Raw genomic sequence first — 57,671 nt, forward strand, 5'->3', positions numbered from 1 at the left:
ATTCGACACACCGGGCTCATCCCCGCTCGCGCGGGGAGCACTCACTGCGCCACTGCTGTACACTACGCATCCAGGGCTCATCCCCGCTCGCGCGGGGAGCACGGTAAACGTGCGGCACCAGTGTCGCGCCGCCGTGGCTCATCCCCGCTCGCGCGGGGAGCACACATGCATCCCAGCGAACACATCGGCGGACGGCGGCTCATCCCCGCTCGCGCGGGGAGCACTCGAAATTGTCCGCCGCGAGACCCTGGATTACGGGCTCATCCCCGCTCGCGCGGGGAGCACCCTACCCATACAACCAAACACGGGTACCGGCCGGGCTCATCCCCGCTCGCGCGGGGAGCACGGGCTCCGTGCCGCTTAATGCCTAGGATGAGAAGGCTCATCCCCGCTCGCGCGGGGAGCACGTCGCCACGTCCGAACGGGGCATCATCGTAAACGGCTCATCCCCGCTCGCGCGGGGAGCACGGTACCGGCCGTTAGAATCGACGCTAGGCGGTTGGCTCATCCCCGCTCGCGCGGGGAGCACATAAGTTCCGAAAGTCGGAACGCTTCCGAGTCGGGCTCATCCCCGCTCGCGCGGGGAGCACACTTCGTGTCCTTGGACGATCACTACCCAGTCCACCATTTTGCATTAATCACCACTGTAGATGATACTTCTTCGATCCCAGCGACTTCATCCACTGCAGCAGCTCATCGGGCAAATCAACTTCCGAATCTGCGTCGCTTTGAAGCTTTACTCCAGCCTGGTTTCAACTTGCCACCAGTTCGACTTGCTGATGCCGGGCGCTTCATCAGCGTCACGCCGTCGAAATCCACTGGTTCCCACTGATGATCATGCGCTTCGAAGGTGTAGCCCTGTTCGTTGTTCGTCTGGTACACCAGCAGTGCCCTTCCCGAGCCGGCAAGTTCTTGGACCCTGGCCCACAAGCGCTCCCGTACCCGCCTGCTCAGCTTCCCTACGAACACTCCCGCCGAAATCTCGAGCATCCACTGGGTCAGATGCCCGCGCAAGCCTGCGGGGCATGCGGTCAACACGATCACCGTCATCAGAACGGCACCTCCGATTCTCCGGGTCTCTGTCCGTCGGGACCAGTGGTCTCGCCATAGTTCCTTCCCCCAGGTACCGATTCGCCCATTTCATCCCAGAGCGTTACTTCAGCAGCCTGCATCCAATAGTCCTCTTGGGCGTCCGCCGTTTCCGGAACAGGTTCTTCGGAACCGAGCAGGCCGCGGATGTCCCGCACACATCTGGCAAGGATCTTTCCGGAACGCATCGCGTCTCGGACCGCATGTCGGATCGCTGAGGAGACGTCATTCGGCCTGTCAGCCACCACGTTGAAGGCCACCGGGATGGTGATCTCGGCCTTGTACAGGTCCGCGATGTCATATACGAATGCGCGGGAATGACCCGAGTGGATGAATCCTAGCGCAGGCGACGCACCCAGCGCTACTGTTACCGCGTGTACCATGCCATACAGGCATGAATGGGCCACGGACAGCGCCTTGTTGATCGGATCACCTGCATCGAAGTTCTCCGGGTCGAATTTCCGCGAGCCCCACGTGACGCCAGTCCGCTCCGAGTGGTCCTTGTAGCAACGGTGGACCCGGGCTCCCTCGCGCCCGCGCAGTTGCTGCATAGTCAGTGTGAAGACGTCGTCGTCTTCTGGGAACCGCATGGCGTACATCCGCCTGGCCACGCCGAGACGCAGCGAACGGTTGCTGACAAGCTTCGCCTGCGACTCGATGAGCCCGGTGGTCTCGGCGAGTGGACGGCCATGCGCGTAATAGCGTACGCCGAACTCCCCAACCCAGATCACCGTCGCGCCGTTTTCGGCCAGCAGGACCATGGCCTGGTGCGTCACCCGCGTCCCCGGGCCAAGCATGAGCACACCAAGGCCGGCTGCGGGCACATGGACGACTCCCGCGGCGTCGGTGATGGTCACGGCATTCGCGTCCCGTCCCAGCGTGCTTCGCTCCGTGTACAGGAACGACAACCGGTCCTCGACTCGAACCAGGTCCGGAAGCTCGGGTGGGGGGACACCGGGAAGAGCGGTCATGACATGCTCCCTGCCACCGGGGCCAGGGTGAGCATCCCGCAGCCGTATGCTTTGGCTTTGCCGATACCAGTTACCAGGGTGCGGCGCATGGTGTCGGGGTCCTCGATCTGCAGCACGCCCTCGAAGGTCGCGACTCTGAGGTCCACCGGCGGGCCGCCGTCCTTGCTGAATCTCAGCCAGGACCGGTCTCGGACTTCGACGTTCAGATCCCCATCGTGTTTATCTGCGATGGAGAACCCTCGCGCCGAGCAGCGGTCGAGCAGCCATTGCAATTGCTGTGCGACGGTGACATGCGCCAGCCGCTGCCCTTGCTTGCCCGGCCGCAAGTGGACATGATGGACGGGGTTGGCAGTCAACCGGAAGGCCCACTGCTGCCCCGCCCCCAGCGTCTCGAGCAGCTTGTCGTACGGGCGGGTGTCCCAACCCTCGGCGAAGCCTCGCACCGGCCAGCCGGCCTGCTCAACCAGGTGTGTCAGGTCCGGCTCCTCTGGACTGGCGATGTATAGGAGCGCGCTGTGCCGAGAATCTCGATCGAGTCGCCAAAGTATCCGCGCTTCGTCGGTGGCCAGCCGCTCGGGTTCTGGGAACCCGTGCAAGACAGCTGCATGCAACTTCTGCGGCGAGGCCATGACGCGCCGGGCGCCCATGCGGGCGGTATTGAATCGGAAGCGGGTCAGATACATGTCAGCCCCCGAAAAAGGCGAACGGGTCGTGGCTTGCCTGGCGTGCGTCCGGGTTGTCGATGGTGACGGATTCACGGACCACCTGCCGCCACGAGTACTTGCGGTGGCGAGGGTCGAAGCTGACCGGCTGATCCCTAACCGACTCACCGCCCTCATCCGGGCGCGCATCGCGGACGACCTGGAGCGTTACTATGGTGTGCTGCCGTCTGCGATGGTGCTCTGAGGCTTCCCACCGGTGGTTTGTCAACACGGTCTCCAGTAGCCTCTCATCCGTGCCGGCGAGCACCGGTTTGCCTGGCGGGCAGGATCGCCGGCCGAGATACGGCAGGAAATACGGGCGTCGAAGGGCCTCTACTAGGCTATCGATAAGGGTCTGGTCGCCTTCAACTGCGGCGAGGAATACCGCGTCGGTGAGATAGAAGCGGTCGGCGAGTGCCGCATCGGCCTTCGGATCGTCGAGCGGTCGCGAGGTCTGATAGTCGCGCAGCACGGTCCCAGGTTGGTCCACTCTGACGCCGAAGCGCACCCCGAGCAGCTCGGTGATCGGCTCAGTGCGACGCATGCCCTTTGCCGCGGCTAGCATGCCCAGCACCCCGCTCTTGGACGGCGCGTAGTCGGTGAGGCGGCGGCCAAAGCGGCTGGAGGTCCCCCACGATTGCATCGGCCCGGCCAGTCGCATCAACAGAGTCTTCCTGAGCATCAGGACTCACCGATCCGCTCGGTGACGAGTTCGGCCGCGCCGTCGAGCAGCCCTGTGATCGTGGTTTCTTCGCCGGCCTCGGCCAAGGATTTCGTGCGGGAGCCCACACACAGGGCCCAGGCTCTCACTGGGACCTGCTCATAGGTGTCAGCAATGTCTTCCAGTTGCTTGGCGAGGAGTTCACACGCGGCTTCGACGCGACCCTCGTGCTGCCTGATCGGTTGCTCGTAGGCACCGACGAGGTTGATCGCCTGGGTGTCGCGGACGGTTACCAGGACCGCCTCGGGGAGGGTGCGGTTGGCGAAGGTGTTCATCTTGCCGCTGGGCATGCTCGTGATGAAGCTCTGCAGGAACGCACGGGTCGCCCGGACTGTCGCCTCGTCGTCCCCGAGATTCTCACAGAGCCGGTCGACATCAACAGTGGCGTAGCGGTAGAGCGTCGCGGAGTTGAATTCGACGGTCCCGATCATCCCGGCACCGGTCTCATCTTGCTCTTCCTTCTCGTCGTCGACGGCGGTGAAGTAGTCGAACTCGGTCTCCACCGGATGGACGCTGATTGCGTGGGCCACTTGGCAGGCGGCGTCGACGTTGAGCGCGGCGTCATCGGCGATCATGCGTCCGAAGAGGGCCACGTCAATCGAGTTATGATCTTGAAGGATTCTCTTCAGCGCCTTCTTGTCGGGCTTCTCTCCCGAACGGGCCGTCGCGACAATGGCCCCGGCAAGGTTCTCGATCTGGTTGGTGCTGAGGAAGACCAGATATCCGGGCTCCTCGATCTCGTTGTCCTTCTTCTGGACTTTGACCTTGATGCCACCTTCGCTGAAGGCCTTGACTGTCAAGTCCCGTGCCTGCTCCTCGAGTTCCGGCGCGAGCGCCGTAACCCGGTTCGCTACAAGTCTGACGATCTGCTTCGTTCGCCACCCCAGGTCGGCACCGTCTAGGGTCTCGCGGAAGTCGAGCCGGACGGCGCGCTTCCAGGACTGGCTGGAGACTCGCGCACGGCGCGCCCCTCCGTAGACTGCGGTCTTCGGCGAGCCGGTGTCGTCCCGGTTGAGATTGGCCGGCGGAACGGTCTGCAGAGCATGGATATCGATAATGGTGCGGGACATGGCTACTCCTTCTTCTCGATGCCATCGTTGTGATTTGGTCTCCGTTGCGGTCTGGCGCGCAGGTACTCACGACCCCAGAGCGATCGAACGCGCTCAGCGCCGGTCAGTCCGGCCACGGGGTCAGGGCCGCGCTGGAACATGCGTAGGTCGTCAACGAACAATCCATAGTCGAACCCGATGTCCGCATCCCGGAGTCGAACAATCAAGCCCCTCGCATGGTGGCTGAGTTCGCCGTAAGTCGCGGCGGTGCCGAGCGCAGTGAAGCGCTCGTAAACGGTCTCCTCATTCACAGCACCGGCCGCGAGACGCTGTATGGCCGCGGCAAGACTCGTTCCGTTCACGTGCATGCCATGCTCATGGCGCGACTGCTGATGGAGAGACCACAACGTGACCGCGGTGTGGAGCGCCCGTTCAGCATCGCTCGGCCCTTCGGAAGGCAGGTGCTCGAGGTCCAACAGTGCGTCAGGGAGCCAGCAGGCCTCGGGGACACTGGCGGCTCCGGGCTCCTCCTTGATCGCCTGCCGCAGCTGAGCGAGGGAGCTGACAGCATTGGGACGGCCGTTGAGGAACTGCCGCTGCAACTCGGCGATGACTTTGGCCGCATGCTCCCCCAAGGGCTTTCGACGCCGTCGGTAGCGGGATTCGCGGGTTGCCGGTCGGGGATTGTCGTCGGTGTCCATCAGTCGGTCCCCTTTGCTTCAGTCCGTTCTGGGAATGCGAGCGGCAGCGCCGCCCGGATACTGCGGCGGAAGGCGATCTCAGCGGCTGCGCTGTTGCGGCGAAAGTCGCCTTCTTTGCGTCCCTTCCAAGCCGCCGTGCCGCTGGAGGCCGCCAGCCGGGCGGCGAGGTCGAGCACGGTCGTGCCGACTGTCTGCTGCCACGAGGCCCGCTCACGGTCGGTGTCAATATCGACGCTCAAGCGCGCGAGCCACTGGCGGTATTCGGTGTCGAGCGTGGCATAGGCGGCCTCGGCAGCAGTTTGTCCAACTCCGGCGACGTTGTCCCGGTCGCCGGCCGCCCGGGCCAGATCACGGGCAAGAGCGGCGAGAGCACTCACCGCCTTCTCAGCGTCAGCGGCGGCTGCGGTGACCGCGGTGGCAAGTTCGGGATGCTCGGTGTCAAAGACCGCAGCGGCGAGGCTGAGGCTGTCGTCGACCAGGTCGTTGATGACCGCTTCTTGCGTGCCATATGCGATTCCCGTGATGTGGTACTTGATCCGACGGTCTCGGGCGAGGGCCCCGCTGTTCTGGGTGCGGGCTACCCAAAGCAGCGCTAGGGGCGGGAGGGCATCGTCGCTCGCCGTGGGGCGTCCAGTGGTAGCTGGAAGTGCGGCTGCGAGCCCCCTCCAGATGTTCCTGCTCGGATTGTGCTGTCGGGGCAGGTACACCGCACGCCCCATCTTCAGTTGCCGTTCCTGGTTCTTACTGCGGCGCCATGCCGCCATCGGTTCGGTCTTGAACTGGTCACGCAGCTCGAGCTTGTCGCCTTGGCAGATGATCGCACCGGTGACGCCGCTCTCATCGAAGACCAGGTTGAGCCGGCGTGACTGCCACGTGTACAAGTCGAGCAGGCCTAGCGGGGTCCCTTCCGAGTCCCGCTCTTCCGGTGCTGGTCCGTGCGACCCTCGCTCCCAGACCGGTACGTCGCCCGGATCGATCTCGGCCCCGTGCTCATCGAGGAACTCGTCCGGAATCAGGTTCAGCAGCAGCGTCTCAGTGAGGTTGTCACCCTCGGGATAGATCGCCCCGACCCGTCCGAGTGAGCCCGGGCCTATTGGAAAGGACTTGCCGCCTTTCATCCTCGGGTCGCCTACTGCAGCGCCTTTGATACCGGAGAGGTCGAACGCCTGGCAGTGGACAATCCAGCGGGCGGCCTCAGCGAAATCGATCCGTTCGAGCCCGTCGGCGGCCCGCATCGCGTATTTCGGTCTCCCGGTGGGAATGTCGGCGATGAATGCAGACAAACTGGCCTCTTCCTTCTTGGTCTGAAGGTCGGCGACCTGATAGAACGGCGTCTGTAGGTGCAGCAGGTCGAAACGATCACGGTAACGATTCAAGTAGTGCGTAACGTCATCGACAGGGAACCTGCCTGCCCGCCACATTGCCCCCCACTCCTCGGTGCTCTCTGGTCCTTTGATGGAGCTGTGCAGAATGGCCAGCGCCAGCCGGAGAATCGGAAGCGCCTGGGTCGGGATGTCGCCGAGCAGACGCGTGTAGTCGCTTGAGTTCGCAAATAGCCCGGTGAGGGAGAGCGATTCGACAGTGCCGTCGTGTCGCTGGGCGAGCAGCCAGGGCTCGTCGATGAGGTTGAAACTGAGGTTCACAGTGTCCACACCTGCAATCCTTCGTCTTTGTCGTAGTCGAGGTGGCGCCCGGCGATTTCGGTACCTTGCTCGAGGTCGATGTCCAAGACCAGCTGCCCTTCCAGATATCGGGAGACCTGCCAAGATTCGATCCAGTCGTGGCGCTGTTCGAGTTCGTCGATCACGGCCTGTCCGGAAAGCTCGATCGGCAAGTTCAAGGTGGTACCGGCAACGGTTCTGGCCAAGTCTTCTTCCGGGCATGTCGTGGTCGGCAGTTCGATACCTCCGTGGCGTTTCAGCCATGGGAGGGTGGTGTAGCGGTTTCCATCGCGAGCGATGAGGAGTACTTCGATCGAGTCGGCCTGGAGGTCTCGGACCATCGCTCGTCCCTCGCGGCACTCTTCGTCGTCGAGGTGGCTTCCGGCGTAGAGCCATCCGAGGATGGCCTTGCCCGGCTGCTGCGGGGATTGGAGCCGGAAGTCCTTCGCTCGGCGACGCTTGTCGGCTTGCATCTTCAGGTCCTCGGCCTGCGCAGCAGCGATTGATTCGTGCCACTGGTCCGGTCCCAGCGGTATATCGCTGTAGGCGGCCTGGACGAGCGGAGCGATCTGGGCCGGGAGTTCGAGCTTGGCTCCATCTTGGAAATACGGGAACAGCGCCGCAGCCGATCGCAACAGAGACCATCGTCCGTATACCCAAATCGATCCGTACACCGGTTCGGGTGGGACGCTTGTCCAGTCGGCTCCGGTCAGATAGCAGCGGGCGGGCCTGACCCGCTCGGGGCGATGGTGGCGGTGGAGACGCCCTATTCGCTGAAGCACCAGGTCGACGGGGGCTAGATCGGTGACGAGGACGTCGAAGTCGATGTCCAGACTCTGCTCTGCGACCTGGCTCGCCACAACGATGTGTCGGCTGGGCCGGTCGCCTCCTCCGGACGGGCCGAACAGGACTCGGAGGAGCTCGTCCTTGTCAGCGCGGTCCGGGGCGGCAAACCGTGAGTGGGCGACCGTGACGGGGATGCCGGCGAGTTCCTTGCGCAGATAGCCGGAAGTGTTCTGAACGCGGCGGACAGTGTTTCGGATGATCAGGGCGCAGCCGCCGTCGGCCAGTTCATCGTGCAGGACGGCGGCCAAGATGGCCGGATCGTCTTCAAGGGTGCGTACCTCGACGCTGGTCGAGCGCCCCGAGGGCTCGGTGACCGCAACCATGGCAGGTCCGTCGGATCCGCCGGTGATTACGGCCGGATATCCGATATCTCCCGACAGATGCGCAATGAGCTCCCCTGTGGAATCCTGCGTCCGGCCTCGACGACGGCTTTGCGCAGGCTGCGGGCCCCTCCTGCCTCGTTCATACGCCGCCATGAGGTCACGGCGGCGACCGGCTGGGAGCGTCGCAGAGAGGATGATGACGGGAACACCATAGGCGGCGAGCCATTCCAGGGCCATATCCAGGTACACGCCCATGTAAACGTCGTAGGCATGTGCCTCGTCTACGATGACGACTTTGCCCGCCAATCCGAGGTGGCGCAGAGCAAGATGCTTGGCCTTGAGCGCGCCAAACAGCAACTGATCGATGGTGCCGACCGCAAAGCTGTTGAACATGGCTTTCTTGCGCCCGGCCATCCACCAGTGGGCAATCAAGACAGCAGGTCTCTCGTCCTTGCGCTCATCCTGGGCGATCGCGGCCGGTGCTCCACGGTAGAAGAGCTTGGTGTACGCAGTGTTGAAGAACGCCTTGGAGTGAGCGAGAGAGACACTGTGGGCGCCACGCCGCCGCTGCCGGTCCGGAAGCCTCCGGGCCCATTCGAGAACTCGAGCGAACATGGCGTCAGAGGTCGCCTGGGTTGGCAGGGCGATATAGCAGCCACCGGCACCGCTTCGGGCGGCGAGTGTCTCTGCGGCCAGGAGAGCGGCCTCGGTCTTTCCTTCACCCATCGGGGCTTCGATGATCATGAGCCCAGGGGCCGGCATGTCGGCCGCGGCGGCAAGAGCCTCTCGCTGGACAGGTCGAAGACGGCAGCTCTCGGGCAGTCCGAACCGGGAGGTGAGCACGAACTCGGATGGCTCGGGGCCAACGGCATTCCAAGGAGCAGTCAGATCAAGCTCGGCGAGAGCGTCGTGGATGCGGCGCGAGTCATAGGCGGTGTCCTCACGGTACGGAAAGAGCGCAGGATTGCTGGCGATCCAGTCGGCCATGATCACCAAGCCCGTGAGGAGTACTTGCACCGGCTGTGAGAGCCTGGCGTGGTCCCACGCCGAAAGCCGGTGGGCAGCGCCGGTGGACTCGGCGACCCAGTCGAGCAGTTCGTACTGAGTCTGCCGCCAGAGCGCTCCGTCGCCGGGCGACCAGCCGAGCAGCGAAGGGCGGTCGAGGGCCTGTTTGTACTGCAAGTCGTCGGGCGGGAGCCCGTGGTGGCCACCGACCACTACGCTGAACTGCTGGGTGCGATTGACCTGCCAGCGATATCGTTCGAATATCCACTCGTCGAGGATGATCATGCCCGCCGTTGCGTGAGGGGCCAGTCTGCGATCTGCCGCGACCTGCGGGCGGGCGATGAGCCCTTCGTATTCCATGACGGTGAACAGGTCGCGGACCTGAACGGCAAAGGCGGGGCTTACCTTACCGATGTCATGTACGCCGGCAAGCCAGGCGCACAAGGTCAGAGCATCAGCTCGGCCACCAGGAAGTGCGGCCGCGATCAGGTCACGAGTAGACGCGGGCAGGAAGTGTTCGTACAGGTGACGCGAAACGGCAGCCGAGTCGGACAGGTGCCGGTGCAGCGGCATCCAACTGCCATCGTCGTCGAAGGAGGACTTCCCCCAACACCGCCTCGCGGCTGAGGAGAGCCCACCAGCATCCCATTCGGCCATCCCACCACTCCCAAAACGGGTGAGCAGATCGCATCAACCGAGCCCACCTCGTAAATCCAGGAAATCACAGAGAGTGATCACGGGTTCCGTGTTGACGCAAACGCGCGCAGGATAAAACAATCCCCTAATCTCAGCGCGGCCATGCAAGTCGCCGAACGAGCCGGTCACGGCGTCGCAGCCTTGCTACGGATCTACGCGTAGTGCCAGGCAGGACAGGGCGAAGCAGCACGTTCGCGGTTCGAAGCTATGTTGAAAGACGCCAATATAGGATATTTAGCTAACTAAAGGATGTCATAGGTGATAACTGTGCCTTTCAGCCTTAGAGCATTATCCGCACTATACGGAATTTTCTGCTACAGAATCCGCCAGAGGCGGACGCAGGCCGGCTACTTCGCGGCGCGGTTCATTCGCAAGCACGCACGCCGGCGGCGGCTTCTACGATCAGCGAGGTCAGCGACGCCGTGGCCACCGAGCTCGAAGAATCACGCGATCGTCCGCTTGGGAATCTGATCACCTTGGCCCACAAACTATCTGACGCGCCCAGTCCAGGACCGCTCGAAACGGTCGGTCAACGGCCGGCCAGGCCGATGTTGAGGCTGGAGACGAGCTTCATGTAGTCGCCGAACGCCAGCTCGACCTCGCCGAGCTCCAGGCTGTAGCGGGCGACGCCGTACTCGTGCCGCCGGTCGGCGGCGGGCCGGGCGAGGACGCTTTCGAGACGCCCGGCGTCCCTCTCGGTCCACCGCGCGCCGATCTCGGCGTAGAGCTTCGGGACCTCGCTGTGCGGGTCCGAGTTGAGGCGGTGGTACGGCACGTCGACGATCGCGTCGGCCGGGAGCGAGATGCGCGACTGCCTGCCGCGATCGACCGACTCGACCAGCAGCTCCAACGCGAGCTCGCCGATGGCATGCAGGTCGGGGCGCCGCTGGTACATGGACCAGGCAGTCTCCATGAGACTGCACAGCGACCCGATCGCCGTGGTCGGATCGCGGTGCGTCCAGACGAAGGTCGCGTCGGGAAAGACCTTCCGGATGACGTCGAGGTCCGCCAAGTGCGCCGGATACTTGAGGATCCACCGCTTCGGCTCGCGCCCGTGCTGGAGCACCTGGAGGGCCTGCTTCAGGTACTCGTAGTCGGGCGTTGTGTCGCGTTCGGCGATCCAGGCGCGGTACTCGGGCATCGGCGCTCGGAGGATCAGGGGGAAGGTCCCGTGCGGCAAGAGGAACATGGACTCTTCGGGCTTGTCCGGGCGGATGGGGTGGATGACCTCCCACGACGGCGCGAGCCTCGTGGCCGTCTTGGTCAGCTTCCCGAGGGCTTTGATGCGTTTCTGGAGCACCACGGGATCGGTTTCGAGGTCGGTGTGCAGCATCTCGAACATCCTCGGGCCGCGGTGGCCGTCCGAGGCTGCGAGGATCTTGTGGGCCAGCGTGGTCGCGGTCCGCGGCAGGCCGACGACGAAGATCGGCGCCTCGATCTTCTCCTCGGCGATCTCCGGGTTCGCTGCGATCAGGTGCTGGATCCGCAGGTAGTTCTCCAACCGCTGCTTAGCGTCGGTGAGTCCCGACTGCCAGCCCAGCGGCGTCAGGTCCGGCTCGTCGGCGAGGCATTTGAGCAGGAATCCCTGCTCCGCGATGAAGGTCTCCGCGCCGTCGATGGGGATGTCCGAGGACTTGGCGATCTTCCAGACCTCCTCGTCCCAGGTCGCTTCCGGTCGCCTCCTTCCTCTCGTGGTGGGGGCGAGCAGGATGTTCAGGGCCTTGGCGGCGGTGCTGGTCCGAGGCATCGGGGGTGCAGTTCCTCTCACTCTGCGATGCCCAAAGGGGAGGGGCGTCGCGAACCTGTCCGACCAGCCTACATCGCTCCCTTCACACTGTGACCGTCTCGCAACGGTAGTGCCGCCCTCTCAGTCCTCCTTGACGAGTCGGATCGCGGCGCTGGCGTAATCGTCCGGTGCCAGTCGCAGGTGAAGTCCGTGAGCGGCGAGAACAGCTCCATGGTGGACCCGGTCGGTGCCCGCCTCGCGGTAGCGCGCGGCCGGATCGAGCCCGTGGAGCCGCAGCGGCGGATCGTCGTGACCGAAGCTCCTCCCCCGCCGCCAGGCCAGGACCGCGACCTCGTCGCCGAGCCGGAACTGCGCGCCCCTGACCTCGCCGGCCCGCAGCGTGGTGCGGCGGCCATGCTGGACGGTGGGCCGAACCTCCTTGTAGGCCGCCACCAGCTCGGCGCCGCGCTCAAGCTCCGATTCGCTCCACGCCTCCAGGTCGCCGCCCACTGCGAGGACCCCGGCCATCGCCACGTGGAAGCGGAAGTCCAGCGGGACCTCCCTGCGGGTGAACGGGTTCGGCGAGTCGGTCACCCACGTCCCCATCACACGCGCCGGGTAGACCTGCGCGAAGCCCTCCTGGATGTCGATCCGGTCGACCGCGTCGGTGTTGTCGGAGGTCCACACCTGGTCGGTGCGGCCGAGGATCCCGAAGTCGACCCGGCCACCGCCCGATGCGCACGACTCGATGCGCACGTGCGGGTGCTTCTCGCGGATCGCGTCGATGACGCGGTAGAGGTTCCGTGTGTGCCCCTCCCACAGGTCGTCGGGGTGTTCGGCGCCGGGCCAGCCGGCCTCGGTGAACGACCGGTTCATGTCCCACTTGACGAAGTCGATCTCGTTCTCGGTCAGGAGCCGGTCGAGCCGATCCTCCATCCAGGCTCGGACGTCGGTGCGCGCGATGTTGAGGACCAGCTGGTTCCGCATCTCGGTCCGACGCCGGTGGGGCTGGTGGTACACCCAGTCGGGATGCGCCCGGTACAGGTCCGAGTCCGGGTTGACCATCTCGGGCTCGACCCAGATCCCGAAGCGCATCCCCAGCCCGTGGACGTGTTCGATGAGCGGGCCGAGTCCCTTGGGGAACCGGTCGGGGTTCGGCGTCCAGTCCCCCAGCCCGGCCCCGTCGTGGGTGCGCGCGCCGAACCAGCCGTCGTCCATCACGAACAGCTCGCAGCCCATCGCCGCGGCCTTGTCTGCCAGCGCGGCCTGGCGGTCGGCGTCGATGTCGAACTCGGTGGCCTCCCAGGAGTTGTAGAGGACCGGTCGCAGTTCCTCGGGGTGTGGGAGGACGTGGGCGAGCGCGTACTGGTGCCAGGCGTCGGCCGAGGCGGCGAAGCCGCCTTCGGTGTACACGCCGGAGCTGAGCGGGCTCTGCCAGGACTCGCCGGGTCCGACGGTGATCGCTACCGGGTCGTGTCCGGCGCCGGCGGAGACGGCGACGCGGTCGGCGACGGTGCGTTCGACGCCGATGCGCCACGTGCCGCTCCAGGCGAGGGTGGTCGACCATACGGGTCCTGTGTGTTCGGTGGCGGTGCCGTCGTCGAGGGCGAGCCACGGGTTGGCCTGGTGGCTGGTGAGTCCGCGCCGCGATCCGAAATGGGTCTCGCCGTATGCGAGTTCGTTGCGGGTCAGTTGGGTCTCGGCGCCCCATTCGCCGTGGAGGCGGCTGAGGCGGTAGCCCTCGAGTCGCGGGAGGACCCAGGTGGCGGAGTCGGCGCGGACGAGTTCGACCGGTTCGGTCTTGCGGTTGCGGACCGACAGGCGCCGTTCGATGACGTCGGTGTCGGGGCGGGTGGTGTATTCGACCGCGATGTCGAGGCGGTAGTGGGGGTCTTCGAATTGCAGGCGCAGGCGTCGTTCCTCGGTCTCAGCGTGGGTGAAGCGCAGTTCGAGGTCTCTGGTGCCGTCGGCGAAGCGGACTTGGAGGCCGTTCTGGCCCCAGCGCAGGGCCGAGCCGGGGCTCAGGTCGAGTCTGGCGTCGAGTCCGTCGGTGGCGGGCCGGGGTGCCGGAGCGGGGAGGTCGAGGAGGGAGGCCGCCTGCTCGGTCGTGAGTGCTGGGCCCCAGTGGAGCCCGTGGAGGCGGTCCTCGTCGTCCAGGGCCACGACGTAGCTGGTGTTCGGGGTGTCGACGGTCCAGATCCGGGGTTCGCGCTTGGGCATTCATGCGCCTTTCGAGGTTCGCGGGTCGGGTGGGCCTGAGGTCTCCCTGACGATGAGTTCGGGTGCTCTCCAGGCGGGTCTGGGCCGGTTGCCGCGGCGTTCGAGGCGGCGGCGCAGTAGCTCGAAGGCGCCGCGCCCGACTCCGCGGAAGTCGAGGTCGACGGTGGTGAGCGCGGGCGTGAGGTAGGCGGCGAACGGGCGGTCGTCGAAGCCGATGATGCTCAGGTCGCCGGGGATTGCCCGTCCGGCCAGGTGGGCGGCGCGCAGGGCGCCGAAGGCGAGGTCGTCGTTGCCGCAGAGGATCGCGGTGACGGCCGGGTCGTCGAGGAGTTCGCGGGCGGCCTCGTAGGCCGAGCCGATGCCCCAGCCGCATTCGACGGGGGCGGGGATCTCGCGTCCGGCTTCGGCCAGCGCGTCGGACCAGCCGAGTCTGCGTCCGGCTTTGGACGGTATGGCGAGGTGGTGGACGGTCTTGTGGCCGAGGTCGAGCAGGTGGCGGGTGGCGCGGGCGGCGGCGCCGCGGTCGTCGAGCGTGATCCGCCAGTCCTTGTCGTCGGGTTCTTCGCTGAGGTGCTCGCCGCCGGTGGCGACTATGGCGTTCGGCTGCGCCTGGCGGAGGGCGCGCATGGCGCGGCCGGTGGTGTCGTCGTGGGCGATGACGATGGCGGGTGACCCGGCGTGCGGGAGTCTGGCCATGACGTCGGCGTCCGAGTAGGGCTCGTCGGGGTCGAGGACGGATATCGAGACGGAGTACCCGGCGGCGCGGGCGGCCTCTTCGATGCCGCCGAGGGTTTCGGCGGAGCCGTAGAGGGTGGTGTCGGTGGTGAGGACGGTGACCGACTGCACGGTGCCGCCGGCGAGTTCGCGAGCCAGCCGGTTGGGCCGGTAGTCGAGCGCGGTGACGGCGGCGAGCACCTTGGTCCGTGTGGCGTCCGCGACCAGCGGCGAGTGGTTGATCACCCGCGACACGGTCTGGTGGGACACTCCGGCCAGCTTGGCCACGTCCATGAGGCTCGCGGCCTTGCGGGTTTCGGTGCGCATGTCAGTCGGTCACCTTCCTGGGTCCTTTCGTTATCCGGCGTTGGCGGTCTCGGCGACCGTGGTCGCCGCTTCCTGGGCGTCCCTGCTGCCCAGCCAGACCTCGTTGAATTCCTCCATGGCGATCTGGGCGTAGACGGAGTCGTTGAGCGAGAGCGGGTAGCCGATGTTCGGTCCTTCGGCCGCGGTCTGGAAGCCCGAGACGTCGACGCCTTCGCCGGCCCAGTAGTCGGTGAAGCCCTGGTTCAGCGAGGAGACGCCCGGCCAGACCGAGCCTAGGTCGGTGGCAATGCGCTGCGCCTCTTCGGATCCGAGGAATTCGACAAGTTCCCAGGCCTCGTCGGGGTGTTCGGTGCCGGCGTAGATGGCGTGGGAGAGCCCGTTGATGACGGTGCCGTCCCCGGCGGGGCCCGCGGGCAGCGGTCCTACGGCGAGGTTGCCTTCGTCGAGGCCGTCGCGGTAGGCGCTGAGGGTCCAGGAGCCGTCGGTGGCGGTGGCGGACTGGCCGGCGGACACGAATTCGTAGGTGAGTCCGCCGTTGGGCTGGTTGGAGGAGGTGGCCGGGACGGCGACCTGCCAGCGGTTGTAGAGGTCGGCGGTGAACTGGATCGCTTCGACGCATTCGGGCGTGTCGAGGGTGTACTCCTCGAACGGTCCGGGCTGGAGTTCGCAGCCGTTCTGGACTCCGTAGTTCCACCAGTCGGTCTGGCCGGTGGAGGAGGACATGGCGACGCCGTACTGCTCGACGTTGTCGGGGTCGAACTCGGGTGAGAGGGCGTTGTCGCCGTCGGCGTCGATGGTGAGGCGCTGGAGGAATTCGACGTAGCTGCCGCCGTCGTCGGGGTTCCATTCCAGGTCTTCGATCTCGGCGGGGTCGATGCCGGCGGCTTCGAGCGCGTCGATGCGGTAGACGAGGGCGATGGAGTCCCAGTCCTTCGGGAGACCGTACTGCTCGCCGTCGTAGGCCCATGAGTCGTAGAGGGCGGCGGGGTAGGCGGAGGTGTCGAGGCCGGCCTGGTCGATCTGCTCGGTGATGGGCAGCAGCACGTCCTGGTCGGCGAAGGTCGGGAATTTGGAGACGTGGTTCCAGAACACGTCGGGTGCGCTCTGGGCGGCGAGCTGGGTGTCCAGGGCCGTCCAGTAGTCGTCCCAAGGGTTTTGTTCGAGTTCGACGGTGATGTCGGGGTGGTCTTCGTTGAAGGCGTCGATCATCGCCTCGACGGCGGGGCGCTGGTTGTCGTCCCAGAAGGCGTATCGCAGCGTGACGTTGCCGTCATCGCCTCCGCCGCAGGCGGCGAGGCCTGCCGGGGCGGCGACGGCCAGTGCGGCGGCTGCCGCCATTCGCGTCTTCCTCATCCTTCTTGCCTTTCGTGAGAGGTCGCATCGGTGTCGGAGTGGTTACTTCATGCCGCTCAGGGCGATCGAGCGGACGATATGGCGCTGGAAGAGCAGGAACACGGTGATGAGCGGCAGCAGCGCCATGGTGGAGGCCGCGAGGATCAGGTGGTATTCCTGGTTGAACTGGGACTGCATCTGCGCGATGCCGCGGGTGATGACTCTGGTGGACTCGGAGTGGGTGATGATCAGCGGCCACAGCAGGTTGTTCCAGGTGTTGACGAAGCTGATGATGGCGAGGGTCCCGAGGATGGGTTTGGACATCGGGATCATGACGCGCCACAGGATGGTGAAGGTCCCGGCGCCGTCGATGCGGGCGGCCTGCTCGATGGACTCGGGGATGGTCTTGAAGTACTGGCGCACGAGGAACACGCCGTAGGGCATGAGGAAGCCGAACACGAACGGCAGGATGAGCCCGACGTGGGTGTCGACGAGGCCGAGTTCGCGGACGATGATGAACGTGGGCACCAGGGTCACGATCTGGGGCACCATCATGGTGGCGATGTAGGCCCAGAACAGGACGTCGCGTCCGGGGAAGTGCAGGCGCGCGAAGGCGTATGCGGCGAGGGTGGAGAACACCAGTTGCCCGGCGGTGACGGCCACGGCCACGATGAGCGAGTTGACGACGAACGTGGAGAAGTCGTAGCGGCTCCACACTTCGGTGAAGTTCGACAGGATCGGGTTGGCCGGCAGCGCCCACGGCTCGGAGGAGAGGATGTCCTGTTTCGACTTGAAGGCGGCGTTGACCGTCATCAGGTAGGGGCCCAGTGAGATGAGCGCTCCGGCGAGGAGCACGAGGTAGAGGAGGATCTTCTTGACCACGGTGGCTCCTAGCTGAAGTCGTAGACGGTGCGCTTGCGGAAGAACAGGACTTGGAGCAGCGTGATCGCCGCGATGATGCCGAACAGGATCACGGCGAGCATCGAGGCGTAGCCGGCGCTGCGCTGGGTGAACGACTCCAGGTAGATCTGGTAGTTGAGGGTGGATGTGGCTCCGGCAGGTCCGCCGCCGGTCATGACGTGGATGGTGTCGAAGACCTGGAAGGAGCCGATGACGCTGGTGATGAGCACGAACAGCATCGCCGGGCGCAGCAGCGGCATGGTGATCTTGAAGAACTGGTAGGTCTTCGAGGCGCCGTCGACGTTCGCGGCCTCGTAGAGCTGCGTCGGGATGGCTTGGAGGCCGGCGAGGAAGAACAGCATGGTGTAGCCGGTGTACTGCCAGACGTTGACCGAGGCGATGACGGGCATGGCCCAGGATGAGTCGGTGAGCCAGGCCGCGCCGTCGACGCCGAACAGGCCGAGGAATTTGTTCAGGCCGCCGAAGGTGGGGTCGAACACCCACCGCCAGATGACGCCGAGGGCGACCGGCATGGCCATCCACGGCAGAACGTAGATCACTCGGAATGCGTTGCGGGCCTTGATTTTCGCGTTCATCGCCAGCGCCAGGAGCAGTGCCAGCACGGTCTGGGCGGGGATGTTGAGCAGCACGTAGTAGAAGGTGTTGCCGATCGACTGGATCGCCCGGTCGTCCCCGGCGAGGTCGCGGTAGTTCGCAAGGCCCACGAACTCGGGGTCGGACAGGAAGTTCCAGTCGTAGAAGCTGAGGGCGACGACCACGATGATCGGCGCTATGAGGAAGACCGTGAAGCCGATGATGCTCGGCGCGAGCATCGCGTAGGCCTCGGCGGCCGAGCGCAGGTGTCTGCGGTGGAGCGACTTGCGTCGCCCGGGATTGCTGTTAGCGTTCACAGGAGGCGTGGGCGAAGTTGCTTCTCGAAGAGTCTCCATAGCGTCCAAGCTGGTCTTGAAGGGGAGTCAAACGATGTTCGTCGATGTTAGGGTTCACAGTTTCTGTGGTCAAGATCTCTGCGTAACAATTCGACAACAGCGTTGGCATCGCACCTTGCAGGCTCCGGCCATTGAGGAACGACGAGTCGGCCCGAAGGCGCCTCGGCCCGCGTGCCCATGCAGCCGATGAAGTCCGCGCGGCCGCATGACGAGGGAGCGGCCCGGAACGCCGAGGCGTTCCGGGCCGCTCCACCCCCGTTCAGCCGGCGGGCACGAGGCAACTCAGCGGCGGGTCGATGAGGGAGCAGATCGACTGCCGGACCACCGGATCGTAGTCCGCGGCGACGCCTCCAGCTGCGATGACACCGGTGTAGGCGTCGACCCCGTCGGTAGGCCGGCGGACCAGGTCCGGATCGTTCACCGCGTCCACCGTGTAGAGACCGAAGCGGGGCGTGTAGCTCCCCCACTCGTAGTTGTCGGTGATGCTCCAGTAGCTGTAGCCGATGACGTCCATGCCGTCCTGCCTCGCCCGCTGGATCCAGTAGACGTGGTCTTCGAGGTGCTCCGCCCGAGTCAGGCCGTCCTCGCGCGGGGCTCCGTCGGCGGTCGGCACGCCGTTCTCGACAATGTAGAGCGGTTTGTCTGGGAACTTGTCGTGGTAGTACCGCAGCGTGTAGTAGATCCCGTCGGGCTGGGCGGCGACCTCGCCTCCGGTGAGGGCCCGCGCCGCGGTCAGGTTGTCGAGGCTGAGGCCGAAGTAGTAGTCGATGCCGACGAAGTCGAGCTTGCCGGCGATCTTGTCGAGGAAGACCGCGTCGAACAGCCACGGGGTCAACGGAATGAATGCCAGGTTGCTGGTGACCGGGGCGCCCGGGTCGAGTTCGCGGACGAGGTCGTAGGCGTTGCCGTGCGCCCGCGCGAGCCTGTCGAACAGCCAGGGAGCGTCGAGCCAGGTGGCGGCACCGTTGTCGATCTCGTGGAAGACGTACAGGGTCGGTTCGTTGAACGTCACCCACTTGACGCCGAGCCCTGCGTAGCGGCCGGTTATCAGCTCGGCGTAGGCGGTGAAGTCCGCGATGGTCTCCTCGTTCCTCCAGCCGTCCTGGTCGGCGACCCAGCCGGGGTGGACCCAGTGGTTGAGGGTGATCATCGGGGTCATGCCCGCGTCGAGAATGTGGGCGACGACGTCGTCGTAGTAGGCCAGCTCGGCCTGGTCCCATTCGCCCGGCGCCGGTTCGACGCGCGCCCATTCGATGCCGAAGCGGTAGACCTCGACGCCCATGTCGGCGGCGAGTCCGATGTCCTCGGCGTACCGATGACGGAAGTCGACGGCGTTCAGGTACGGCTCCTTGGTCTCGGAGTACCGCAGCCAGTTGCTGTCGGGGGCGTCGCCTTCAGACTGGAATCCCGAAGAGGAGACGCCCCATAGGAAGTCGTCGGGAAGCGGCCCGACGGTCTCGGAGGCGGAGGCCGGTGCGGCGACGATGAGCATCGAGGCGACCAGGACGAGGCAGGTGGAGAGTCCGCTGAGTGCGCGCATGGGGAATTGCTCCTTACTCCCGGTATCGTCCATATTCATGGTATTCGATGGAGCTGCCTCGCGACACCGCCGAGGCCAGGTTTTCTCACAGCAAGGCAGCGGCCGGACCCCGTCCAACCGTGTCCGGCCGCTTGCGACGTGAGGGAATGCCCGCCCAGCCGCCCCGCTGCTGCTGGACATCCGGGCCGAGGCCGCGGCCCTCGAAACCGGCTCGACTCATGCAGACTCGACGTACCAGACCCGGATACAGGGGTCACGAAGTTCACTCGGCACGGAGGTAGACAAAGTGAAGCGCATCGGCATCATCGGGGCAGGCGAGATCGGTCGGGCCATCGTAGTGGGACTTTGCGACGGGGACGAGTCACCGTCGGTGTTCCTCTCTCCTCGTGGAGCCCGCACGGCCGCAGAGCTGTCCGCCCGCTATGAGGAGGTACAGGTCTGCGCCGACAACCAGGACGTGGTAGACCGCTCCGAGGTCGTGATCATCGCCGTACGCCGCCAAGACCGGCACGAAGCGCTCGCCGGCTTGAAAGTGGACGATGACAGGATCGTGGTCAACGTGATGGCCGGAGTCGCCAACGAGGACCTGCGCCAGACGCTGGCCACCGACGCCCCGCTGGTACGGGCCATCCCCTTGCCTGCCGTATGCGAACGCCGCTCGGTCACGGTGACGCACCCGGCGCATCCGGCAGTGGATTCCCTCTTCGAGTACCTGGGCGGGGTGCTCCCAGTCGCGGACGAGGCGGCCTTCAACGTCTTCTCCGCGCTGACCGGGACGCTGACCACCCACTACCGGTATCTCGCCACGCTCACGTCTTGGGCGGCAGACCAAGGCGTCGCCTCCGACGACGCCGACCGCTACATCCGCGGACTCTTCCAGGGCATCGGGCGTGCCCTGAGCGACGAGACCCGCTCCCTGCACCAGCTCGCCGCCGACCACGAGACTCCGAACGGCAACAACGAACGCATCCGAACCGCATGGTTCGGCCCGGACAACGCTCAGGCCCTGAACAAGGCTCTCGACGACCTCCTCGACGACCTGACTTAGCCGGAACCGACCCCGCGGTGATCTCGCCGAGCGCGGCTCAGCGCTTGCCTCCGTGGAACAGGGCGTCCAATCCTACTGCGAGACAACCAAGATCGGGGAGTCTTCACCGAGTTCGGCGTCCCGGACTCGGGCCGCGGCCTCAAGCGCGCGGGCTTGGCCCCTCCGCCTTTACGATGTTCGCCTGCCTACAGCTCCAACAGTCCGCGTCTGATCGCGGAGGTCACGGCCGCCGTGCGGTCCTTGACTCCCAGCTTCTGGTAGCTGCGCAGCAGGTGGGTCTTGACGGTGGCCTCGCTGATGTGCAGCCGCCGCCCGATCTCGGCGTTCGACGCTCCGTCGGCGACCAGGCGCAGCACTTCGAGTTCCCGGTCGGACAGCCCCTGGCCGCGCGGGGACCGCACCGCACCCACCAGCCGCGCCGCCACCGAAGGGGCCAGGACCGTCTCACCGCGCGCCGCGGCACGGATCGCCCGCACCAGATCGGCGGTCGGCGTGTCCTTCAACAGGTAGCCGACCGCCCCTGCCGCCACCGCCCGGACGATGTCGGCGTCGGTCTCAAAGGTCGTCAGCACCACCACGTTCGCCGTGGCCGCCAGGCGCTTCGTGGCCGCGACACCGTCGCCGCCGGGCATGCGCAGATCCATGAGTATGACGTCCGGGGCGAGCGACGCGGCCGTCACCACCGCCTCCTCGCCCGAACCGGCCTCCCCGGTCACCTCGATGTCCGGCTCGTTGGCCAGCATCCCGCGCAGCCCCGACCGCACGACCGGATGGTCGTCGACCAGCATCACCCGGATCATGCGGGCACCTCCAGCCTCACCGCGACGCCGCGGCCCGGCGCCGAGTCCACTTCGAATGTCCCGCCCAGGCCGATCACCCGGTTGCGAACGCCCCGCAGCCCGAACCCCGCCGAAGGAGCTTTCGGGTCGAACCCGGGGCCGTCGTCGGTGACCGACACCGCCACGGCCCCGTCCTGGAAGTCGACGGACACGCGCGCGGCGGCGCCGGCTGTGTGCTTGTCGACATTGCGCAGAGCCTCTTGGACCGCGCGCACCAGCACCACCGCCGTAGCCTGCGGCAGCCTGCGGGTTTCCCCGTCGACGACCAGAGCCGCACCGGCCGCTTCGGTCAAATCGGCGAGCGAGTCCTCCACATTGATCGCCTCGCCCCCACCCGGAGACAGCGCCTCCACCATCGCCCGGGCCTCGGCCAGGTTCGCGCGGGAGGTCTGCTCGATCAGGCGCAGCTGCTCGTCGCGCTGCTCCTTCTCAGTGGCCGTGCGCGACGCCTGCGCCAGCATGACGATGCTGCTCAACCCCTGGGCGACGGTGTCGTGGAGCTCAGCCCCGAGGCGCTGGCGCTCGGCGGCGACACCGGCCTCGTGAGACAGGCGCTTCACTTCGGCCCGGCTGGCTTCGAGCTCCTCGATGAGCAGGTAGCGCTCGACACTCTGGTCGATGATGCGGTAGATGAACGCGCCGATGGCGACCGAGGCGGAAGCGGTGACCGAGCATACGAGCAGCGACCACAGCACCTGGGTCGACGACGCGCCATCGAACGCGTCCTCCAACGCGGGCACGAAGTTCAGTGCCACCACCACCGGGACGGTCGCTCGCAGCGGCCCGATCCAGAACAAGTGGGAGATGAGCGGGAACAGCATCAGGAACGCGATGCCGTCGACCAGAGCCAGGGGGACGAACAGCGCCAGCACCCCGAAGCGGTATACGTGCGCGGGCACGCCGTCGCGTTCGTCGATGACGAGGCGCCTGCCCAACAGCAGGTACCACAGCACCAGGGCGGTCATCCACAGTGCAGCGGCGATGGCGTCGCCCGCGGAGTCGGCGCCGAGCACGAGCATCACCGACACGGCCACGGTGGCGAACGCGTATGTCCACTCCCAGTAGCGGAAGCTCCGGTTCCAGGCGTGCGGCCTCATCGGGTGAGGCTGCTTCGCCAGCGGAAGGTCGTCAGGCACAGCACCAATCCTCCAGCACACCACAAGGCGAGTACGATCGCCACCCGGTCCAGCTCCCAGCGCCCGGCCGGCTCCAGTTCGGCCATGTGATCGGGCAGGAGTGCGGCGCGGAAGCCCTGGGCGAGCCACTTGATGGGGAAGACCGCGCCTAGGTCGGCCATCCAGCCGGGCAGGGCCTGGTGCGGGATGTAGACGCCGGAGATGAAGAGCAGCACCGTATAGGGCACCATCGTGATCGCTCCGGCGCTGCGGGCGCTCCGGGCCAGGCTCGAAGCGGCAATGCCCAGCAGGGAGCAGGCGGTGACCCCCAAGACGAACAGCCACGCCATGGTGAACCAGGAGACGGGGTCGTGGAGCAGCGGGAGGTCGAACATGACCGCGCCGATCGCCAGCAGCAGCGCCAGTTCGGCGAGGCCCGCGACGACGACCAGCACGATCTTCCCGAGGAAGAACGACACCGGCGGCATGGGCAGGGCGCGCAGCCGCTTCAGGGTGCCGTCGTCGCGTTCGACGGCCAGGGCGGAGCCGAGGTTGACGAACGAGGTCGACACGATGCCGGCGGCGGCGAAGCTCGCGGTGAGGACCTGACCGCCGGTCACGCCGCCCCTGCTCACGTCACCATCGAAGATGGATCCCAGCAGCAGGAGCAGCAGCGCCGGAAAGGTGAAGGTGAACACCACTGAGGCCCGTTCGCGGAAGAACTGCTTGAGTTCAATGGAACCGCGGTGGGCTCCCAGTGCCATCGCGTTCGGCATGCTCATGCGTTCACCTCCTGGCCGATCAGACGCAGATAGGCGTCTTCGAGGGACCGGCGGGTGACGGCGAGGTCGGGGATCTCGCCCTGATAAGCGTCGCCGAGCTCGGCGACCAGCGCGGTCGGCGCGGTGGTGGTGCGGCGCCCGTCGCGCCAGGACACGGTGGCTTCGCGGTCGTCGACGAGGTCGGCGACGGTTCCGGCGGCGCGGATGCGGCCGGCGGCGATGACGGCGATGCGGTCGGCGAGGGCTTCGGCCTCGTCGAGGTAGTGGGTGGTGAGCAGGGTGGTCGTGCCGTCGGCGGCGAGGGAGCGGATGAGGTCCCAGAACTGCCGGCGGGCTTCGGGGTCGAACCCGGTGGTGGGTTCGTCGAGGAAGAGCAGCTCGGGATTGCCGACGACGCCGAGGGCGACGTCGACGCGGCGTCGTTGGCCGCCGGAGAGCTGGCGGATCTTACGGTTCGACTGGTCGGTGAGGCCGACTTCGGCGATGACCTTATCGGGGTCTCGGGGGCTCGGGTAGTAGGCGGCGAAATGGCGGACGACTTCTCCGACGGTGAGTTCGAGCAGGTCGGAGGCGTTTTGGGAGACGATGCCGACGCGGGAGCGGAAGCGCCGGTCGGCGTCGGCGGGGTCGGTGCCGAGGACGGTGACGGCGCCGCCGTCGCGGGGTCGCTGGGCGGAGAGGATCTCGACGGTGGTGGATTTTCCGGCGCCGTTGGGGCCGAGGACGGCCAGGGTCTCGCCTCGATGGACATCGAGGTCGAGGTCGGCGACCGCGACGGTGTCCCGGTAGGACTTGCGCAGGCCTCGCACTCGGATGGCTGTGTCGTTCATGGGGCCAATCCTGGCCGGATCCGGTCGCGCCGGTGACGTCCGCTCGGCCGATTTGCGGTGTCCACTGGTCGGTGGACACCGGGATCGGAGTCAATATATTGATGTTGTTGACTTTTTCGATGAATTGTGGATACGGTTGTTATCGGTCACTTTCCTCTTCTGCGGCACTTGCGCCCTCCGGCACGGGCGCGATTCCACTTCCCCAACCTCGATCCACGCCGCCTCCTCAGAAAGGCACTGCACGATGCCCTCACGTCGAACAGTCCTCGCGACCGCGCTGACCTCGGCCGTCGCCGCCGCCATCCCGGCCGGATCCGCTTTCGCGCAGACCAGCGGGGCCTACGCGATGGTGTACTTCAAAGAGTCGCCGAACGAGACCGACGACAGCTACGCGCTCCACCTCGCCGTCAGCACCGACGGCCTGGAGTGGACACCGCTCAACCAGAACGACCCCGTCGCCGTCCCGACCGCGGGCACGCGGGGATTGCGCGACCCGTTCGTGCTTCGCAAGCAGGACGGCACCTTCACCGTGCTCGCCACCGATCTCAATGGACGCGTGTTCAACCTCGACAACGAGTACATCCACGTCTGGGACTCCCCCGACCTGACCACCTTCACCGGGTACCGGCGGGTGCATCTGCACGACATGCCGACGCACTCATGGGCGCCGACGGCATTCTGGGACCCCTCACGGGGCCGGTACGCCGTCGTCTACTCGGCCTACAACGGCGTCCGGGACGTGCTCATGGTCAACTACACGACCGACTTCGTCGACATGGGCTCTCCGCAGGTCTTCTTCGACCCCGGCTTCAACGTCCTCGACGGTGACGTGCTCGTCCACGGCGGCGTCTTCTACCTGGCGTACAAGAACCTCGCCGACAACGACCTCTACGTCTCCCGATCGGCCACGGGAGCGCCCAACAGCTTCACGACCCTGACCGACGGCCTCCGCCAGGGCGACGCGATCGAAGCGCCGATCCTCGTCGAGTCCCACGCGGGCAACGCCTTCTGGCTGTGGGGCGACTCGTTCGTCCCGGACAACGCGGTGTTCTACGCCTGGCGGTCGACCGACATCGACGGCGACTCCTGGTCGGCGCTCGGCCAGCGCGAATACACGCCGCCGATGAGCGCCAAGCACGCGAGCATCGTCCCGATCAGCGCGGCCGAGCGTGACGCGCTCATCGACCACTGGGGCGCGCCGCTGTGGAACCGGCTCAAGTCGTACAACTTCCCGGGCCGCTATGTGCGCCATGCGGACGGACTGGCGAGGATCGACCCGTTCCCGATGGAGCCGCCGGCCGGCCAGCAGTGGCGACTGGTGCCGGGGCTCGCCGATCCCGCCGGGGTGTCGTTCGAGTCGGTCGATGAACCGGGCCGTTACCTGCGGCATTCGGGCTACGTCCTGCGGCTCGACGGGGACGACGGGACGGCGCTGTTCTCGGAGGACGCGACGTTCCATCGCACCGCGGGCCTGGCCGATGCCTCCTGGTCGTCGTTCCGGTCGCACAACTTCCCCGACCGGCACATCCGCCACTCGGACTATGCGCTGCGCATCGACCCGATCGGCGATGCGACCGGCCGCGCCGACGCCACCTTCCGCGTCACCGCTTAGCGATCGGGTCCGACAAGAGTGTCGAGTCGGTCAATGAACCGGGCCGTTGCCTGCGGCACTCGGACTACGTCTTGCGACTCGACGGAGACGACGGGACCTCCACCGAAGTCGTCCACTGACCCAGGGCGAACCTGCCCTGAGCTCGACGCTCACCCGTCGGACGGGGAATGGCGCTGGGCAGGACGCGACGGGGCCGAATAGAGAACGCCCCATCCTCGCTACTCGGATGGGGGCGTTCTTCGGGAGCGGGTTTCGCTCGAGGTCTAAGCCGCGTTCCGCGCCCACTGCTGGTTCTGGCCGCCGTTGCAGTCGTACTGGATCAGTCGGGTACCGTCCTCGGCGGAGCTGCTCGGCACGTCCAGGCACCTGCCCGAATGGCGCGCGATCAGGCTCACATGGCCGGAGCCGGCGTCCTGGACCTCCCACTGCTGACTTTCACCGCCGTCGCAGGACTCCTGGACGGCCCTGGCGCCGTTGGCCGTCGAGGAATCCTCCACAGCGAGGCACTTGTCCGAGTGCTGGGCGACGATCTGGAAATAACCGTTGCCGAGGTCCTGGAACTGCCAGGTCTGGTTGGATCCGCCGTTGCAGCCGTACTGAGCGATCTCGGCGCCTTCGGCGGTGGACTCGCTGATCACGTCGGCGCACTTGCTGGAATGCCTGGCGGTGAGCGTCACCGGACCGGTCCCGGTGCCGCCGCCCTCCTGCTCGGTGACCGTCCAGCGCTGGTTGGTCCCGGAGGTGGGGGTGTAGGTCTCGACCGGGGACCCGTCGGCGGTCTCGTTGCCCCACACGTCGAGCAGGCGGCCGGTGGCGGCGTTGACGAAGGTGTAGGTCCCGTCGCCGGTGGTCGACATGACCCACTGCGCGGCGGTGCTCGGGGTACCTGAACCTGCTTCGAGGACCGCGTTGCTGCCGCTGGCGGCGAGGCGCTGGCCGGTGGCGGCGTTGGTGATCGAGTACCGCTCGCGGTGAGTGTCGCCGCTCGTCAGCTTCTCAATGGACCACAGCTGCTCGTCGGTGTCGCTGTCGGTCCGCAGGACCACGCCGTCTCCGTCAGGGGCCAGCGAGCGGTCGCTCTGGACGCCGTCGATGCGGTAGAGCCCACCGGGCTGGATGAGCGCGGCGTCGGAGGCCACGCCGGAGACGCCGTCGACCACGAAGGTCGTGACCGACTTGGCCGGGACGGACAAGGTCGCGGTCGTGCCGTCGACGGCGACGGGGCTTCCTTGGACGAGGTAGCCCTCACCGCTGGTCGTGACCGGAGTGACCGACGCACCGGAGGCGATGGCACCGAACTTCGACAGGTCGAGGGTGATGGTGCGGCTCGAGGTGCTGCGGTTGACATGAACCAGGGTCGCAGCGGTGCCGGAGGACTTGATGGCGGCGGTCGTGTCGACGTCGTCGACGCCGATGAAGGTGTCGCCCGGCTCGATGTAGTGGGTGAAGTTGCGGATCGTCTGGTACTTGGTGTTGGTCTGGATCGGGCAGGTCTCGAGGGTGTCCGAGGCGTCGCAGTCGAACGGGATGTGGATGCTGCCCCAGTTCCCGCCGCCTTCCTGCTGCGGTATGGAATCCTCGATCGGCTGCCAGAACACCCATGCCGACGGCTCGAGCTCCCGCATGTCGTCGACGATGCGGTCGGCGATGCCCAGGCCTGTCTCCATCGTCTCGTAGTCGGTCCCGTTGTTGAAGCTGCCCTCGACCTCGCTCATCCACAGGGGCTTGTCGTCACCCTTGGCGAGGTCGCGCACGCTGGTGCGCTGACCGGTGCCGTAGGTGTGGACGTTGAGCTGCTGAACCGCGTCCCGCGCGGACTGGGAGTAGTCGTTCCAGTTGGTGGTGAACCGGCCGGGGTTGGTCTCGTCCATTGCGGAGATGACCGCGTCGGTGCCCGCGCCGTTCAGCGCCTGCTGGAGGGCGAGGATGACCTGCTGCTGCGAGGCGGGACCGGCGTGGGCGCCTTCTTGGCGGCCGCCGGTGGGCTGGACTCCGTCAGGGCCGAGGGTGGTGCCCCAGTATGACGTGTTCGGCTCGTTGAGCGGGTTGACGGTGTCGAAGGTGATGCCGTGGCGGGTCTCGAGCTCCTCCATGACGCGGACCAGGTAGGTCGCGAAGTCGTCGACGGTGTCCGGCCGAATCTGGTCGTCGCTGGAGTCGAATCCGCCGGAGGCGTAGCCGGAGACTGTCTGGAAGTACGGCGGGGAGTTCGAGAAGGCCTCCCAATGGGTGACGTCGTCCTTGATCTGGTCGATCCACCAGCGCTGGTTCGGATCGGCGTCCCAGTCCCAATGGGACGCGTTGTTCGGGTCCCACCAGTCCTTGTCCTCGTGGGTGGTTCCGGGCGGTGCGGCCCAGAAGCCGTCCATGTCGGCCCCGTCCTTCATGTAGGACGAGTCGATGTTGGGCGCGTTCTCGCCGGCGATGTTGTAGCGGGCGATGTTGAGGTTCAGACCCTGCTCGCCGAAGACCATGTCCACCAGTTGGTTGCGGATCTCGTCGGGGTAGCCGCCGGTGGCGTTGGACATCCAGACCAGACTGGTGCCCCAGCCTTCGAACGTCTCGTGTTGGTAGGAGGGGTCCGGGGTCACGGTCACGGCCGTCTGGGCGGTGGCCGGTGCGGCTGGTATCGAGGCGATGGCGGCACCGACGGCGAGTGCGACCGCACCCGCCAGAGGACGGAAGATTCTTCGGGGCATGGGCTACTCCAGGGGAAACGGTTGCCAGGGACGCGTTCCCCAGCCTAACTACAACCCATAGAAAAAGTCAACATCCTCGATGTTCGCGACTGCCCGAGATCATCGGTCGCGCGGCCATCAAGCCCCACTCGACGGTCCGATGCCTCGGGCACCGTCGTGCGTCCGGGCTTCGAGCATTCCCGCGAGGGCCGCTGCGGTACGGGCCACGGATCGGTCGTCGTCGTGGGCCAGCCGCTGTAGAACACCCAGTGCGACGGCGGCCGGCATCTCGGCGAGTGCCTGGACCAATCGCATCCGCACCGCGGAGCTCCCGTGGGATGCGGCAAGTTCGTCGACCAGCGCGCTTCTGATTCGGCCCGCCCTTTCCGGGTCCCGTGCCAACGTCCCCAGGACCTCGGCCGCCTCGACGTCGTTCGCGCCCTCCACCACCATGTCGACGAGTATCGGCACCGCTTCGGACCTCCCGCCCGCCCCCAACGTCAGAGCGGCGTGCCTGCGGACCGTCGTGTCCGGGTCCTCGAGAGCGTCGACGAGCACCGCTGCCGCCTCGTCACCGGGGATCTCGGTGAGCGCCAGCACCGCGCGTCGCCTAACCTCGACGTTCTCCGATCCCAGGCCCGGTGCCAGGCTCGCCACGACGTCGTGGTCCGCCCTTGCGAGTGCCCACCGCAGGGCCCCTGCGACGTTCGGATCGGATTCGGCCAGAATCGCCTCGGCCAGCACCTGGGCCGGCGCATCCGCCGCCGGGGCCAGCACGGCCTGCTGTCGCCGCGCGGCGTTCGGCGAGCCGAGCCCGTGCAGGAGTTCGACGATGCTCAGGACGTCCTCCCAGCCGGAGGGGTCCGACGAGTCGACCGCGCGGAGCCGCCCCAGCAGCTCCTGCTCCCGGCTCAGTCGCCCTTCGGCCTCTCGGATGAGATCGCCGATGAGCGCGGACGGCGTGAAGCCGGGATCCTGGAGAACGCGTCCGATCTGACGCAGCGACATGCCCAGAGTTCGCAGGCTCTCCACGTGGAAGATCCGCCGGATGTCCTCGTCGGCGTATTCGCGGTAGCCGCCCACCGTACGGCCGGTCGGCCGCACCAGTCCGAGGGCGTCGTAGTGTCTGAGCATCCTGGCGCTCACGCCCGATCGGCGCGCCACCTCACCGATCAGCACGCTGTTCCGGTCTCCCGTTCCCCGCCGAGCGCGACGATCCGTTTCGCCTCGTCGACGGCGAGCTCGAAACCGGCGTCCGGGTCGCGCAGGAGCCGCACCGTGGCGATCGCATGCGCGCAGACCTTGGCGTCATCGCTTCCCATCGCCGTCCGAAGCATCGGCTCGACCTCCTCTCCGAGCGTGACGAGGGCGCGGCTGAGACTGAGCTGCACCTCCCGATCTCCGCGACCGAGCTGCAAGGCAAGTTCCTCGGCCAAGTCCTGCTCTTGCCCCTCAGGCACGAGGACGACGGCGGCACGCCATGCGCTCCGGGCGACCTCGTCGTCGGAGTCGCGCAGCAGGGACCTGGTGATCGCGGGCCATGCTCTCGCGTCCCCGATCTTGGACAGTGTATGCAACGCCTGGCTCCGGGCTTGAGCGCGCTCCGAGCGCAGCTGGGTGCGCAGTCTCGGCACAGTGGAGTCCGATGGGAGACGGGTCAACGCCCATGTGAGCATGTCGCGCACGTAGAAGTCGGGCTCGATCGCGCACCGCGCCACGAGGGCGTCGACCAGAGCGGGATCGGGGCGGGTGCCGACCGCGAGCGCGGCCTTGAGCCGCGTCGACGAGTCGCCGTCTGCCAAAGCGTCGATCAGATGCGTATCCAGTGGATCCGTGCGTGGCGAGTTGATGTGGACCACCTCCGGCACCCAGTCAAGACCTTGTCACAGTGTCAATGTCAAGCGTGCGGGCGAAATCGATCGGCAACTCGATGAGTTCGATCTGTCCCATATGGCGGGGCGTCCACCCTGCCACGCGCGACCTCGAAATACCACGCCCGATCCAACGGCATCGACCGCCGAACCTACGCGGGTTGCGAGCGGTTGCGACAATCGGAGCCCTGCAACCCCACTCGCCTCGAGGAGCCCCATGACGCGATCCTCCGACGTCCGCGAATTCGAGGTCGCCGTGGCCGATCGGCTGCGCACCCGCGACCTGGTCCTGTTCGCCATCGCCGTCGCGGCGCTGGTGGCGGCGCCATGGATGATGATCGGCGCGGGCTCCGATCCGGTCTCCTACCGGGACGCCAGCGGGTTCGAGAAGGAGACGCCGGCGTGGATGGGGGTGCCGATCCTCCTCGCGCCGCTGCTGGGCTGGTCGGGGATCAAGGCCTACCACCTGTTGCGGCGGCCGGCGGCGGCGATAGTCGGACCGGACGGCATTCGCCTGTACCCCGAGGGCCTTCACGGGCTGTACATGCGGATGACCGTGCCCGTCGTCGACCTTCCCTGGGGAGAGGTGGAGCAGGTGGTGCTGTGGCGGCTGAGGCGGAAGCTGCTGTGGCTGTTCCCGGCCTGGGAGTCACACGTGGGGGTCGAGAAGACGACCGAATGGTACGAAGTCTCGCAGAGGGAACCCACTGAGCGCCAACGGCAGAGCCGGGAGGTGCGGCCAAACGGTTCGCCGGTGCGCCTGGGTTCCATGTTGAAATCGCGCAGTGTCCGCCTCTCACCGCGAGCGGCGGTCCAGATCGCGGAGGCCGCAGCCCGTTTTGCGCCGAGAGTCAAAGTCGTCGACGAGCGCTACCACGGACGATCCGAACTGATCGAACCGAATCCGTCCCGGTCGACTACCGTCGACTAGCCCGGACCGCAGCCGATACCGGTCGGCAGCGGGTGGGACACCTGGAGAGCCCGGTGCGCTGCAAGGCGCACGCCGGGTGTCCTCAGCGGCCGGTCTTCCCGGTCGGTCAGGGTTCTCGATGCCTGCGGGTGTGGCAAATCGTGGGTTCTCGTTGAGCAGTTGTTGTTTTTGTGGACGCACACGGCTATGCTGAACCGATCGTTATATCGATAAAAACTGATGTTTCGATGGAGTCGGTCCGGCCAGCCCGGCACGGTCGTGTCACCGCCTCCGCATTCCTGCCGCCTCGGCAGGGACAACTGGACATAACCCCAGCACGCACGGAGCAAACATGCGAACCTCCCCGAACCGACGGCTGAAAGCGCTGTCGGCGATTGTCGCGGCCGCAGTAGCGGTCGTGTCCTTCTTCGTCCTCAACCCGTTCAGCGCCTCGGCCGCACCAGACACCGATGCCTGGTACATCATCGAGTCCCGGCACTCGGGCCTGGTATTCGACATCGAGGGCGCCTCGACGCAGACCGGCGCCGAGCTGGTCCAGTGGAACCGCACGGACGCGCAGAGCCAGCAGTTCCGGTTCATCGACTCAGGCGACGGCTATTACCGCATCCAGGCCCGGCACTCGGGCATGGTCCTCGACGTGTGGGAACGGAATCCCGACGACGGCGCCACGATCGCCCAGTACAACGACCAGAACGGCACCAACCAGCAATGGCAGGTGCAGGAGAGCGGCGGTTACGTCACCTTCGTCAACCGCTTCTCCGACAAGGCCCTCGACGTGTGGGCGAAATCCACCGAGCCCGGCGGCCGTATCAGCCAGTACACGGCCAACGGCGGGGCCAACCAGCAGTTCGAGCTCATCCGCGTCGACGGCGGCGACCCGGGAGGCGGCGGTGGCGGCGAGATCGAGGGCTGCTCCGGCACCGCGCCCATCGTCTGCCGCTTCGACGTCGCCCCCGGCACCTACGACGTCACCGCCGTCCTCGGCGGCGACCAGGCGGGCTCGACCGTCGTCACCGCCGAGACCAGGCGCACCATGCTCGGAGCGACGCAGACCGCCGCCGGGGAGCTGGTGACGGAGAGCTTCACCGTCAACGTGCGCAACCCCGAGGGCCAGCCGACCGGATCCACCGGCAGTCCAGGACTCGACCTGTACTTCGGCGGGCAGGCGCCGCGGCTGAGCGATCTCACCGTCACTCCCAGCGGGCAGCGGCAGCTCTTCCTCGCCGGTGACTCCACCGTCTGCGACCAGTCCACGCGTCCGTACACCGGCTGGGGGCAGGAACTGCCGCAGTTCTTCAACCAGGGCCTGTCGGTCGCGAACTACGCCGACTCCGGAGAGAGCTCGGGGTCCTTCCTGGCCAACTCGCGGCTCTTCCCGACCATGCGCCCGCTCATCGGAGACGGGGACGTGGTGCTCATCCAGTTCGGGCACAACGACAAGCAGACGAGCGCCGCGGACTTCCGCGCCAACCTCACCAGGATGATCGCCGACGTGCGGAACCAGGACGGCACTCCCGTTCTGGTCACACCGATCGTCCGTCGCTGGTTCAACTCCGACGGCACGCTCAACAACGGCACCGCCCTGCACGTCAACGGGGTCGGCGCCGACCTGCCCGCCGAGATGCGCCAGTTGGCGCAGCAGCAAGGCGTGGGGCTGATCGACCTGACCGCGCTCACCAAGCAGCGGGTGGAGGAACTCGGCCCGGAGGGATCCAAGTCCCTGTTCCTCACCAACGAGGCGGGCGACAACACGCACACCTCGGAGCACGGAGCGACGGAGTTCGCGCAGATGGTGCTCGACGACCTGCGAACTCAGGGAATGCTTCCCGCCGACCTGTTCCGCTGATCGCCGGGGCCACGCCGCACCAGACGAACCCGCAACCCGACACTGATGCACGACATGCAGTACCGGATCGCGATCGCCTGGCAGAGCACCGGTTACAACCGGCCGCGCTTCTCCATTGGAAGCGGCGTCACCGCCTATTCCAGGCCGGACATCCACACCTCATAGGGCACCGGCGCCCCGGGCGCCGGTGCCGGACGGCCCCGGGGCGCGCGGTTCTCAGACGGCGGCCGTCCAAGCCGCGGCCGCCGTCGCCGCACCGCAACCGCAAGGCCGACAGCAAGGAGGCACCTTCGCATGAAACGCCGAACCGACGCCGACTCGGCAACCGGCACGCGGCATCGCCCGCTCGGACTCGCCGTGGCTGCGATCGCCATGCTGACCGCGCTTCTCGCCTTCACCGCGGTCCCGGCATCCGCGGCCGCGCCTACGCTCGGATCGCCGAGCGTCACCACGCTCACCACCAACGGCCGCACCGCGTTGACGTACACCGGCTACATGAACGGCGAGTCGTTCCAGCAGGACGGCATCACGACGTTCAACGGCTGGCAGTACACGGCCTGGTGGGACCAGGACGGCTACGCGAACCTCGCCCGCCGCGCGGTCGATGCGAGCTCGTGGCAGACGGTGCGCCTGACCGATTACCGGACCACTTCGACGGACTCGCACAACACGATCTCGATCGGCATCTCCGGGCAGGACGGCACGATCCACCTCTCCTTCGACATGCACAACTCGGTGCTGAAGTACCGCAAGTCGATCGCCGGGCTGGCGACTTCGCCGTCGAGCGCGAACTGGTCGGCGGCGAGCTTCGGGTCCGTGTCGAACAGCCTCGCCGGACAGCGCCTGTCGCAGGCGACCTACCCGCGATTCTTCCGCGCCCCGGACGGGGTGCTGCAGATGAGCATCCGCACGGGCGCGAGCGGCGCGGGAGACCTGGTGCTCTTCGAATACCGCAGCGGCGCCTGGACGTACCTCGGCGAGTTCCTCAACGGGACGGGCGCCGACAACAACGCGTACCTCTTCGGCATCGAGTACGACGACACCGGGCTCGACACCAGCGACCTGCTGCACGCCACCTGGACGGTGCGTGAGACCCCGAACGCGAGCACCAACCACGACATCTACTACGCCTACAGCAAGGACCAGGGCCGCACCTGGCGCAACAACAACGGCGACGTGGTGGCGACGACCGGCTCGAATCCACTCGTCGCCGACTCGGCCGGGCTGCGGGTCGTCGGCATCGGGCAGAACCGTGGCCTGATGAACCAGGAGTCGCAGGTGCTCGACAGTGAGGGAAACGTCCATGTGCTCGCCTCGCATCTGCCCCCTTCGGCGCCCAGCGACGGCAACTTCGACAGCGCGCGACGGAATTCCGTGCTCGTGCACTACTGGCGCGACAAGCCCACCAAGGAATGGAACCGCCAGGTCCTGTCCTACACGGGCGTGATGACCCGCGCCGACATCGGCGTCGACTCCGAGGACAACCTGTACATCACCGGCGGCAATTCCTCCACCCGGAGACTGAGCGTCCACACCGCCTCGAAGGCCTCGGGCTGGACCGATTGGACCACCCGCTACACCTCGAGCGTCGAGTACTACTCCGACCCGCTCCTCGACCATGCCCGGCTCCTCGACGGCGTCGTCTCGGTCTTCGCTCCCCGATACGGCGGCAGCCGGATCGAGGTGCTCGACTGGGCGACGGGACAAGGCAGCGGAAACACGGACATCGCGAACCGGAACTCCGGCAAATGCATCGACGTGCTTTCGGGCTCGACCGCCGACGGGGCGGAGATCATCCAATGGACGTGTCACGGCGGCGCGAACCAGCAGTGGGAGCTGCAAGACGCCGGCGGCGGGTACTACCGCATCGTCTCCCAGGAGTCCGGCAAGTGTCTCGACGTCAACGGCGTCTCGACCGCCGACGGCGCCCCGATCATCCAGTGGAGGTGCGGCAGCGGCGCCAACCAGCAGTGGCAGTTGCGCGACGCCGGTGGCGGCCACGTCCAGATCGTCGCCCGCCATTCCGGCAAGTGCATCGACGTGACCGGCTCCTCGACCGCGAACAGCGCACGACTGCAGCAGTACACCTGCTCAGACGGCACCAACCAGCAATGGGTCCTGCAGGCCCCATAGGAACCGATCCGCACAGGAGCGATCATGCGATCAGCCAGAAGCATCCCGGTCAAGCGCAGTGGGCGTCCGCGCCGCGCGGTCACGAGTGCTGCGGCGGCGCTCCTCCTGGTAGGGGCGGGCGTGCTCGGGACGGCGGCGCCGGCGTCGGCCTTGTACGGAGAGGCGGACATACGGCCCGTTGAGAGCAATCTGGCAGCCGGGCACTGGGTGGAGGCGACCGCCGGCAGCGGTGAGTCCACCGCTGCCCTGGCCATCGACCAGGACCCGGACACCGCTTGGTCGGCAACGGAATCCGGCCCGGGCCAATGGCTGCAACTGGACTTGGGCGGGGCCTATGACAACGTCCGCAAGGTGCACGTGACCTTCCCCGATCCCGGCGCCGTGTACCAGTATGTGGTCGAGGCCTCCCCGGACGGTGAGCAGTGGCAGGTCATCGCCGACAGGTCGGCCACCGACACCCCGGGGCTGGGTGGAGTCGACCTGTTCACCCAGCCCGGGACCAGATACGTGCGAGTCACCGTCACGAGCGCGTCGCCCGGGGCGGCGGTCGGCGTCAGCGAGCTGAAGGTCTTCAATTATCTCCGTGACGACCTGGTCCTCGGCGCTGATCTGTCGTGGATGGACAACAACCAGGACCGGGATTACTGGGTGCATCCGCAGGAGGAGGACCGCGGCGCCGGCCCGTTCCTGCTGGACGTGATGCAGGACCGGGGTTTGGAGTACACCCGGCTTCGGGTGTTCAACGAGCCCCGGAGCGAGTTCTCCGGAGACCCGAACGCGATCCCCTACCAGGGACCGGAGCGCACGCTGACTTCGGCGCGGTGGGTCACCGAGCGCGGACTCGGGCTGGGGATCGATTTCCACTACGCCGACTCGTGGGCCGATCCGGGCAAGCAACCCAAGCCCCGGGCCTGGGCGGAACTGGAATTCGACGAGCTGACCGAAGCGATGTACGACTACACCTACGACTACCTCAGCCGGTTGGTCGCGCAGGGCACGGTCCCGGACAAGGTGGCGGTCGGCAATGAGATCGCCAACGGGTTCATGTGGGGCAGCGAGGCGGCCGAGGCTCCGAATACGGAGGCGGTGCACGCGGGCGCGAACCCGCCGTACTTCCGCGACCAGCCGGAGATCTACCAGTCGCAGCCCGGCGGCGGCATCCTCTGGCAGTACCGGGCGTCCGAGGACCCGGACGAGTACCAGCTCTACCTGGATTCCTGGGACCGGTTCACCACGCTCCTTGCCTCCGGGATCGCTGCGGTGCGGGACGCTTCGCCGGAGACCGAAGTGGAGCTGCACTCGGTCGTCGGGCGGATCAGCGGCATGGACAAGGCGGGCGAGTACTGGGACCAGCTGGTGACCCGGTTGAACGCCAAGGGCCAGGACTTCGACGTGCTCGGGCTCTCGTACTACCCGGAGTGGCACGGCACCCCCGAGCAGATGGAATTCAACCTGCACACGCTCGCGGCCACGTATCCGCAGTACGAACTGGAGATCGCGGAGACCTCGTATCCCGCCACCGGCGGTGGCACCCAACCCAACTCCCCGTTCCCGCGGACGGTCCAGGGCCAGGCGGACGCCATCCAGCACGTGTTCCAGATGGTCAACGACGTCGTCGACAATCGCGGCGTCGGGGCGCTCACCTGGGAGCCGGCGAGCTTCCAGGCGATGTTCCGGTCGGTGCCGGGCATGTCCGACACCTTCGAGCCCTACGCTTCGATCGACGTCTACAACCAGAGCCGCGCCACGCACGTGCTCGAGGACACCGTCTACAGTGCGGTCCGGTCCGGGGGTACGCCGGTGCTGCCCGGCTCGGTCAAGGTCTTGACGACTGCGGACGGGTCGGTTGCGTCGGTCCCGGTCGAGTGGGAAGACGTGCCGCCGGGGGCGACCGGCACCGCCGGCAGGATCACCGTCTCCGGCACGACCGAGCACGGCGAGGTGGTCGCGGTCGTCGATGTGGTGGACGAGTACGCCTCGGTCGAGTGCGACACGGTGGTGAGCGGTACGCGATTCGGGCCGCTGTCGGTCGAGTCGGGCACCACCTGCCTGGGCGACGGTGCCCGCGTGTTCGGCCCGGTGAACGTGGCCGAGGGCGCCGGATTGGCAGCGGACGGGGCCCGGATCACCGGCCCGGTCTCGGCCGCCGGCGCGGACGTGGTGGTCCTGTGCGACACCCGGGTCCTCGGTCCGGTGAGCTTGACCGGCGGCTCGTCGGTCACCCTCGGCAACCCCAGGACGGACTGCGCCCCGAGCCGAGTGACCGGCCCGGTACGCGTCACCGACACGACCGGCTGGAACGTGATCGCCGGCAACGAGGTATTCGGTCCGCTGTCGTGCACCGGCAACGCTCCGGCGCCGGTGAACAACGGAGCGACCAACGAGGTGCTGGGCCCCAAGACCGGGCAGTGCGCCGGACTCTGATCTGGCTCATGCGGTCGGAAGGAAGACTCGCATAGCGGAGGGGCCCCGCTGCGCCCACCGGTGGTAAGGGATGAGCTGCACGTCGCGGATGGACGATCCGTCGTCGAGTCGGGGCGTCGGCGCCGAGCGGTACGGCGGGCGCCCCGAATCGCCCGGCGGTGTCCGGACCGATGCCATCCGCACCAAGGCGCCGTCGCCGTCGGCGCGCGGAGCGACCGCGGTGTCGAGCCGGATCTCGGCGAGCGACCAGTCCTCGGGCAGATCGACCGACTCCGCGCACAGCACCAGCGGCCCGCGCTCGACCGCGACGCAGCCGCGAACGGCGTCGATCCGAGGGTCGGGCCAGGTCAAACGGGGAGTCACCGGCAGGTCGAGCGTGAGGGCCGCGCCGGGCTCGAGCCCGCCGCGCACGTGAGCCCAGCCCGGCTCGACCGCGCTGGTGCCGGAACCGTCGGTGAATGTCGCTCCGTCAGCCCAGTGGGGCACTCTGAACCGCAGGTCGACCGGGCGTGTGGGTGCCTCGACGACCTCGACGCGCACCGCGCCCTCCCGCGGGTACTCGGTCGTGACGCGCAGCACCAGATCCCCGCCGTCGGCGAGGGCCACGCGCAGCTCTCCGGGCGCGTACTGCAGCAGGGAGACGGTGTCACCGTCCACTGAGGCCGCGTAGGCCTGCCAGGAGGCCAGGGTGCGCGCAAGGTTCGTCGGGCAGCATGAGACGTCGAACCAGGGGGCGCGCACGCCGCCCTCGGCGCGCGGGTTGACCTCCCCCGGTCGAACGTCGGCCGCCGTGGTCCGCTGGTGCAGCGGATTGGCGTAGAAGAAGCTGCGCCCGTCGGCGCCCGGCGAAGCGGCGATCACGTTGTAGAAGGTGCGCTCGATGAGGTCGGCGTAACGCGCCTCGCCCGTGGCCAGGTAGAGCCGCCATGAGACCATGACCGAGGCGATCCCGGCGCACGTCTCGCAGTAGGCGCGGTCGGGCGGCAGCTCCCAGTCCTCGCCGAAGCCCTCGTCCTGGTGCCGCGACCCCATGCCCCCGGTGAGGTAGGTGCGGGACTCCACTGTGCGCTCCCACTGCCGGGCGACGGCGCCGAGCAGCTCCGCGTCGTCGGTGTCGACCGCGACGTCGACCGCTCCGGCCGCCAGATACAGGGCGCGCACGGCGTGCCCGCTCCACACCGTGGCCTCGCGCACGGGGACGTCGTCCTGGAAGTACGAGGCGTCGAGCAGCGCGATGGGCTTGAGCGTCCCGTGCCCGCGCCGTTCCACGAACAGGCGCGCCTGCTCGGTGTAGCGCTCCTCCCCCAGCGCACGGCCGAACTCCGCCAGGCCGAGCTCGATCTCGGCGTGCCCGCAGACGCCGGCGCGGCCGTCCGCACCGAACTCGCGGCACACGTGGTCGGCGGCCCTGCGGGCGACCTCCACGAGCTTGTCCTCCCCGACGGTGCGGACGCGTGCGGCGGCGGCCTGCAGGAGGTGACCCGTGCAGTACAGCTCGTGCCCCGAGGACAGGTCCGAGTACCGCTCCGCCTGGCCCGCGTGCCCGTAGCAGGTGTTGAGGTAGCCGTCGTCGTCCTGCGCGGCGGCGATGCGGTCGACGAGCGCCTCCAGGGTCTCGTTCGGCCAGGCCCTGCCCGTGCGGCCGTGCTCCCACACGAGGGCCTCGGCCAGCTTGTAGACCTCCGAGTCCGAGAACGGCCAGCCTGGTCTGGGCCTGTCCGTCTCCCCGTCGGCGACCCTGTCGAAGTTCGCGATCCAGCCCAGGCGCTCCATCCATTCCAGGCAGTGGCGCAGCGTGGACCGGGAGTTCGACCGCTGGAGGTGTTCCCAGAAGCCTCCGGTCACGCGGAGTTCGTCCAGGGCGGCACCGCGACGCGAACCGCGGCGGGGGTCGACCGGCACGACGAGCGGGGAGGTGTTCTCTTCCACTGATCAGTCCTTCACGGCCCCGGCGGTAACGCCGGCGGCCACATAGCGCTGGGCGACGACCAGCAGGATCGCCGCGGGCAGGGACGCCACCACGGCGGTCGCCATGATCGCGTTCCACTGTGTGGTGTTGTTGCCGATGTACTGGTAGATGCCGAGGGTGATGGGGACGAACTCGCCCGAGCGGTTGAGCGTGGAGGCGAAGATGAAGTCCGACCACGCCCACAGGAACGCGAACAGGGACACCGTGAGCGTGGAGTTGCGGCTCACCGGCAGCACGACCTTGGTGAACGTTCGCCACGGGCCGGCCCCGTCCACGCGCGCGGCCTGGATCAGTTCGCGAGGGATGCCCGCCATGAACGTCGAGTACAGCAGGACGCCGAAGGGGACGGCGATCGTCGAGTCCGCCACGATCAGCCCCCACACGGTGTTGAGCAGACCGAGTCGCACATAGATCGCGTAGAAGCCCATCGCCATGACCACGGCGGGAATCATCTGGGCGACGAGCAGCACGAAGTTCAGCGTTCGCCCGCCCCGCAGGTTGAGGATCGCCAGCGCGTAGCCCGCCGGAGCGGCGACCACGACGGTGAGGGCGACGCAGCCGAGTCCGATGACCAGACTCGTGGCCAGCGCTGGAAGCTGCTGCGACAGTGCGGCCGAGTATCCCTCGAACGTCGGGTCGGACGGGAACCAGCGCGGCGTGCTGCGGCGCAGGTCGCCGGTCTGGGTGAGCGAGACGTTCACCATCCAGTAGACCGGGAACAGCATGAACGCGGTGAGCACCACGCCGAGCGCGGTCTTCCACCAGGATCGGGCGGTCATGAGTTCCCCCTGGTCCGTTGTAGTCGCAAGTGGAGGAATCCGACCACGAGCGCGATGACGATGAGCAGGTTGCCGATCGCGGCGGCCGGGGAGAAGTCCGGCTGTCCCGTGCCGAAGGCCTCCCGGTAGGACCACACCGAGAGCGTGAGCGAGGCGTTCCCGGGACCGCCGGTGGTCATGATCCAGATGACGTCGACGACTTTGAGCGTGTAGATGAAGCCGAGCAGCAGGGTGATGGCCGAGACCGAGCGAAGCAGCGGGACGGTGATGCGCCAGAACTGCTCCCGGGCTGTGGCCCCGTCCAGGGAGGCGGCCTCGTAGACCTCGGCGGGGATCTGCTGGAGGCCGGCGTAGAGGATGACGAGGTTGAACGGGATGCCCAGCCAGATGTTCGCGATGATCACCGCGGTCAACGCGGTGTCCGGGGAGGTCAGCCAGTTGATCTGCTCCCCTCCGAACGCCTCGATGACGGAGTTGATGATCCCGTTCTCGCTGTTGAGCATCCACGCCCAGGTCGAGGCCGACACGATGAGCGGCAGCAGCCACGGCACGAGGAAGAGTGCTCGCAGCACGCCCGAGAGACGGAAGTTCGCGTGGAAGAACACCGCCAACGCCAGTCCGATGACGTACTGCAGGCCGATCGAGACGAGCGTGAACACGGCGGTGTTGACCAGGGCGGTCGGGAACGCGTTCGAGGTGAACACCTCGATGTACTTCTCGAACCCGACGAACTCGGCGTTGCCTTGGACGAAGGCGCGCACCGTGTAGTCGTGGATGCTCAGTTCGATGTTGCGCCATAGGGGGAAGGCGTAGAACACCGCGAGGTAGGCCAGCAGCGGCGAGGCGAAGGCGAGCGCCGCCCATTGCCGGGCGGATGGCGAGTGGGTTCGGCGCCGGCGTCCGTCCTGCCGCGGTGCGGCGGGCCTGGGGCCCGCCGCACCGGGTTGGGACACACGCCCGGTCTCGCCGACCGAGGTCGTGGTCATACGGGAGTCGCTCCGTCTCTTAGCTGGTCGCGTCGGCGGCTTCGGTCTGCGCCTGGGCGAGCGCCTCGGCCGGGGTGGCCGAGCCGGACAGCGCGTTCTGCACTGCGGTCCACAGCGCTTCGGAGATCATCGGGTAGTCGGTGCCGAGGTCGTCGCTGGTGCGGCCCTTGGCTTCGCGCACTGCTTGGACCCAGGGCTCCAGCTCGGGCCGGGCCTCCAGGAGTGCGGCCTGGCCGTCGGCGGTCGGCGGCACGTAGTAGGCGAAGGTGGTCGCGGTCTCGACGAAGCCCTCGGGGGTGGTCATGCACTCCACGATCTGGCGGGTGATGTCGTAGCGCTCGGTGTCGGCCTGGACGGGCGCGATGATGAACTCGCCGCCGGTCGGGGCCGGGGCGGGTCCGCCGTTCATGGCCGGGAGCCCGATGACGCCGGTCGCGAAGCCGGCCTCGGCCGCGCTGTTGACCTGCCAGGTGCCGTTGACGACGAAGCCGTACTCGCCGGTGAGGAACTCTTCCCAGGTCGTGTTCTGGGAGTTGGTGATCACCGAGTTGGGCGCGTAGCCTGCCTCGAGCCATCCGGTCCACAGTTCGAGCGCGGCGACCGCCTCGGGGGAGTCGAGTTGACGCAGGTCGGCTCCGGCGCCCCAGAACCACGGGAGGAACTGGAACGATCCTTCCTCGGTGCCGATGCCGGCGAAGGTGATGCCGCCGTTGCCGTTGCCGGTGACTTGCTCGAGCGCGGCGGTCAGCGAGTCCCAGTCCGTGATCGAGGCCGGGTCGACCCCGGCGGCGTCGAGAACCTCGGCGTTGTAGTAGATCGCCAGCGTGTTGGCGCCGATCGGGATGCCGTAGGCCTGGTCTTCGAGGACGCCGGCGGCCAGCAGGTTCTCGTCCACGCCGCTGACGTCGAGGCCGAGTTCGTCCACGGTCGTCAGCATGTCGGTCTCGGCCAGTGTGGACACGGCGGGGTTGTCGAGCAGGATGATGTCGGGGCTGGTGCCCTCCTGCGCGGCGAGCAGCGCCTGGTTGGTCAGCGCCGTGGTATCAGAGGCGGTGCGCTCGATCGTCACTCCGGCCTGTTCACCGCAGGCGTCGACGCGCGCGGCCCAGTCGGAGCCGGCCTCGTGCTGGGGGTAGGGGTCCCACCAGGTGTAGGTGTCGGCGTCGCCCTCCTCGCCTCCCGACGAGCAGGCCGCGGCCAGTGCCAGCGATGCGACGGCGAGACCCGCCGAGGCGGATCGGGCGAGGGATGTTCTCCTGGGGTTCTTCATGGTCGTTCCTCCTTGAACGGGCTCAGGTCGGCGGTGTCGCCGACCGTCGCAAAGGGATGTTCAGTGCCGATCGCGGGGCGGGGCGGCGGTGCTGCCCCGATCCACGAATTCGGGCGAGACGAAGCGCACGACGTGCGGAGCGTCCTCGGGGACCTGCTTCTCGATGCGGCGCACGAGTTGGCGCACCGCCATGCGCCCGAGCCGGTCGGGCGCGCTCTCGATGGAAGAGAAGGGCAGCGAGAAGGACCGGGCGAACTCGTCGGAGTAGCGCCCGATGACGGACAGGTCTTCTGGTGCGGACAGGTTCCGCTCGTGCAGCACGGTCGGCAGCGCTGCGGCGGCGGCCTCGTTGTTGAGCAGCAGTCCTGTGGCGCCGGGGTAGGCGTCGAGCAGGTCGTGCAGGCGGCGTCCGATCTCGGGTTGGGCGGACGGGCTGAAGGCGGCGTGAAGGGTGATGCCGTGGGCGGCGGCAGTCTCCAGAGCCGCGTTCTGGAGGCGCCACACGTAGGCGCCGCCGCGTTCGACCACGTGCTCGGGTTGCGAGACGAGGATCAGTTCGCGGTGTCCGAGCGCGTACAGGTGCTCGAGCATGACGCGGCCGGCCTCTTCGAAGTCGAGGTCGAAGACGTCGACTCCGGTGCAGTCGACCGGCAGACCCACCAGCGCTCCGGGCTGGGAAGCCGCGCGCAGGACCGGCAGCCGGTCGTCGTCCTCGGCCACGTTGAGCAGCACGACGCCGTCGACCATGCGCGAGTCGGTGATGCGCTTGAGCGCTTTGGGTCCGTCGGGGTCGGAGCTGAGCAGGATGTCGTAGCCGGCGTCGCGAGCGGTGTTCGCGACGCCCAGGATGTACTGCATCATGGCCGGGGGGAACTCGTCCGGCATGAACTGCGCGAACAGGGCGATCACCATCGCTTTGGAGGTGGCCAGCGCTCGGGCGCCCGCGTTCGGGGTGTACCCCATTTCGAGCGCCACCCGCTGGACCCTCGCGCGGACCTCGTCGGAGACGGAGCGCTTGCCGCTCAGGGCGTACGACGCCGTCGAGCGCGCCACGCCTGCGGCGCGGGCGATGTCCCCGATGTTGACCACGTTTTCCTCCTCCAGCGATTGCAGATCGTCGAACCGGTTCGAACCTAGCAGACACGGTCTGCAGAGTTCAATCTCATCTTTGCAACATTTCCGCAGCAAGCATCGCCTACATATTGATGGTCTTGCATCGAACGGTGTTCGAAACTATCGTGAACGCTCAACCGGACCTTCGAACCGGTTCGAATCGCTCAATGAGGAGATGTAATGCACAACACAGTACGAAGGGCGTTGATCCGACTCAGCGTCCTCGCTCTGGCCCTAGGCGCCGCCGTGGCCGGACCCGCGACACCGGCCAGTGCCGCCGGCCTGACTCTCAACGTCGACGTCGGCCAGGTCGTGCGCCCGGCGACTCAGGTCGCCGCCGGCGGCCTGTACGGCGTCGGATCCGATTCCCAGCCGACCACCGACATGCTGCTCCCGCTCAACCCGACGAGCTTCACCCAGCCCCCTCCCGGCACCACCCACCTGGGCAACGGCGCGACCGAGCCCTGCTGTGACGCGCTCGACGTCGGTCACAACATCACGCGAGCGGGCGCCCAGCAGTACATCCGCCTGCCCGACATCTACCCGACCTTCCCCTATGAGTGGCAGGGCTGGGACGACTGGGAGCAGAAGGTCACCACCATGGTGAACGACCGCCTGGCCGCGACCGACACGACCAGCATCAGCGGCTGGGAGCTGTGGAACGAGCCCGACATCTACTGGAACTCCGGCGAGTGGGGCCCCTTCAACCCCGTCTGGACCGACACCTACAACCTGGTGCGCTCCATGGACCCGGTTACTCCGATCGTCGGCCCGAGCTTCTCGAGCTACGGCCACAATAAGATCCTCGCCTTCATGACCCACGCCCGCGACACCGGCACGCTACCCGACGTGATGGTGTGGCACGAGCTGGACGACATGGCCTGGAACGACTTCGAGGGCCATGTCTCCAACTACCGGTCGATCGAGAACCAGCTCGGCATCTCCCCGCGCCCGATCGTGATCAACGAGTACAACAGCTTCAACCAGATGGACATCCCGAGCGTGGCCCTGCACTGGATGAGCGTGCTCGAGCGCCACGGGGCGCGCGAGGCGCACCGCGCCTACTGGTTCGAGGCCGGCACCTTCGACGGGCTGTTCACCCTGGAGAACCAGCCGACCGCGTCGTACTGGCTGTACCGCTGGTACGGGGCGATGACCGGGAACATCGTGGAGACGACGCCCGACAGCTGGCTCGACGGCGTGGCCTCCTACGACTCCAGCCGCCAGATCGTCAACGTCGCCTTCGGCGGCGACTGGGGCGACAACACCGTGAACGTCACCGGCCTGGGCTCGTTCGGCTCGTCGGTCGACGTGCAGCTGCTGTCCACCCCGGGCTCGGGGCGCCACACGCACGTGCCCGCCCCCACCGTCATGAGCGACACCACCATGCAGGTCTCGAACGGGTCGATCTCGGTCCCCGTCAACGGCATGGACGCCGAGGCCGCCTACCAGCTCCTGATCACCCCGGCGGGCGGACCGACAACGTCGTGGCAGCAGGTCTACGAGGCCGAGAACGCCACGGTCCTCAACGCCCAGACCCGGTCCTCGGGCGGGGCGTCGAACGGCTACTACGTCGGCGGCATCGACAACGACACCGACATGCGGTCGGACTCCTTCGTCGACTTCACGGTCAACGTGCCCGAAAGCCGCGACTACACCATGACGATCAGGTACGCCAACGGCACCGGATCGACCTCGACCCACGGCCTGGCCTACAACGGCGGCGGCTGGAGCACGGTGTCTTACCCGCCCACGTCCGGATGGGCGCAGTTCGACACCACCGACGTGACCGTCTCGCTGGAGGCGGGATACAACGTCATCCGGCTGGCCAAGGGCTCGCCGTTCTTCGACGGCGGCACCGGGTACGCGGAGCTGGACAACATCACGCTGTCGTAACCGAATAAATCTGATCCGATCGGCCTGCCGGGCCCGCGTGACGCACGTGGGCCCGGCTCTACTGCTCCACTACAGGAATTCGATTCGGTCCTCCTGGCTCGCAACAGAGGTGGTCCTGGAACTAGCGACTGAACCCTCGGTGCACGGGCGGGTAGGCCGGCTGCTGCGCCGGTCCTGGCTGTGCCGACTGCACGTATCCCCACTGACTGTCGTGCCCCGCCTCGGCGCTTCGTTTCGGCGCCCACTGGCGCACGCTGCGGGTGAAGATCAGAATGAAGGTCAGCAGGACGCCGGCGAACGCAACAGTACCGGCGACGGCGTTCAACGTGAACGGGTCGACGGATCCGATGTAGTAGTTCTCGGCGGCCGGTTCCGGCACCATCCACATCAATATCAGGCAGCCGGCCGCCCAGCCCGCCAGCGGCAGCAGGAGCACGCCGCTCCAGACCGCCGTGAGAATCCGCGCCCAGCGTTTGCGCTTCTGCAAACCGATTGACGAGACGAGCGCCAAGACCATCAGAACAACTGGCAGACTCAGCACCACTGTGAACTCCAGGAGGAATTCTCCTCGCGCAAGGTCCATCGGGGTCGTCCCGGGCTCGATCAAGTCCAGCCCTGCAAATGCCCACTGCTCGCGCGCCGCGATGAGATCGACCAGGCGCTGCAGCATCAGCAAGATGAGTGCCGGCGTGGAGAGTGCGACAACGAATACCGCCACTTGGACCCAAGAGACTGAGGCCGGTTTGCGTGGAGCCGCGAACGGATAGGCAGGCTGTCGCCGATCGTACTGGGGTGAGAATGTCACAGTGCCACCTCACGTTGGTGTCGGAATCAGTGTCAGACTACCCGTCTACGAAGGCGGCCTTGGCAAGGCGGTGTCAAGCTCCTACTTTCCGAGCGGAATGGGACGCGCTCGGCGAAGGCAAGGACCGTTGTCTCCACCTTCAACTCAGTCATATCAGGCAGCAGCTCCCGATGATCTTCGCTATCTCCTACCTCGTCGGCTTCGTGGCACTCTCCATCTGACCTGCGCGTCAGCCGCGGCTGACGAGAAATCTCGCCGTGGTGTCACAGATCGGCCCCGAGCGGTGTCTCCATGCCGAGAGACCAACGAACGAGAAGGAGACTTGATCACAAGAGTCGCCCAGGCCGCGATCACCGGAGCCTTCGGGTCCTCACGACGAAGTTGAACAAGAGAATGCTCGGCGCGGTTCCCGACTGCCTCGGAGCGATGTGGAACAACCCGCGAGTCCTCAAGGGCAGTATGGGCAGACCCTGGGTCACACCGAGAGGGCGGCCTTCGTGCTGCGCAGGTGTTCGAGGAGCCGTATGACCGGGATACTTCCGGCACTACTCAGACCGTTCGGCCGCCTGGTGCTCCTCCAACAGGGACTCGATCACCTGCGCCACGCCGTCCTCGTCGTTCGATCCGGCCCGCTGGTCGGCCGCTTCCAGCGCCTCTGGCTGGGCGCCGGCCATCGCGTACGAGCTTCCGGCCCAGGCGAGCATCGAGGCGTCATTGGGCATGTCGCCGAAGGCGATCACCGAAGCGGCATCGAAGTCTCGCTCGGCGCACCAGGCGGACAGCGCGTCTCCCTTGTTCACCCCGACCGCGTTGTACTCCAGCACGGGGAAGCTCCCCCAGTGCCAGCACACCACGCCGGGGACGTCTATGCTCCTTGCGGCCTCGAGCATCCGAGCCGCACCGGCCGCCCGATCGACCAGCCGGTACTCGGTGACGTCGGTGCAACGCCCCAGTGCCTCCTCAAGCGAGTCCACTCGGCGCCAAGGGTCGTCATAGTGCGGGGACGCGGGGATCTGGCCAGGTTGGCTCAACACCTCGTTCCCCGTCTCGATCGCGAAGACCGAGTCGGGCAGGACGGCGGCCAATCGCCGGTGGAGGTCGCGGAGGATGTCGAAAGAGATGGTGCGGCGCAGTTCGATCGCGCCGTCGGCCGGTTCGTAGACCGCCGCGCCGTTATTGCAGATGGCGACGTCGATCACCGAGGTCAAGCCGGGGACCGCCGCGACACCGCGCGGCGACCGGGCGGTCACCGCCACGACGTGGAAGCCGCGCGTCCGGGCCGCGAGCAGTGCCTTTCGATTCCGCTCCGAGAGCAGTCGCCGCCCGTCGAGGAGGGTGCCGTCGAGGTCCGTGGCGATCACTTTGCGCTCCTGCATGACCCAAGTGTCCCCGTCCCTCTCTCGTGAGCGCAATGGATTTGGTCCGTGTCGGCGCTCAGAACGCACGAGTCCGCGGGTACACCGCGGCGATAGCCGCTCCTCGCCGAAGCACCGCCGCGCACAAGCGGCGAATCCACTCTCCGTACCAGGGTGAGGGCGGCGCGCGCCACCGGCACGCCGGGACCGGGCGATACCAGGAGCGGATGCCCTGAGGGCCCCGACCGTCGGCCGGGGCCCTCAGGGGTTCAGGATCAGGCCGCGGCGATCTGCCATTGCTGGTTGTTGCCGCTGTGGCAGTCCCACTGCTGGAGCCGGGCGCCGTCAGCGGTGGACTCCTTCGTCACGTCCAGGCACTTGCCGCTGTGCCGCGCGGCCAGCCGCACGTGTCCGTCCGGGGCGTCCTGCACCTGCCACTGCTGGTTGTCGCCGTTACCGCAGGTGTACTGGATGACCTTCGCGCCGTTGGCGGTCGAGTCGTTCGCGACGTCGAGGCACTTGCCGCTGTGGGCGGCCACGATCTGGACGTAGCCGTTGCCCAGGTCCTGCAGGTCCCACTGCTGGTTGGTGCCGCCGTGGCATTCCCACTGGGCGATTTCGGCGCCGTTGGCGGTCGAGGCGCTCACCACGTCGGCGCACTTGCCGCTGTGCCGGGCGATGAGGTTGGAGTAGTCGCCTTCGACCCCAGTGACGGATCCGGCGTCGGTGTCGATGGTGATCTCCGAGTACCAGGACATCGTCATGGAAGTGTCGGAGTTGAAGTCCAGCGGCAGCCAGACGTACTCCGAGTCGTCGACGGTGCCGCCCATCGAGTTGCCCCAGCGGTCCCCCATGTACATGTAGGAGGTCCCTTCGCTGCCCGCCACTTCGAGCACGAAGGTGGTCTGCGAGCCGTAGCCGGTGCTGTCGCCGATGTCCTGCATGGCGCTCCACGGGCCGGCGATGTTCGTGGCCGTGGCGTACTTCTGCTGGTTGGGCGACCAGCCGCTGTTGCCCGAGGTGACCATGAAGTAGACGCCGTTGCGCTTGAACAGCGCCGGCGCCTCCCGGTACTGGCCGTCCCAGGGGTTGGCGACCAAGCTGTCGTAGGTGGTGTAGTCGGCGGTGAGCCGGAAGATGCTCAGATCGGCATTGCCGTCGGTGGAGGTGATCTGGTAGGCCGTGCCGTCGTCGTCGACGAAGACCGTCTGGTCTCGCGAGGTGGTGCCGCTCGGCGGGCGGAAGCTCCCCTGCCAGGCGTAGTCGCCGTCGATCGTGTCGGAGACCGCGACCGCGGCGCGTGCCTCGGAGTAGTCGCTGCCGTTCTCCTTGTGCATCCACATGACGAACTGGCCGGTGGTGCTGTTGAAGATGACCTTGGGACGCTCGATCTTGGCGTTCTGCAGCTCCGGGTCGCTGGCAGCGGTCAGGACGTGGTTACGGAACTCCCAGGTCTTCAGGTCGGTCGAGCGGTAGGCGGAGACGGCCTCGAAGGTGTTGTCCGCGTTGCGGTTCTCGCCGAAGAAGTAGTAGAAGTCGCCGACCTTGATCACGCCGCCGCCGTGCGCGTGCACGACATTGCCGTCGGTGTCGGTGAACTGCGTCGCGTTGGTGATGGTCACCGGTGCGGCCTGCGCCGGCGCGGCCGTGGCCAGCAGTGCGACCACACTCGTGACCGCTACCGCGAGGAGTAGTCGGGATCGATGGAGCATGATGGGCTCTCCTTTTTTCATATGGGTTGTTCGATCGTCGGGTGCGGGCTCACACCTCGACGAGCTGCACGCCTTCCCATGAGGGGAATTGATTGAACGCTATCGATGCTCCCATAAGACCGGATGTTCGTGAAGGCCTTCGTCCAATGGTTTTAAAAACTTTCTCCGGCTCCGCCAGGGCATTTCGCCCGGATCGTTCACCTGGGCATGTATTCCACGTGCTCGATCACGCTTCGCACACCCGCCGCAGCAACGGCGAGCATTCGGCCGGTGAATCCGGTGGCGACCTCAGTGGAGAGGTACCGGCCGTCGAGACGTCCGAGCTCCCGGACGCCGTCGCCGCCGTCGAAGGACAGGAAGACGACGTCCGGACCGAGGGTCACCGGCGAGGCGCCCTCCGCTGCGGGCTCCACGGCCTCGATCCGCAACACCGCCCTCCCGGCGGCGCACGGCGCCGCTCCGAGGTCGTGCTCGATGTCGCCTATGCGGGCGGTGGCGCGGACCCGTCCGTCCTCGAAGGTCAGCCCGTACCAGTGACGGTCGTCGATCAGCAGGCGGAAATGCCCCGCCTCGGAGAAAGCCGCCTCGGCCGTCCAGGCGAGGTCGCGGACCCTGGCGCACAGCAGGCCCTCGCCCAGTTCCAGGCCGCCACCGGATCGCCGGACTGCGACGGCTTCGGGTTCGCCGCCGGGGACGACCCAGCGCGCATCGAGTCGAGGCGCGGTGAATTCGTCGGTGAAAGCCGTGTCGGCCATCGGCACGGTGTGGCGGTCCTCGTCGAAGACCGGCCAGCCGTCGACCCACTCGACCCCGGCCAGGAACGTCTCGCGTCCGAGGACGTGAAAACCCGGCGTGAACCCCTTGGGGCGCACCGCGAGATACACCGCGGCCCAGTCCCCGTCCTCAGTCTGCACCAGGTCTGCGTGGCCGGTGTTCTGGACCGGGTGCGCGAGACTGCGGTGGGAGAAGACCGGGTTGTCCGGGCACGACTCGAACGGCCCTTGAGGACTGTCCCCGCGGGCGACGGTGACGGTGTGGCCGCGCTCGGTGCCGCCCTCGGCGAGCATGAGATACCAATGACCGCCGATGCGGTACAGGTGCGGGGCCTCTGAGGCGGCCAGCCCGGTGCCCTGCCACACCGGGTACGGATCGCCCTTGAACCTTCCCGTCTCGGTGTCGAGGCGGCCCTGGAAGATCCCGTCGCCCTCGCCGTCGATCACCGTGCCCTTCCACGTCAGGAAGCACTCGCCGTCCTCGTCCCAGCACAGGTCGGGGTCGATGCCGACCGCTTCGCGCACGTACACCGGATCGCTCCACGGCCCGGCCGGATCCTCTGTCGTGACGACGGTCTGGCCCGGCTCGGGGTCGGCGACGTTCGTGGTCACGAACCAGAACCGTCCGTCATGGAACCGCAGCGTCGAGCCGTAGATCCCGCCGGAGGCCCGCCCGTCGCCGCGGCGGAACTGCGAGCGCCGGTCGAGGATGTTCCCGATCTGTTTCCACCGCAGGAGGTCTCGACTGTGGAAGACCGGTGCGCCGGGAAAGTACTCGAAGCTCGAATGCGCCAGGTAGTAGTCGGACCCCGCCCGGCAGACCGTCGGGTCCGGATAGAACCCGGGGACGATCGGGTGCTCGGCGGCCGGCATTCGCGCTGTGCTCGACACGAGGTCTCCTGACTCGACGAGGAATCGCAAGGTCCCGCAAGTCTCTCAACGGTTCGAGGAGCGCGGCCGGCCGCCTCAGGACATGTCGAGCGCGAGCCGCCGACCGGCGAGCCCTCGCGGGCGGTCCGCGACCCAGTCGCCCACTGTTCGGAGCACCGAGGCCGCCGCGCCCTCGTCGCCGAGGACCAGCGGTACGCCCTCGTCGGCTCCGAGGCCGATCCCGGGGTCGATCGGGATCCGCCCCAGCAGCGGGACCTCGTACCCGAGTTCGGCCGTCAGGGTCGCGGCCACCTGAGCGCCGCCGCCCGAACCGAACGGCTCCCATCTCGATCCGTCGGGCAGCTCGGCCCAGGCCATGTTCTCGACGACGCCGACGATCCGCTGCTTGGTCTGGAGTGCAACGGTTCCGGCGCGTTCGGCGACCTCGGCGGCGGCGAGGTGCGGAGTGGTCACCACCAGCGATTCGGCGTTCGGGAGCATCTGCGCGAGCGTGATCTGCACGTCCCCGGTGCCCGGCGGCATGTCGACCAGCAGCACGTCGAGGTCGCCCCAGAAGACGTCCACCAGGAACTGCTCCAAGGCCCGGTGCAGCATCGGCCCCCTCCAGAGCACCGGAGCGTTCTTCTCGGTGAACATCCCCATCGAGATCACCTTCACCCCATGCCCGACCGGCGGAATGATCATCCGGTCCACCTGCACCGGCATGGTGCGCACCCCGAGCGCCCGCGGGATCGAGTGCCCGTAGATGTCCGCGTCCAGCACCCCGACCGAGAGGCCGCGACGCGCCAGCGCCGCGGCGAGGTTGGCGGTGACGCTCGACTTTCCGACCCCGCCCTTCGCCGACGCGACGCAGTAGACGCGAGTCAGCGACGCCGGTTCGGCGAAGGGGACGGTCCGCTCCTCTCCCCCGCCTTTGAGCCGCTTTCGCAGGTCGGTCCGCTGCTCGTCGGTCATCACGTCCAGTTCGACCGCGACCGAGGCAACGCCGGGCACCTGTTCCACCGCGGCGGTCACGTCGGCGACGATCTTCTCGCGCAGCGGACAGCCCGACACGGTGAGCGCGACGGTCACCGTGACCGCGCCGGCGTCGACCGCCACGTCCCGGACCATGCCCAGCTCGGTGATCGGCCGGTGGATCTCCGGGTCCTGGACGGTCGCCAGCGCCGCGGTGACCCGTTCTTTCAGATCGCTCATCGTTCACTCCGTTCCGAGACGGTCCAGGTGTCGCCGCCGGCGATCACGTCCTCGATAGACGGCGGGTGTTGTTCTCGGGCGAGGACCGCCTGGTCGCGGACCTCGTCGTCGTACGCGGGCCGGGACACCGACCGGAAGACGCCGGTGACGGCGCAGGACAGGTCCTGTGTCGATAGTCGGGAGAGCGCGAACGCCGTGGACGGGTCCTCGTCGGCGGGGTCGTGGACCAGGATCGACTTCGAGTCGGCCTCCTCGCGCGGCAGCACGGCCAGTCGGCCGCGCGGGTCGCGGGCGACCACCTGCGTGCCGCGGCCGTCCTCGCCGACCGGTCCGAGATCGATCTCCTCTCCGGCGCGGAGCCGGATGACACGGCGGAGCGACTGGTCGGGGTCCTTCAGGGCGTCGAAGGCGCCGGCGTTGAAGACCGGGCAGTTCTGGTAGATCTCGACCAGTGCCGATCCGCGGTGCTCGGCGGCGGCGCGCAGCACCTCGGCGAGACCTTCCCGGTCGGAGTCCATCGACCGGGCCACGAAGCTCGCCTCGGCTCCGAGCGCCAGCGATACGGGGTTGAAGGGCGCGTCCGGCGATCCGACCGGGCTCGACTTGGTCACCATCCCCCGGTCGCTGGTCGGCGAGTACTGGCCTTTCGTGAGTCCGTAGACGCGATTGTTGAAAAGTAGGATCTTCAGGTTCACGTTCCGGCGGAGCGCGTGGATCAGGTGGTTGCCGCCAATCGACAGGGCGTCGCCGTCGCCGGTGATCACCCAGACCGACAGGTCCGGCCGCGCCACCGCCAATCCGGTCGCGATCGCGGGCGCCCGCCCGTGGATCGAGTGCATCCCGTAGGTGTCGAGGTAGTACGGGAACCGCGACGAGCAGCCGATCCCGGAGATGAAGACGATGTTCTCCCGGCGCAGGCCGAGTTCGGGGAGCATCGCCTGGACGGTGTTGAGGATGATGTAGTCCCCGCAGCCGGGGCACCAGCGCACTTCCTGGTCGGATCGGTAGTCCGCGGCCTTCTGGGGCTCGGGGTCGCTCGGGACCAGCGCGAGCCCCGAGCGCCGGCCGGCGGTCTCGGTGTCGACAGTGGTCATGCCGCGACCCCTTCCATCAGGTCCATGAGGACGTCCTCCAGTTCTCCGGCCTTGAACGGCAGGCCGGTGACCTTGGTGTGGCTGACGATGTCGGTCATGCCTCGGGCCCGGAGCAGCAGCGCCAGTTGGCCGAGGTTCATCTCCGGCACGACGACTCGGTCGTAGCGGGAGAGGACGTCGTCGAGGTTGGCGGGGAACGGGTTGAGGTGACGCAGGTGGGCCTGCGCCACGGCCCGGCCCGCCGAGCGCAGGCGGCGCACGGCGGCGCGGATCGGGCCGTACGTCGACCCCCAGCCGAGCACCAGGGTCCGGGCCGAGTCGGGGTCGTCGACATCGAGGTCGGGGACCGCGATGCCGTCGATCTTCGCCTGCCGGGTCCGGACCATCGCCTCGTGGTTGGCCGGGTCGTAGGAGATGGCGCCGGTCCGCTCGGCCTTCTCCAGACCGCCGATCCGGTGCTCGAGGCCCGGCGTTCCGGGGATCGCCCAGGACCGCGCCAGGGTCTCGCGGTCCCGCAGGTAGGGCCAGTAGTCACCGCTGTCGTCGGTGGCGTTCGGCCCGGTCGCGAAACCGGGGTCGATCGGCGCCAGCTCGGCGATCTTCGGCAGCCGCCACGGCTCGGAGCCGTTGGCCAGCGCGCCGTCGGAGAGCAGCAGGACCGGGGTGCGGTAGGTGACGGCGATCCGGGCCGCCTCGACGGCGGTGTCGAAGCAGTCCGAGGGCGACAGCGGCGCCAGGACCGGCACCGGCGATTCCCCGTGCCTCCCGAAGCGGGCCTGCAGCAGGTCGGCCTGCTCGGTCTTGGTCGGCAGGCCGGTGGAGGGGCCGCCGCGCTGGACGTCGACGATGACGAGCGGCAGCTCGGTCATCACGCCGAGGCCGATGGTCTCGGATTTCAGCGCGAGTCCCGGCCCGGAGGTGGTGGTGACCCCGAGGGCGCCGCCGAACGACGCGCCCAGGGCGGCCCCGACCGCGGCGATCTCGTCTTCGGCCTGAATGGTGAGCAGGTCGAAGTTCTTGTGGCGTGCGAGCTCGTGCAGGATGTCCGAGGCCGGGGTGATGGGGTAGGTGCCGAGCACGACCTTCATCCGGGATATCCATCCCGCGGTGAGCAGGCCGAGCGCCAGGGCTGCGTTGCCGCTGACGCGTCGGTACTCGCCCGCCGGCAGCGCCGCCGGAGCGACACGGTAGGTCGTCGCGAACATCTCGGTGGTCTCGCCGTAGTTCCATCCGGCGCGGAAGGCGAGCACGTTCGCCTCGGCGACGGTCGGCAGCTTCGCGAACTTCGCCCGCAGCGCATGCTCGACGCCGTCGGTCGGGCGTCCGTACATCCAGGAGAGCAGCCCGAGCGCGAACATGTTGCGGGACCGCAGCGCGTCCTTGCGCCCGGTTCCGAGCGGTTTCACCGCCCCGAGGGTGATCGCGCCCATGGCGACCCGGTGCAGCGTGAGGTGGCGCAGCGACCCGTCGGTCAGAGGGTCGCGCTCGTAGCCGGCCTTGGCCAGGTTGCGCTTGGTGAACTCGTCGGGGTCGACGATGACCACGCCTCCGGCCCGGAGGTCTTCGACGTTGGCCTTGAGCGCGGCGGGGTTGAACGCCACCAGCACGTCGGGAGTGTCACCGGGCGTGAGGATGTCGGTGTCGGCGAAGTGGACCTGGAACGAGGAGACGCCGTGGACGGTCCCCTGCGGGGCCCGGATCTCCGCCGGGTAGTCGGGCATGGTGGCCAGGTCGTTGCCGAAGGCGGCGGCCTGGAGGGTGAAGCGGTCGCCGAGCAGCTGCATGCCGTCGCCGGAGTCACCGGCGAACCGCACCACCACCTTGTCGATTCCGACGACGGTCATGACGCCTCGTATCCCGCGATGAAGAGCGTGTCCACGCCGATCTCGCCGGTCTTGCGCGCCCCGCCGGGCGCGCCGAGCGCGTCGCTCCGGCCCGGCAGCGGTTCGTGGAAGAACCGCGCGTTGTCGGCGATGAACTCGGCTTCGGTGTCGGGTACGTCGTCGGCCGGGAGGATCGCCTCCACCGGGCAGACCGGTTCGCAGGCGCTGCAGTCGATGCACTCGTCGGGGTGGACGTAGGCGCTCCGCGATCCGATGTAGATGCAGTCGACCGGGCATTCATCCACGCAGGCCCGGTCGGTCACATCGACGCACGCGGAACCGATGACAAAGGTCATGAGAGGGAACCTTTCTGGGAATTCGGGTCAGGGCTTGGTGAGGTCGTGGCCGAGCAGCGCGAGGATCTCCTGGCGCTGCCGGGCGAACGTCGGCTCGAGTTGGGCGTCCGGCTCGCGCGGGCAGTCCACGTCGACGACGCGGACCACCCTGGCCGGGCGGGGGCTCAGAACGACCACCCGGTCGGCCAGGAGCAGCGCCTCGTCGACATCGTGGGTGACGAACATGATCGTCGTGCGGTGCCGCCGCCAGACCGAGACGAGCAGGCGCTGCATCTCCAGTCGGGTCTGGGCGTCGAGCGCGCCGAAGGGCTCGTCCATGAGCAGGACCCGCGGCCGCGCGGCCAGGGTCCGCGCCAATTGGACGCGCTGGCGCATCCCGCCGGACAGCCGCCGCGGCAGGTGCTCGGCGAAGTCGGTGAGACCGACCTGCCCGAGCAGGTCGACGGCGAGAGCGCGCCGCTGCGGGCGGGGCACGCCGCGCATCGCCAGCGCGAACTCGACGTTGCGCCGCGCCGTGCGCCAGGGCAGGAGGGCGTCCTCTTGGAAGACCATGGCGCACTTGTGGCTCTGGTCGTGCGGTTCGCCGTCGACGCTGGCGGCGCCGGCGGCGATCGGCTGGAGCCCGGCGAGGGCCCGCAGGATCGTCGACTTGCCGCAGCCGGAAGGCCCCAGCAGCATCACCACTTCGCCGGGCGCGACGGTCAGGTCCAGGTCGGCGGCGGGTCCGTCGGCGTAGTCGATGCGCACCTCGCGCAGTTCGACCTTCGCTCCTGTCTCGGTCGCGGTGCTCATGCGCCCTCCCCAGGCAGCCACCGGTTTACGCGGCGGCCCACCCGCTCGATCGCCCAGGAGGTGGTGAATCCGAGGACTCCGATGGTGAGCATGCCGGTGACCACGCCCGCGTAGTCGAGCAGCGAGTAGGACATCCAGGTCCAGTAGCCGACGCCGAACTGGCCGGAGATCATCTCGGCGCTGATCACGCAGATCCAGGCGACGCCCATGCTCACCGACAGCCCGGAGAAGATGGACGGCATCGCGCCGGGGACGACGACGTGCAGCAGGATCTGGAAGCGGCTCGCCCCGAGGGTGCGGGCCGCGTCGGTCCACACCGGCGGGAGTGCCTTCATCGCGTGGATGGTCGCCACGGTGACCGGGAAGAAGGCCGCGAAGAAGGTGATGAACACGATTCCCTGCTCGCTGGTGGGGAACAGCAGGATGGCGATCGGGACCAGGGCGATGGCCGGGATCGGCCGGGCGACTTCGATGAGCGGCCGCACGAGGGCGGCGGCGATCTTCGAGCGCCCGACGGCGATCCCGGTCAGCACCCCTGCCAGGCCGGCCAGCGCGAATCCGGAGAGGATGCGGCCCAGGCTGGAGACGACGTGCTGATAGAACACCGCCGACTCCAGCTGGGCCGTCATCGCGGCACCGACTTCACCGGGGCCGGGAATCTTGTCGAACCGCACCCACGCGACGACGTCGTACGACGTGAGCAGCTGCCACACCGCCAAGGCGGCGAGGATCGGGACCGCCGGCAGCAGTCGGCGGACGGCGTGAAGCGGCGATCGGCGCGGCCGCGTCGCCGTCGCCTCGGCCGCGGGCGGCGCGGCCGGGGAGGCGGGTTCGGCGGACAGCCGTTCCTGTGTGGTCGTCATGGGTTCGGTTCCTTCCTGGCTGTCACACGCGGTCGAGGGCGGCTTGGTAGTCGATGACCTCTGATCCGGTGTGTTCGGCGGCGTACGCCTCGGCGTCGGCGACGGTCGCGAACGGCAGGAGGGTCATGGTGTCCTCACCGTCGGGGTCGTGCACCCAGGTGGCGTAGTCGCCGAAGATGCGGGTTCCGGAAGCGGCGTCCGGGACGTAGAGCGCCCGGTACTGCCCGCCTTCGGCGACCAGGCGGAGCAGGCAGGTCGGGGTGGCGGCGACCTCGGTGGCGTCCGCTTCGGCCGGCCAGGCCTCGGAGGCGGTGGCGGGGTCGGCGACGTCGGCGTCGCAGACCTCGTCGTGGCCGGTGATCGCCGACGGGTTGGTCAGGGAGGTCTTGAGCGCGTCGTATTCGGAGCCGTAGAGCTCC

The 57,671-nt window shown here is 67.6% G+C and carries 45 protein-coding genes, 2 pseudogenes and 1 CRISPR repeat array (1 of these 48 running past the window's edge); of the genes and pseudogenes, 9 read left to right on the forward strand and 38 right to left on the reverse strand.

The window, feature by feature from the left end:
• The first annotated feature begins 13 nt into the window (after positions 1 to 13).
• A CRISPR array of direct repeats spans positions 14 to 590; the repeat unit is 28 nt; unit sequence GGCTCATCCCCGCTCGCGCGGGGAGCAC.
• Between the two features lie 115 nt (positions 591 to 705).
• From cas2e to L0U85_RS06610, 15 genes are all read right to left on the reverse strand, one after another.
• On the reverse strand, positions 706 to 1,050 hold the full coding sequence (gene cas2e, locus L0U85_RS06535) for a type I-E CRISPR-associated endoribonuclease Cas2e (protein ID WP_241376953.1): 345 nt from the start codon (positions 1,048 to 1,050) through the stop codon (positions 706 to 708).
• A complete protein-coding gene (gene cas1e / locus L0U85_RS06540) occupies positions 1,050 to 2,060 on the reverse strand; it encodes a type I-E CRISPR-associated endonuclease Cas1e (protein WP_241376954.1) in 1,011 nt (336 codons plus the stop codon). Before cas1e ends, cas2e begins: the two co-directional genes overlap by 1 nt.
• Positions 2,057 to 2,743 carry a type I-E CRISPR-associated protein Cas6/Cse3/CasE gene (cas6e, locus tag L0U85_RS06545; RefSeq protein WP_241376955.1) on the reverse strand — a complete coding sequence of 229 codons (687 nt, stop codon included), beginning with the start codon at positions 2,741 to 2,743 and terminating at the stop codon, positions 2,057 to 2,059. Before cas6e ends, cas1e begins: the two co-directional genes overlap by 4 nt.
• Before the next feature lies 1 nt (position 2,744).
• Complete coding sequence (cas5e, locus tag L0U85_RS06550) at positions 2,745 to 3,443, reverse strand: type I-E CRISPR-associated protein Cas5/CasD (protein ID WP_241376956.1); 699 nt, start codon at positions 3,441 to 3,443, stop codon at positions 2,745 to 2,747.
• Entirely contained in the window at positions 3,443 to 4,552 is a 1,110-nt protein-coding gene (cas7e, locus tag L0U85_RS06555; protein WP_241376957.1) for a type I-E CRISPR-associated protein Cas7/Cse4/CasC, read from the reverse strand. The genes cas5e and cas7e overlap by 1 nt, the downstream gene beginning before the upstream one ends.
• Before the next feature lie 2 nt (positions 4,553 to 4,554).
• Entirely contained in the window at positions 4,555 to 5,232 is a 678-nt protein-coding gene (gene casB, locus L0U85_RS06560) for a type I-E CRISPR-associated protein Cse2/CasB (RefSeq protein WP_241376958.1), read from the reverse strand.
• A complete protein-coding gene (gene casA / locus L0U85_RS06565; RefSeq protein ID WP_241376959.1) occupies positions 5,232 to 6,884 on the reverse strand; it encodes a type I-E CRISPR-associated protein Cse1/CasA in 1,653 nt (550 codons plus the stop codon). The genes casB and casA overlap by 1 nt, the downstream gene beginning before the upstream one ends.
• Positions 6,872 to 9,724, reverse strand: coding sequence for a CRISPR-associated helicase Cas3' (gene cas3 / locus L0U85_RS06570; protein ID WP_241376960.1), 2,853 nt, complete (start codon positions 9,722 to 9,724; stop codon positions 6,872 to 6,874). Before cas3 ends, casA begins: the two co-directional genes overlap by 13 nt.
• 568 nt (positions 9,725 to 10,292) lie before the next feature.
• The gene (locus tag L0U85_RS06575) at positions 10,293 to 11,510 is read right to left on the reverse strand and encodes a sulfotransferase (protein ID WP_241376961.1); all 1,218 of its coding nucleotides are present in this window, start codon (positions 11,508 to 11,510) and stop codon (positions 10,293 to 10,295) included.
• Positions 11,511 to 11,630: 120 nt separating this feature from the next.
• Positions 11,631 to 13,709: an alpha-galactosidase gene (locus L0U85_RS06580; protein WP_241376962.1), complete on the reverse strand. Its 2,079-nt coding sequence runs from the start codon at positions 13,707 to 13,709 to the stop codon at positions 11,631 to 11,633.
• The gene (locus L0U85_RS06585) at positions 13,710 to 14,750 is read right to left on the reverse strand and encodes a LacI family DNA-binding transcriptional regulator (RefSeq protein ID WP_277605480.1); all 1,041 of its coding nucleotides are present in this window, start codon (positions 14,748 to 14,750) and stop codon (positions 13,710 to 13,712) included.
• Between the two features lie 30 nt (positions 14,751 to 14,780).
• Complete coding sequence (locus L0U85_RS06595) at positions 14,781 to 16,103, reverse strand: sugar ABC transporter substrate-binding protein (protein ID WP_241376963.1); 1,323 nt, start codon at positions 16,101 to 16,103, stop codon at positions 14,781 to 14,783.
• A 42-nt stretch (positions 16,104 to 16,145) separates the two neighbouring features.
• Positions 16,146 to 16,964, reverse strand: a complete 819-nt coding sequence (locus L0U85_RS06600; protein ID WP_241376964.1) for a carbohydrate ABC transporter permease — start codon at positions 16,962 to 16,964, stop codon at positions 16,146 to 16,148.
• A gap of 8 nt (positions 16,965 to 16,972) precedes the next feature.
• On the reverse strand, positions 16,973 to 17,893 hold the full coding sequence (locus L0U85_RS06605; protein WP_241376965.1) for a sugar ABC transporter permease: 921 nt from the start codon (positions 17,891 to 17,893) through the stop codon (positions 16,973 to 16,975).
• Positions 17,894 to 18,191: 298 nt separating this feature from the next.
• The gene (locus tag L0U85_RS06610; RefSeq protein WP_241376966.1) at positions 18,192 to 19,472 is read right to left on the reverse strand and encodes a family 1 glycosylhydrolase; all 1,281 of its coding nucleotides are present in this window, start codon (positions 19,470 to 19,472) and stop codon (positions 18,192 to 18,194) included.
• A 286-nt stretch (positions 19,473 to 19,758) separates the two neighbouring features.
• Between L0U85_RS06610 and L0U85_RS06615 the strand changes: the two genes are divergently transcribed.
• A complete protein-coding gene (locus tag L0U85_RS06615) occupies positions 19,759 to 20,520 on the forward strand; it encodes an NAD(P)-binding domain-containing protein (RefSeq protein WP_241376967.1) in 762 nt (253 codons plus the stop codon).
• Between the two features lie 185 nt (positions 20,521 to 20,705).
• Here the strand turns inward: L0U85_RS06615 and L0U85_RS06620 are convergent, their stop codons facing one another.
• From L0U85_RS06620 to L0U85_RS06635, 4 genes are read right to left on the reverse strand one after another with little or no spacing between them, the layout of a single operon-like run.
• Positions 20,706 to 21,320: a response regulator transcription factor gene (locus L0U85_RS06620; RefSeq protein ID WP_241376968.1), complete on the reverse strand. Its 615-nt coding sequence runs from the start codon at positions 21,318 to 21,320 to the stop codon at positions 20,706 to 20,708.
• A complete protein-coding gene (locus L0U85_RS06625; RefSeq protein WP_241376969.1) occupies positions 21,317 to 22,495 on the reverse strand; it encodes a sensor histidine kinase in 1,179 nt (392 codons plus the stop codon). Before L0U85_RS06625 ends, L0U85_RS06620 begins: the two co-directional genes overlap by 4 nt.
• A complete protein-coding gene (locus L0U85_RS06630) occupies positions 22,453 to 23,256 on the reverse strand; it encodes an ABC transporter permease (RefSeq protein ID WP_241376970.1) in 804 nt (267 codons plus the stop codon). The genes L0U85_RS06625 and L0U85_RS06630 overlap by 43 nt, the downstream gene beginning before the upstream one ends.
• Positions 23,253 to 24,086 carry an ABC transporter ATP-binding protein gene (locus L0U85_RS06635; protein ID WP_241376971.1) on the reverse strand — a complete coding sequence of 278 codons (834 nt, stop codon included), beginning with the start codon at positions 24,084 to 24,086 and terminating at the stop codon, positions 23,253 to 23,255. Before L0U85_RS06635 ends, L0U85_RS06630 begins: the two co-directional genes overlap by 4 nt.
• A 244-nt stretch (positions 24,087 to 24,330) precedes the next feature.
• Here L0U85_RS06635 and L0U85_RS06640 point away from each other — a divergent pair, with 244 nt between their 5' ends.
• Positions 24,331 to 25,698, forward strand: a complete 1,368-nt coding sequence (locus tag L0U85_RS06640) for a glycoside hydrolase family 43 protein (protein ID WP_241376972.1) — start codon at positions 24,331 to 24,333, stop codon at positions 25,696 to 25,698.
• Between the two features lie 263 nt (positions 25,699 to 25,961).
• Here L0U85_RS06640 and L0U85_RS20540 read toward each other — a convergent pair whose 3' ends face one another.
• The 3 genes from L0U85_RS20540 to L0U85_RS06660 all read right to left on the reverse strand — a co-directional run bounded on the left by L0U85_RS20540 (position 25,962) and on the right by L0U85_RS06660 (position 30,187).
• Entirely contained in the window at positions 25,962 to 28,397 is a 2,436-nt protein-coding gene (locus L0U85_RS20540) for an RICIN domain-containing protein (RefSeq protein WP_277605482.1), read from the reverse strand.
• A 117-nt stretch (positions 28,398 to 28,514) separates the two neighbouring features.
• Positions 28,515 to 29,555 carry a HEAT repeat domain-containing protein gene (locus tag L0U85_RS06655; protein WP_241376973.1) on the reverse strand — a complete coding sequence of 347 codons (1,041 nt, stop codon included), beginning with the start codon at positions 29,553 to 29,555 and terminating at the stop codon, positions 28,515 to 28,517.
• On the reverse strand, positions 29,549 to 30,187 hold the full coding sequence (locus L0U85_RS06660) for a HEAT repeat domain-containing protein (protein ID WP_347177376.1): 639 nt from the start codon (positions 30,185 to 30,187) through the stop codon (positions 29,549 to 29,551). The genes L0U85_RS06655 and L0U85_RS06660 overlap by 7 nt, the downstream gene beginning before the upstream one ends.
• A gap of 277 nt (positions 30,188 to 30,464) precedes the next feature.
• Between L0U85_RS06660 and L0U85_RS06665 the strand changes: the two genes are divergently transcribed.
• From L0U85_RS06665 to L0U85_RS06680, 6 genes and pseudogenes are all read left to right on the forward strand, one after another.
• Positions 30,465 to 31,178, forward strand: a complete 714-nt coding sequence (locus L0U85_RS06665) for a hypothetical protein (RefSeq protein WP_241376975.1) — start codon at positions 30,465 to 30,467, stop codon at positions 31,176 to 31,178.
• A gap of 331 nt (positions 31,179 to 31,509) precedes the next feature.
• A pseudogene (locus tag L0U85_RS21160) lies at positions 31,510 to 32,034 on the forward strand (RICIN domain-containing protein); the annotation flags it as partial.
• The gene (locus tag L0U85_RS06670; protein WP_347177377.1) at positions 32,035 to 33,024 is read left to right on the forward strand and encodes a rhamnogalacturonan acetylesterase; all 990 of its coding nucleotides are present in this window, start codon (positions 32,035 to 32,037) and stop codon (positions 33,022 to 33,024) included.
• A 36-nt stretch (positions 33,025 to 33,060) separates the two neighbouring features.
• Positions 33,061 to 33,189 (forward strand): annotated as a pseudogene (locus L0U85_RS21165) (glycosyl hydrolase); the annotation flags it as partial.
• Between the two features lie 129 nt (positions 33,190 to 33,318).
• Positions 33,319 to 35,157 (forward strand): BNR-4 repeat-containing protein, encoded by a 1,839-nt coding sequence (locus L0U85_RS06675; RefSeq protein WP_241376977.1) that lies wholly within the window; start codon positions 33,319 to 33,321, stop codon positions 35,155 to 35,157.
• A 24-nt stretch (positions 35,158 to 35,181) separates the two neighbouring features.
• Positions 35,182 to 37,581 carry a glycosyl hydrolase 53 family protein gene (locus tag L0U85_RS06680; protein WP_241376978.1) on the forward strand — a complete coding sequence of 800 codons (2,400 nt, stop codon included), beginning with the start codon at positions 35,182 to 35,184 and terminating at the stop codon, positions 37,579 to 37,581.
• Positions 37,582 to 37,587: 6 nt separating this feature from the next.
• Here the strand turns inward: L0U85_RS06680 and L0U85_RS06685 are convergent, their stop codons facing one another.
• From L0U85_RS06685 to L0U85_RS06705, 5 genes are read right to left on the reverse strand one after another with little or no spacing between them, the layout of a single operon-like run.
• On the reverse strand, positions 37,588 to 39,510 hold the full coding sequence (locus L0U85_RS06685; RefSeq protein WP_241376979.1) for a beta-L-arabinofuranosidase domain-containing protein: 1,923 nt from the start codon (positions 39,508 to 39,510) through the stop codon (positions 37,588 to 37,590).
• Between the two features lie 3 nt (positions 39,511 to 39,513).
• On the reverse strand, positions 39,514 to 40,329 hold the full coding sequence (locus tag L0U85_RS06690; protein ID WP_241376980.1) for a carbohydrate ABC transporter permease: 816 nt from the start codon (positions 40,327 to 40,329) through the stop codon (positions 39,514 to 39,516).
• A complete protein-coding gene (locus L0U85_RS06695; RefSeq protein ID WP_241376981.1) occupies positions 40,326 to 41,315 on the reverse strand; it encodes a sugar ABC transporter permease in 990 nt (329 codons plus the stop codon). Before L0U85_RS06695 ends, L0U85_RS06690 begins: the two co-directional genes overlap by 4 nt.
• Positions 41,316 to 41,334: 19 nt before the next feature.
• Positions 41,335 to 42,585, reverse strand: a complete 1,251-nt coding sequence (locus tag L0U85_RS06700) for an extracellular solute-binding protein (protein WP_241376982.1) — start codon at positions 42,583 to 42,585, stop codon at positions 41,335 to 41,337.
• Positions 42,586 to 42,645: 60 nt separating this feature from the next.
• Entirely contained in the window at positions 42,646 to 43,674 is a 1,029-nt protein-coding gene (locus tag L0U85_RS06705) for a LacI family DNA-binding transcriptional regulator (RefSeq protein WP_241376983.1), read from the reverse strand.
• Positions 43,675 to 43,878: 204 nt separating this feature from the next.
• Here L0U85_RS06705 and L0U85_RS06710 point away from each other — a divergent pair, with 204 nt between their 5' ends.
• The gene (locus tag L0U85_RS06710) at positions 43,879 to 45,594 is read left to right on the forward strand and encodes a CBM35 domain-containing protein (RefSeq protein WP_241376984.1); all 1,716 of its coding nucleotides are present in this window, start codon (positions 43,879 to 43,881) and stop codon (positions 45,592 to 45,594) included.
• Positions 45,595 to 45,715: 121 nt separating this feature from the next.
• On the opposite strand, the gene L0U85_RS06715 is transcribed toward L0U85_RS06710, so the two are convergent.
• From L0U85_RS06715 to L0U85_RS06765, 11 genes are all read right to left on the reverse strand, one after another.
• Entirely contained in the window at positions 45,716 to 46,264 is a 549-nt protein-coding gene (locus L0U85_RS06715; RefSeq protein WP_241376985.1) for a hypothetical protein, read from the reverse strand.
• Positions 46,265 to 46,944: 680 nt separating this feature from the next.
• Positions 46,945 to 47,775, reverse strand: coding sequence for an HAD hydrolase family protein (locus tag L0U85_RS06720; protein WP_241376986.1), 831 nt, complete (start codon positions 47,773 to 47,775; stop codon positions 46,945 to 46,947).
• Positions 47,776 to 48,029: 254 nt separating this feature from the next.
• Positions 48,030 to 49,466 (reverse strand): RICIN domain-containing protein, encoded by a 1,437-nt coding sequence (locus tag L0U85_RS06725; protein ID WP_241376987.1) that lies wholly within the window; start codon positions 49,464 to 49,466, stop codon positions 48,030 to 48,032.
• 197 nt (positions 49,467 to 49,663) lie between these two features.
• Complete coding sequence (locus tag L0U85_RS06730; RefSeq protein ID WP_241376988.1) at positions 49,664 to 51,130, reverse strand: glycoside hydrolase family 43 protein; 1,467 nt, start codon at positions 51,128 to 51,130, stop codon at positions 49,664 to 49,666.
• 75 nt (positions 51,131 to 51,205) lie between these two features.
• Positions 51,206 to 52,324 carry an Mrp/NBP35 family ATP-binding protein gene (locus L0U85_RS06735; protein WP_277605484.1) on the reverse strand — a complete coding sequence of 373 codons (1,119 nt, stop codon included), beginning with the start codon at positions 52,322 to 52,324 and terminating at the stop codon, positions 51,206 to 51,208.
• Complete coding sequence (locus L0U85_RS06740) at positions 52,321 to 53,418, reverse strand: 2-oxoacid:ferredoxin oxidoreductase subunit beta (protein WP_241376989.1); 1,098 nt, start codon at positions 53,416 to 53,418, stop codon at positions 52,321 to 52,323. The genes L0U85_RS06735 and L0U85_RS06740 overlap by 4 nt, the downstream gene beginning before the upstream one ends.
• Complete coding sequence (locus L0U85_RS06745; protein WP_241376990.1) at positions 53,415 to 55,262, reverse strand: 2-oxoacid:acceptor oxidoreductase subunit alpha; 1,848 nt, start codon at positions 55,260 to 55,262, stop codon at positions 53,415 to 53,417. The genes L0U85_RS06740 and L0U85_RS06745 overlap by 4 nt, the downstream gene beginning before the upstream one ends.
• Entirely contained in the window at positions 55,259 to 55,597 is a 339-nt protein-coding gene (gene fdxA, locus L0U85_RS06750; RefSeq protein WP_241376991.1) for a ferredoxin, read from the reverse strand. Before fdxA ends, L0U85_RS06745 begins: the two co-directional genes overlap by 4 nt.
• Before the next feature lie 27 nt (positions 55,598 to 55,624).
• Positions 55,625 to 56,389 (reverse strand): ABC transporter ATP-binding protein, encoded by a 765-nt coding sequence (locus L0U85_RS06755; protein ID WP_241376992.1) that lies wholly within the window; start codon positions 56,387 to 56,389, stop codon positions 55,625 to 55,627.
• The gene (locus tag L0U85_RS06760) at positions 56,386 to 57,252 is read right to left on the reverse strand and encodes an ABC transporter permease (RefSeq protein ID WP_241376993.1); all 867 of its coding nucleotides are present in this window, start codon (positions 57,250 to 57,252) and stop codon (positions 56,386 to 56,388) included. Before L0U85_RS06760 ends, L0U85_RS06755 begins: the two co-directional genes overlap by 4 nt.
• A gap of 22 nt (positions 57,253 to 57,274) precedes the next feature.
• Positions 57,275 to 57,671 carry the 3' end of an ABC transporter substrate-binding protein gene (locus L0U85_RS06765; RefSeq protein ID WP_241376994.1) on the reverse strand. 1,016 nt of this gene lie beyond the right edge of the window, so the window shows 397 of its 1,413 coding nt (coding positions 1,017-1,413); the start codon falls outside the window, past its right edge; the stop codon is at positions 57,275 to 57,277.

It is taken from the genome of Glycomyces sp. L485 (assembly GCF_022548875.1).
Lineage (GTDB): Bacteria > Actinomycetota > Actinomycetes > Mycobacteriales > Micromonosporaceae > Glycomyces.

Bases quoted from the DNA above. Each gene is read 5' to 3' on its own strand.
- cas5e (WP_241376956.1), bottom strand. From the start codon at position 3,443: ATGCTCAGGAAGACTCTGTTGATGCGACTGGCCGGGCCGATGCAATCG.
- L0U85_RS06710 (WP_241376984.1), top strand. From the start codon at position 43,879: ATGCACAACACAGTACGAAGGGCGTTGATCCGACTCAGCGTCCTCGCT.
- L0U85_RS06740 (WP_241376989.1), bottom strand. From the start codon at position 53,418: ATGACCACTGTCGACACCGAGACCGCCGGCCGGCGCTCGGGGCTCGCG.
- L0U85_RS06735 (WP_277605484.1), bottom strand. From the start codon at position 52,324: ATGAGCGATCTGAAAGAACGGGTCACCGCGGCGCTGGCGACCGTCCAG.
- L0U85_RS06745 (WP_241376990.1), bottom strand. From the start codon at position 55,262: ATGACCGTCGTCGGAATCGACAAGGTGGTGGTGCGGTTCGCCGGTGAC.
- cas1e (WP_241376954.1), bottom strand. From the start codon at position 2,060: ATGACCGCTCTTCCCGGTGTCCCCCCACCCGAGCTTCCGGACCTGGTT.
- L0U85_RS06695 (WP_241376981.1), bottom strand. From the start codon at position 41,315: ATGACCACGACCTCGGTCGGCGAGACCGGGCGTGTGTCCCAACCCGGT.
- L0U85_RS06665 (WP_241376975.1), top strand. From the start codon at position 30,465: ATGACGCGATCCTCCGACGTCCGCGAATTCGAGGTCGCCGTGGCCGAT.
- L0U85_RS06690 (WP_241376980.1), bottom strand. From the start codon at position 40,329: ATGACCGCCCGATCCTGGTGGAAGACCGCGCTCGGCGTGGTGCTCACC.
- L0U85_RS06720 (WP_241376986.1), bottom strand. From the start codon at position 47,775: ATGCAGGAGCGCAAAGTGATCGCCACGGACCTCGACGGCACCCTCCTC.
- cas7e (WP_241376957.1), bottom strand. From the start codon at position 4,552: ATGTCCCGCACCATTATCGATATCCATGCTCTGCAGACCGTTCCGCCG.
- L0U85_RS06635 (WP_241376971.1), bottom strand. From the start codon at position 24,086: ATGAACGACACAGCCATCCGAGTGCGAGGCCTGCGCAAGTCCTACCGG.
- L0U85_RS06630 (WP_241376970.1), bottom strand. From the start codon at position 23,256: ATGAGCATGCCGAACGCGATGGCACTGGGAGCCCACCGCGGTTCCATT.
- L0U85_RS20540 (WP_277605482.1), bottom strand. From the start codon at position 28,397: ATGCCCCGAAGAATCTTCCGTCCTCTGGCGGGTGCGGTCGCACTCGCC.
- fdxA (WP_241376991.1), bottom strand. From the start codon at position 55,597: ATGACCTTTGTCATCGGTTCCGCGTGCGTCGATGTGACCGACCGGGCC.
- L0U85_RS06640 (WP_241376972.1), top strand. From the start codon at position 24,331: ATGCCCTCACGTCGAACAGTCCTCGCGACCGCGCTGACCTCGGCCGTC.
- L0U85_RS06755 (WP_241376992.1), bottom strand. From the start codon at position 56,389: ATGAGCACCGCGACCGAGACAGGAGCGAAGGTCGAACTGCGCGAGGTG.
- L0U85_RS06580 (WP_241376962.1), bottom strand. From the start codon at position 13,709: ATGCCCAAGCGCGAACCCCGGATCTGGACCGTCGACACCCCGAACACC.
- L0U85_RS06620 (WP_241376968.1), bottom strand. From the start codon at position 21,320: ATGATCCGGGTGATGCTGGTCGACGACCATCCGGTCGTGCGGTCGGGG.
- L0U85_RS06680 (WP_241376978.1), top strand. From the start codon at position 35,182: ATGCGATCAGCCAGAAGCATCCCGGTCAAGCGCAGTGGGCGTCCGCGC.
- L0U85_RS06610 (WP_241376966.1), bottom strand. From the start codon at position 19,472: ATGCGCGCACTCAGCGGACTCTCCACCTGCCTCGTCCTGGTCGCCTCG.
- L0U85_RS06675 (WP_241376977.1), top strand. From the start codon at position 33,319: ATGAAACGCCGAACCGACGCCGACTCGGCAACCGGCACGCGGCATCGC.
- L0U85_RS06760 (WP_241376993.1), bottom strand. From the start codon at position 57,252: ATGACGACCACACAGGAACGGCTGTCCGCCGAACCCGCCTCCCCGGCC.
- L0U85_RS06585 (WP_277605480.1), bottom strand. From the start codon at position 14,750: ATGCGCACCGAAACCCGCAAGGCCGCGAGCCTCATGGACGTGGCCAAG.
- L0U85_RS06700 (WP_241376982.1), bottom strand. From the start codon at position 42,585: ATGAAGAACCCCAGGAGAACATCCCTCGCCCGATCCGCCTCGGCGGGT.
- L0U85_RS06575 (WP_241376961.1), bottom strand. From the start codon at position 11,510: ATGCCTCGGACCAGCACCGCCGCCAAGGCCCTGAACATCCTGCTCGCC.
- cas2e (WP_241376953.1), bottom strand. From the start codon at position 1,050: ATGACGGTGATCGTGTTGACCGCATGCCCCGCAGGCTTGCGCGGGCAT.
- cas3 (WP_241376960.1), bottom strand. From the start codon at position 9,724: ATGGCCGAATGGGATGCTGGTGGGCTCTCCTCAGCCGCGAGGCGGTGT.
- L0U85_RS06725 (WP_241376987.1), bottom strand. From the start codon at position 49,466: ATGCTCCATCGATCCCGACTACTCCTCGCGGTAGCGGTCACGAGTGTG.
- L0U85_RS06595 (WP_241376963.1), bottom strand. From the start codon at position 16,103: ATGAGGAAGACGCGAATGGCGGCAGCCGCCGCACTGGCCGTCGCCGCC.
- casB (WP_241376958.1), bottom strand. From the start codon at position 5,232: ATGGACACCGACGACAATCCCCGACCGGCAACCCGCGAATCCCGCTAC.
- L0U85_RS06715 (WP_241376985.1), bottom strand. From the start codon at position 46,264: ATGCTGCAGCGCCTGGTCGATCTCATCGCGGCGCGCGAGCAGTGGGCA.
- cas6e (WP_241376955.1), bottom strand. From the start codon at position 2,743: ATGTATCTGACCCGCTTCCGATTCAATACCGCCCGCATGGGCGCCCGG.